This window comes from Allochromatium warmingii (assembly GCF_900107145.1).
GTDB classification, from domain to species: domain Bacteria; phylum Pseudomonadota; class Gammaproteobacteria; order Chromatiales; family Chromatiaceae; genus Thermochromatium; species Thermochromatium warmingii.
In genome coordinates, this window is the sequence record NZ_FNOW01000003.1 from 57,672 (window position 1) to 115,342 (window position 57,671).

General features: G+C 54.6%; 50 protein-coding genes and 2 tRNA genes (1 of these 52 only partly in view). 21 read left to right on the forward strand and 31 right to left on the reverse strand.

Annotation, left to right across the window (positions count from 1 at the left end; all coding sequences use genetic code 11):
- Both pstC and BLW10_RS01555 read right to left on the reverse strand, forming a co-directional pair.
- A protein-coding gene (pstC, locus tag BLW10_RS01550; RefSeq protein WP_091331898.1) for a phosphate ABC transporter permease subunit PstC crosses the window boundary here: on the reverse strand, positions 1 to 161 show its 5' end (the start). It extends 1,231 nt beyond the left edge of the window; only the first 161 of its 1,392 coding nucleotides appear in the window; the start codon lies at positions 159 to 161; its stop codon lies beyond the left edge, outside the window.
- 106 nt (positions 162 to 267) lie between these two features.
- Positions 268 to 1,311: a PstS family phosphate ABC transporter substrate-binding protein gene (locus BLW10_RS01555; protein ID WP_091331802.1), complete on the reverse strand. Its 1,044-nt coding sequence runs from the start codon at positions 1,309 to 1,311 to the stop codon at positions 268 to 270.
- A gap of 236 nt (positions 1,312 to 1,547) precedes the next feature.
- On the opposite strand from BLW10_RS01555, the gene BLW10_RS01560 reads away from it, so the two are divergent.
- Entirely contained in the window at positions 1,548 to 2,732 is a 1,185-nt protein-coding gene (locus BLW10_RS01560; RefSeq protein ID WP_091331803.1) for a glycosyltransferase, read from the forward strand.
- Here BLW10_RS01560 and BLW10_RS01565 read toward each other — a convergent pair.
- Together BLW10_RS01565 and BLW10_RS01570 are read right to left on the reverse strand one after the other, a co-directional pair.
- On the reverse strand, positions 2,708 to 2,944 hold the full coding sequence (locus tag BLW10_RS01565) for a hypothetical protein (RefSeq protein WP_091331805.1): 237 nt from the start codon (positions 2,942 to 2,944) through the stop codon (positions 2,708 to 2,710). The two genes, BLW10_RS01560 and BLW10_RS01565, sit on opposite strands and share 25 nt — an antisense overlap.
- A gap of 112 nt (positions 2,945 to 3,056) precedes the next feature.
- On the reverse strand, positions 3,057 to 3,815 hold the full coding sequence (locus tag BLW10_RS01570; RefSeq protein WP_091331807.1) for a queuosine precursor transporter: 759 nt from the start codon (positions 3,813 to 3,815) through the stop codon (positions 3,057 to 3,059).
- Between the two features lie 14 nt (positions 3,816 to 3,829).
- Here BLW10_RS01570 and BLW10_RS01575 point away from each other — a divergent pair, with 14 nt between their 5' ends.
- Complete coding sequence (locus BLW10_RS01575; RefSeq protein WP_091331808.1) at positions 3,830 to 4,177, forward strand: c-type cytochrome; 348 nt, start codon at positions 3,830 to 3,832, stop codon at positions 4,175 to 4,177.
- Here BLW10_RS01575 and BLW10_RS01580 read toward each other — a convergent pair.
- Genes BLW10_RS01580 through BLW10_RS01590 form a run of 3 tightly spaced genes read right to left on the reverse strand, consistent with a single transcriptional unit; the run spans position 4,161 to position 6,234 of the window.
- Complete coding sequence (locus BLW10_RS01580) at positions 4,161 to 4,964, reverse strand: PP2C family protein-serine/threonine phosphatase (RefSeq protein WP_091331810.1); 804 nt, start codon at positions 4,962 to 4,964, stop codon at positions 4,161 to 4,163. The two genes, BLW10_RS01575 and BLW10_RS01580, sit on opposite strands and share 17 nt — an antisense overlap.
- A gap of 38 nt (positions 4,965 to 5,002) precedes the next feature.
- Positions 5,003 to 5,737, reverse strand: coding sequence for a DsbC family protein (locus tag BLW10_RS01585; RefSeq protein ID WP_091331812.1), 735 nt, complete (start codon positions 5,735 to 5,737; stop codon positions 5,003 to 5,005).
- Positions 5,738 to 5,751: 14 nt separating this feature from the next.
- On the reverse strand, positions 5,752 to 6,234 hold the full coding sequence (locus BLW10_RS01590) for a YajQ family cyclic di-GMP-binding protein (protein WP_091331813.1): 483 nt from the start codon (positions 6,232 to 6,234) through the stop codon (positions 5,752 to 5,754).
- Positions 6,235 to 6,451: 217 nt separating this feature from the next.
- On the opposite strand from BLW10_RS01590, the gene BLW10_RS01595 reads away from it, so the two are divergent.
- Positions 6,452 to 6,895, forward strand: a complete 444-nt coding sequence (locus BLW10_RS01595) for a YcgN family cysteine cluster protein (RefSeq protein WP_091331815.1) — start codon at positions 6,452 to 6,454, stop codon at positions 6,893 to 6,895.
- Here BLW10_RS01595 and trhP read toward each other — a convergent pair.
- Both trhP and BLW10_RS01605 read right to left on the reverse strand, forming a co-directional pair.
- A complete protein-coding gene (gene trhP / locus BLW10_RS01600; RefSeq protein WP_091331816.1) occupies positions 6,837 to 8,174 on the reverse strand; it encodes a prephenate-dependent tRNA uridine(34) hydroxylase TrhP in 1,338 nt (445 codons plus the stop codon). The genes BLW10_RS01595 and trhP overlap by 59 nt on opposite strands.
- Positions 8,174 to 9,349: a ChaN family lipoprotein gene (locus tag BLW10_RS01605; RefSeq protein WP_177168958.1), complete on the reverse strand. Its 1,176-nt coding sequence runs from the start codon at positions 9,347 to 9,349 to the stop codon at positions 8,174 to 8,176. Before BLW10_RS01605 ends, trhP begins: the two co-directional genes overlap by 1 nt.
- A gap of 114 nt (positions 9,350 to 9,463) precedes the next feature.
- On the opposite strand from BLW10_RS01605, the gene BLW10_RS01610 reads away from it, so the two are divergent.
- Positions 9,464 to 11,560, forward strand: coding sequence for a M1 family metallopeptidase (locus BLW10_RS01610; protein WP_091331900.1), 2,097 nt, complete (start codon positions 9,464 to 9,466; stop codon positions 11,558 to 11,560).
- 149 nt (positions 11,561 to 11,709) lie between these two features.
- Here the strand turns inward: BLW10_RS01610 and ileS are convergent, their stop codons facing one another.
- Positions 11,710 to 14,538, reverse strand: coding sequence for an isoleucine--tRNA ligase (ileS, locus tag BLW10_RS01615; RefSeq protein WP_091331820.1), 2,829 nt, complete (start codon positions 14,536 to 14,538; stop codon positions 11,710 to 11,712).
- 162 nt (positions 14,539 to 14,700) lie between these two features.
- On the opposite strand from ileS, the gene sdhC reads away from it, so the two are divergent.
- Both sdhC and sdhD read left to right on the forward strand, forming a co-directional pair.
- Entirely contained in the window at positions 14,701 to 15,081 is a 381-nt protein-coding gene (sdhC, locus tag BLW10_RS01620) for a succinate dehydrogenase, cytochrome b556 subunit (RefSeq protein WP_091331821.1), read from the forward strand.
- The gene (gene sdhD, locus BLW10_RS01625) at positions 15,078 to 15,416 is read left to right on the forward strand and encodes a succinate dehydrogenase, hydrophobic membrane anchor protein (protein ID WP_091331823.1); all 339 of its coding nucleotides are present in this window, start codon (positions 15,078 to 15,080) and stop codon (positions 15,414 to 15,416) included. Before sdhC ends, sdhD begins: the two co-directional genes overlap by 4 nt.
- 48 nt (positions 15,417 to 15,464) lie before the next feature.
- Here sdhD and BLW10_RS01630 read toward each other — a convergent pair whose 3' ends face one another.
- From BLW10_RS01630 to BLW10_RS01645, 4 genes are all read right to left on the reverse strand, one after another.
- On the reverse strand, positions 15,465 to 17,675 hold the full coding sequence (locus tag BLW10_RS01630; RefSeq protein ID WP_091331824.1) for a RelA/SpoT family protein: 2,211 nt from the start codon (positions 17,673 to 17,675) through the stop codon (positions 15,465 to 15,467).
- Positions 17,662 to 17,976: a DNA-directed RNA polymerase subunit omega gene (gene rpoZ / locus BLW10_RS01635; RefSeq protein ID WP_091331826.1), complete on the reverse strand. Its 315-nt coding sequence runs from the start codon at positions 17,974 to 17,976 to the stop codon at positions 17,662 to 17,664. The genes BLW10_RS01630 and rpoZ overlap by 14 nt, the downstream gene beginning before the upstream one ends.
- An 84-nt stretch (positions 17,977 to 18,060) precedes the next feature.
- Entirely contained in the window at positions 18,061 to 18,732 is a 672-nt protein-coding gene (gmk, locus tag BLW10_RS01640; protein ID WP_091331828.1) for a guanylate kinase, read from the reverse strand.
- Positions 18,729 to 19,595 (reverse strand): YicC/YloC family endoribonuclease, encoded by an 867-nt coding sequence (locus BLW10_RS01645; RefSeq protein ID WP_091331901.1) that lies wholly within the window; start codon positions 19,593 to 19,595, stop codon positions 18,729 to 18,731. The genes gmk and BLW10_RS01645 overlap by 4 nt, the downstream gene beginning before the upstream one ends.
- Positions 19,596 to 19,789: 194 nt before the next feature.
- Here BLW10_RS01645 and BLW10_RS01650 point away from each other — a divergent pair, with 194 nt between their 5' ends.
- Together BLW10_RS01650 and ppc are read left to right on the forward strand one after the other, a co-directional pair.
- On the forward strand, positions 19,790 to 20,701 hold the full coding sequence (locus BLW10_RS01650; RefSeq protein WP_091331829.1) for a serine/threonine-protein kinase: 912 nt from the start codon (positions 19,790 to 19,792) through the stop codon (positions 20,699 to 20,701).
- Between the two features lie 108 nt (positions 20,702 to 20,809).
- Complete coding sequence (gene ppc, locus BLW10_RS01655) at positions 20,810 to 23,602, forward strand: phosphoenolpyruvate carboxylase (protein ID WP_091331830.1); 2,793 nt, start codon at positions 20,810 to 20,812, stop codon at positions 23,600 to 23,602.
- 76 nt (positions 23,603 to 23,678) lie between these two features.
- On the opposite strand, the gene BLW10_RS01660 is transcribed toward ppc, so the two are convergent.
- From BLW10_RS01660 to BLW10_RS01670, 3 genes are all read right to left on the reverse strand, one after another.
- Complete coding sequence (locus tag BLW10_RS01660; protein WP_091331832.1) at positions 23,679 to 24,608, reverse strand: NAD(P)H-binding protein; 930 nt, start codon at positions 24,606 to 24,608, stop codon at positions 23,679 to 23,681.
- A 172-nt stretch (positions 24,609 to 24,780) separates the two neighbouring features.
- On the reverse strand, positions 24,781 to 25,164 hold the full coding sequence (locus BLW10_RS01665) for an HPF/RaiA family ribosome-associated protein (RefSeq protein WP_091331834.1): 384 nt from the start codon (positions 25,162 to 25,164) through the stop codon (positions 24,781 to 24,783).
- A gap of 219 nt (positions 25,165 to 25,383) precedes the next feature.
- Positions 25,384 to 25,938 (reverse strand): hypothetical protein, encoded by a 555-nt coding sequence (locus tag BLW10_RS01670; protein ID WP_091331836.1) that lies wholly within the window; start codon positions 25,936 to 25,938, stop codon positions 25,384 to 25,386.
- A 147-nt stretch (positions 25,939 to 26,085) separates the two neighbouring features.
- Here BLW10_RS01670 and BLW10_RS01675 point away from each other — a divergent pair, with 147 nt between their 5' ends.
- A complete protein-coding gene (locus tag BLW10_RS01675; RefSeq protein ID WP_245709047.1) occupies positions 26,086 to 26,325 on the forward strand; it encodes an antitoxin in 240 nt (79 codons plus the stop codon).
- The gene (locus BLW10_RS01680; RefSeq protein WP_091331840.1) at positions 26,322 to 26,729 is read left to right on the forward strand and encodes a type II toxin-antitoxin system VapC family toxin; all 408 of its coding nucleotides are present in this window, start codon (positions 26,322 to 26,324) and stop codon (positions 26,727 to 26,729) included. The genes BLW10_RS01675 and BLW10_RS01680 overlap by 4 nt, the downstream gene beginning before the upstream one ends.
- A gap of 7 nt (positions 26,730 to 26,736) precedes the next feature.
- Here the strand turns inward: BLW10_RS01680 and dnaE are convergent, their stop codons facing one another.
- A complete protein-coding gene (dnaE, locus tag BLW10_RS14170) occupies positions 26,737 to 31,269 on the reverse strand; it encodes a DNA polymerase III subunit alpha (protein ID WP_091331842.1) in 4,533 nt (1,510 codons plus the stop codon).
- Between the two features lie 291 nt (positions 31,270 to 31,560).
- On the opposite strand from dnaE, the gene BLW10_RS01690 reads away from it, so the two are divergent.
- Positions 31,561 to 33,372 (forward strand): GGDEF domain-containing protein, encoded by a 1,812-nt coding sequence (locus BLW10_RS01690; RefSeq protein WP_245709048.1) that lies wholly within the window; start codon positions 31,561 to 31,563, stop codon positions 33,370 to 33,372.
- Positions 33,373 to 33,533: 161 nt separating this feature from the next.
- On the opposite strand, the gene BLW10_RS01695 is transcribed toward BLW10_RS01690, so the two are convergent.
- From BLW10_RS01695 to tcuA, 6 genes are all read right to left on the reverse strand, one after another.
- Positions 33,534 to 34,139: a hypothetical protein gene (locus tag BLW10_RS01695; protein ID WP_091331844.1), complete on the reverse strand. Its 606-nt coding sequence runs from the start codon at positions 34,137 to 34,139 to the stop codon at positions 33,534 to 33,536.
- A 57-nt stretch (positions 34,140 to 34,196) separates the two neighbouring features.
- Positions 34,197 to 34,988, reverse strand: coding sequence for a cobalt-precorrin-6A reductase (locus BLW10_RS01700; RefSeq protein WP_342707491.1), 792 nt, complete (start codon positions 34,986 to 34,988; stop codon positions 34,197 to 34,199).
- A 12-nt stretch (positions 34,989 to 35,000) separates the two neighbouring features.
- Positions 35,001 to 35,549, reverse strand: a complete 549-nt coding sequence (locus BLW10_RS01705; protein WP_091331847.1) for a cytochrome b — start codon at positions 35,547 to 35,549, stop codon at positions 35,001 to 35,003.
- 167 nt (positions 35,550 to 35,716) lie between these two features.
- Complete coding sequence (locus BLW10_RS01710; RefSeq protein ID WP_091331849.1) at positions 35,717 to 39,181, reverse strand: EAL domain-containing protein; 3,465 nt, start codon at positions 39,179 to 39,181, stop codon at positions 35,717 to 35,719.
- Positions 39,182 to 39,243: 62 nt separating this feature from the next.
- On the reverse strand, positions 39,244 to 40,371 hold the full coding sequence (gene tcuB, locus BLW10_RS01715) for a tricarballylate utilization 4Fe-4S protein TcuB (RefSeq protein ID WP_245709049.1): 1,128 nt from the start codon (positions 40,369 to 40,371) through the stop codon (positions 39,244 to 39,246).
- Positions 40,352 to 41,794, reverse strand: a complete 1,443-nt coding sequence (gene tcuA, locus BLW10_RS01720) for an FAD-dependent tricarballylate dehydrogenase TcuA (protein ID WP_245709050.1) — start codon at positions 41,792 to 41,794, stop codon at positions 40,352 to 40,354. Before tcuA ends, tcuB begins: the two co-directional genes overlap by 20 nt.
- Positions 41,795 to 41,860: 66 nt before the next feature.
- Here tcuA and cobM point away from each other — a divergent pair, with 66 nt between their 5' ends.
- The 3 genes from cobM (at position 41,861) to BLW10_RS01735 (ending at position 44,961) form a co-directional block, all read left to right on the forward strand.
- Positions 41,861 to 42,676 carry a precorrin-4 C(11)-methyltransferase gene (gene cobM / locus BLW10_RS01725; protein ID WP_091331852.1) on the forward strand — a complete coding sequence of 272 codons (816 nt, stop codon included), beginning with the start codon at positions 41,861 to 41,863 and terminating at the stop codon, positions 42,674 to 42,676.
- A 10-nt stretch (positions 42,677 to 42,686) separates the two neighbouring features.
- Positions 42,687 to 43,856, forward strand: a complete 1,170-nt coding sequence (locus BLW10_RS01730) for an adenosylcobinamide amidohydrolase (protein WP_091331853.1) — start codon at positions 42,687 to 42,689, stop codon at positions 43,854 to 43,856.
- A 76-nt stretch (positions 43,857 to 43,932) separates the two neighbouring features.
- Positions 43,933 to 44,961: a TerC/Alx family metal homeostasis membrane protein gene (locus tag BLW10_RS01735; RefSeq protein ID WP_091331855.1), complete on the forward strand. Its 1,029-nt coding sequence runs from the start codon at positions 43,933 to 43,935 to the stop codon at positions 44,959 to 44,961.
- A 99-nt stretch (positions 44,962 to 45,060) separates the two neighbouring features.
- On the opposite strand, the gene BLW10_RS01740 is transcribed toward BLW10_RS01735, so the two are convergent.
- The 5 genes from BLW10_RS01740 to BLW10_RS01760 all read right to left on the reverse strand — a co-directional run bounded on the left by BLW10_RS01740 (position 45,061) and on the right by BLW10_RS01760 (position 50,695).
- Complete coding sequence (locus tag BLW10_RS01740) at positions 45,061 to 45,912, reverse strand: HD-GYP domain-containing protein (protein ID WP_091331857.1); 852 nt, start codon at positions 45,910 to 45,912, stop codon at positions 45,061 to 45,063.
- Between the two features lie 67 nt (positions 45,913 to 45,979).
- A complete protein-coding gene (locus BLW10_RS01745; RefSeq protein ID WP_091331859.1) occupies positions 45,980 to 46,327 on the reverse strand; it encodes an STAS domain-containing protein in 348 nt (115 codons plus the stop codon).
- A gap of 94 nt (positions 46,328 to 46,421) precedes the next feature.
- A complete protein-coding gene (locus BLW10_RS01750; RefSeq protein ID WP_091331861.1) occupies positions 46,422 to 48,824 on the reverse strand; it encodes an ATP-binding SpoIIE family protein phosphatase in 2,403 nt (800 codons plus the stop codon).
- Positions 48,825 to 48,860: 36 nt separating this feature from the next.
- Positions 48,861 to 49,304: a type 2 periplasmic-binding domain-containing protein gene (locus tag BLW10_RS01755; protein WP_143116986.1), complete on the reverse strand. Its 444-nt coding sequence runs from the start codon at positions 49,302 to 49,304 to the stop codon at positions 48,861 to 48,863.
- Between the two features lie 23 nt (positions 49,305 to 49,327).
- Positions 49,328 to 50,695, reverse strand: coding sequence for a hypothetical protein (locus BLW10_RS01760; RefSeq protein WP_091331865.1), 1,368 nt, complete (start codon positions 50,693 to 50,695; stop codon positions 49,328 to 49,330).
- Between the two features lie 150 nt (positions 50,696 to 50,845).
- On the opposite strand from BLW10_RS01760, the gene BLW10_RS01765 reads away from it, so the two are divergent.
- The 4 genes from BLW10_RS01765 to BLW10_RS01780 all read left to right on the forward strand — a co-directional run bounded on the left by BLW10_RS01765 (position 50,846) and on the right by BLW10_RS01780 (position 52,527).
- Positions 50,846 to 50,919: transfer RNA gene (locus BLW10_RS01765), tRNA-Gly, on the forward strand.
- Between the two features lie 56 nt (positions 50,920 to 50,975).
- Entirely contained in the window at positions 50,976 to 52,082 is a 1,107-nt protein-coding gene (gene mutY / locus BLW10_RS01770; protein ID WP_177168959.1) for an A/G-specific adenine glycosylase, read from the forward strand.
- Between the two features lie 5 nt (positions 52,083 to 52,087).
- Positions 52,088 to 52,360 (forward strand): oxidative damage protection protein, encoded by a 273-nt coding sequence (locus tag BLW10_RS01775; protein ID WP_091331867.1) that lies wholly within the window; start codon positions 52,088 to 52,090, stop codon positions 52,358 to 52,360.
- Between the two features lie 91 nt (positions 52,361 to 52,451).
- Positions 52,452 to 52,527 (forward strand) — tRNA-Phe (locus BLW10_RS01780).
- Between the two features lie 111 nt (positions 52,528 to 52,638).
- On the opposite strand, the gene dusB is transcribed toward BLW10_RS01780, so the two are convergent.
- Positions 52,639 to 53,667: a tRNA dihydrouridine synthase DusB gene (dusB, locus tag BLW10_RS01785; RefSeq protein ID WP_091331869.1), complete on the reverse strand. Its 1,029-nt coding sequence runs from the start codon at positions 53,665 to 53,667 to the stop codon at positions 52,639 to 52,641.
- Positions 53,664 to 54,551, reverse strand: coding sequence for a 50S ribosomal protein L11 methyltransferase (gene prmA / locus BLW10_RS01790; protein ID WP_091331871.1), 888 nt, complete (start codon positions 54,549 to 54,551; stop codon positions 53,664 to 53,666). The genes dusB and prmA overlap by 4 nt, the downstream gene beginning before the upstream one ends.
- Before the next feature lie 149 nt (positions 54,552 to 54,700).
- Here prmA and BLW10_RS01795 point away from each other — a divergent pair, with 149 nt between their 5' ends.
- From BLW10_RS01795 to BLW10_RS01805, 3 genes are read left to right on the forward strand one after another with little or no spacing between them, the layout of a single operon-like run.
- Positions 54,701 to 55,798, forward strand: a complete 1,098-nt coding sequence (locus BLW10_RS01795) for a Re/Si-specific NAD(P)(+) transhydrogenase subunit alpha (protein WP_091331873.1) — start codon at positions 54,701 to 54,703, stop codon at positions 55,796 to 55,798.
- Positions 55,799 to 55,838: 40 nt separating this feature from the next.
- On the forward strand, positions 55,839 to 56,138 hold the full coding sequence (locus tag BLW10_RS01800; RefSeq protein WP_091331875.1) for a proton-translocating transhydrogenase family protein: 300 nt from the start codon (positions 55,839 to 55,841) through the stop codon (positions 56,136 to 56,138).
- Positions 56,139 to 56,150: 12 nt separating this feature from the next.
- Complete coding sequence (locus BLW10_RS01805) at positions 56,151 to 57,551, forward strand: NAD(P)(+) transhydrogenase (Re/Si-specific) subunit beta (RefSeq protein ID WP_091331877.1); 1,401 nt, start codon at positions 56,151 to 56,153, stop codon at positions 57,549 to 57,551.
- Positions 57,552 to 57,671: the final 120 nt, after the last annotated feature.

The window sequence follows — 57,671 nt, forward strand, 5'->3', positions numbered from 1 at the left end:
CCGGCCCAGAGTGCAGCATAGAGTCCGTAATAGGTCGGCAGCGAATGTAACTGCTTGATTTGAGACGGGCCACCGGCGCTCTGAATGGCGCGTCGCCGCCCGATATGATAGGCCCCGGCCATGACCGTGAGCACGACGAGCATGAGGATCCAGGAGTACATCGAAATCTCGTCTGGGGGGGGTGAAAATACACGCCGATGCCCGAGCGAATCGAGCATCGGCGACTAACAGGAGGTGTTTGGTGTGTACCGAAACACAGTTCCCGCCTTAGTGAGCGGGCTTCTCCATCGGGGTGAGCGACTGCGCCGATTGCGCAACCGCAGCGCGATCATCGTCCGGCAGAGCAATCAGACCCTTGTCAGCTAGATAGCCGTCTGGCCCCCAAGCTTTGTCGCTGGTGAATTCTTTGACAAATTCTTCGATGCCCGGAATCGTGCCAACATGGGCGTTCTTGACATAGAAATAGATCGAACGCGATACCGGATAGGAGCCATCGGAGATGCTGTCATAGGTCGGCGCAACGCCGTCGATCTTCGCGCCCTGCACCTTGTCGGTATTTTGATCGAGGAAGCTATAGCCGAAGATGCCGAGGGCATTCGGATTCGCCGTCAGCTTCTGCACGATGAGGTTATCGTTCTCACCGGCTTCCACATAGGCACCATCTTCGCGCACCCCGTGACACACGGCCTTGTGCTTTTTCTCTTCGGTCTTTTTCAGTGCTTTGATTTCGGGGATGCTATTGCAGCCGCCTTCCATTGCTAATTCAACAAAGGCATCACGGGTACCGGAGGTGGGCGGCGGGCCTAATACTTCGATCTTGGCATCTGGTAATTCAGCATTAACCTCTTTCCAAGTTTTGTACGGATTCGGCTCAAAACCGCCTTTGCCGTCTGGAATATCTTTCGCCAGCGCCAAATAGAGGTCTTTAAGCGTTAAATCGAGCTGTGCTGTGGACTTGGAATTAGCAATAGCAATGCCGTCAAAGCCGATCTTGACTTCGGTGATGTCTTTCACACCCGCTTCTTGACAGGCATCAAATTCGCTCGCTTTCATCGCCCGCGATGCGTTAGTGATGTCAGGATGATCGACCCCGACGCCACCGCAAAACAGCTTCATGCCGCCGCCGGTGCCAGTGGATTCAACTTTTGGTGTTTTAAAATTCCCGCTCCGTCCAAAGGTCTCGGCGACAGCGGTCGAGAACGGGAACACAGTCGAGGAGCCGACGATATGGATGGAATCACGGGCCATTGCTTGAGTCGAAAGCGTAGTGACAGCCAGGGTAACAGCCGCCGCGATCAGGGTTTTATTCATCACGTTAAGCATCTCTATGGAGTGGACGAAATCGCACAGAGCGGTATTGTCGTTACACTGGGTTCCGATTGTATGAAGGCAAGATGACGATTGCGTGACAGCACGCGCAGCATGTAAACGCCCGACTGAGCGCCAGCGAGCGGGTGCTAGGCGGGCGCAAATCGAGCGGATGCAAAGCGACCGTATCCGGTATGATCGGCAAATTTTCGGTTTCGGGACACTGATCTATGCGATCCATGCGCGTTTTAATGATTTCGGATGTGTATTTTCCTCGCGTCACCGGCGTTTCGACTTCGATTCAGACCTTTGCCCGCGAACTCGGCGCACTCGGTCACAGCGTGACCGTGATGGTGCCCGATTATGGCGCACGCGATTATGATGCCGGGACGAATGAAGCGTTTGAGATCATTCGCATTCCCTCGCGTTATTTGCCGATTGATCCAGAAGATCGTATTTTGCAGCCATTTAAAATTCGGCGGCTCACCGAAACCCTGCGGGCGCGTCAATTCGATTTGGTGCATATTCAAACGCCTTTCATTGCGCATTATTCCGGGCTGGCGCTGGCAAAACGCCTTGGCGTTCCAGTGATTGAAAGCTATCACACTTTTTTTGAGCACTATCTCTATCATTATGTGCCCTGGGTGCCAGCAAGCTGGATGCGTCACGCAGCGCGGCATTTCTCAACGGCGCAATGTAACGGCGTTGCCGGACTGGTTGTGCCCTCACAAGCGATGCTCGCTGTATTGCGTGAGTATGGCATCAACACCCCCGCCGAAGTCATTCCAACTGGGATTGATTTAAAACAGTTTAGTCAAGGTGATGGGTACCGCTTTCGCACGCGCTATGGTATTGCTCCAGAGCGTCCAGTCTTAGTTTTAGTGAGTCGTTTGGCGTTTGAGAAAAATATTGCATTTATTCTCAAAGCACTGGTGCGCATTAAAGCCGAAGTGCCGAATGTTTTACTCGTGGTTGCCGGTGAAGGGCCAGCACAACAGGAATTGACGCGCTTGGCAGAACAGTTAGGGCTAACCAATCACACCTTGTTTCTGGGTTATTTAAATCGCGATGGGAGTTTAGAAGATTGCTATTGCGCTGGTCAGGCATTTGTATTCGCGTCGCGCACGGAAACGCAGGGCTTAGTATTGCTTGAAGCGATGGCACTCGGCGTGCCCGTAGTGTCAACGGCGGTGATGGGCACTAAAGAAGTGCTCGGCGATGGTCAGGGCGCACTGATTGCCGAAGAAGATGAAGCCGATTTTGCCTGCAAAGCCGTGCGTTTGCTCACCGATGCGACCTTGCGTCAGCGTTTGGCCGCCGACGCTGTGGCCCATGCGCGGGAGTGGTCAGCGCCGGTGCTGGCCGAACGCTTGGCGCAGTATTATGCGCAGATTGTCGCTCAGGCTAATACATCAAGGATGTAATTTGACAGATCGTGATCGGCCTGAATGACCTTGGCCGAGGCTTGGACATGACGCAAATTTTGCGTCTGTTCAAGCAGCGGCTGACTAATATCGCGTTCGCTGGTGCCTTCAAATTGACGGGCGCTGGCTATTTCAGCCGCATTGACGTTCATCGCATCTAAATGACGGTTCATGCTAACCCATGCTGTATGCGCGAAAATACCGGTAACCATGTGCAATTCTCCATTTAAGCCTGCGTTTTAAAGTGAGTGTAGTCCAATTCCTGCACCATGGCGGGCAAAACGACCCATTTGCAACGCATGTACCATCAATCTGCGACCGCGATCACAGTGCAGCAGCACGAGCGCGGAGCTGTGCGGCCGATTCAGCACCCAAATAGCGATCAATCAGCGCCCGTCCCACATATAGCAGTGGTGTTAAGGCAATAGCCACGATCAATTTATAGCCATAATTGACCGTACCGACTGCCAAAAATAATTCTAGCGACCACTGCTGCGGCCCAAGCACAAACGCGATATACAGCACCACAAAGCTGTCGATACATTGCGATACCAGCGTTGAGCCAGTCGCCCGCGCCCAAATCAAACGCTCACCAGTCCAGCGGCGGATACGCTGAAACAGGCTCACATCAATCATCTGGCCAATTAAAAATGCCAGCACCGAGCCGATAATAATCCACATCCCCTGACCAAAGATGGCGCTAAAAGCCGCCTGCATATCAGGAACGCCCTGTTCGGCTTGAATGCCAACCCACCAATCGGCTGGCGCGAGATGAATTGACAGATAGGCAAACGCGAATGCGTACAGAATCAGACCAACGGTTAGATAAGAAAGCAATTGAATGCTACGCCGACCATAATATTCATTCAGAATATCGGTCATTACAAACACCACCGGCCACAACAACACGCCAGCGGTAAAACTCAACGAACCGGATTGACCGAATACCTGCCAATTTAATGGCATCATGCCGAGCGTTGTTTCAAGGGCAAAAATCTTGACCCCGAATAATTCGGCGATGAGGGCATTGGCAACAAAAAAGCCGCCAAGCACAATAAACAGGATAGTCGAGCGTTCAAACATGCCGAGGGTATTTTATGAGACTGCACAGACGCGATTGGCTGATGATTAGCCTGACTGGGTTGTTGAGTGCCTGTGAACCCGAACCCCAAGCGGTCAGCGATTATCCGGCGCTTACCTCAGGCCAAAAACTCTATGACTGGCATTGCGCGACCTGTCATCGTGATCGCGGACGCGGGAATTTTCTCAAAGGCGTGCCTTCCGCAGCAAACTATGCCCAGCTTGAGCTATCGGCCTTTACGACGATCATTCAGGGCCATCAGCGCCCGCCCAATACGCAGATGCCATTTTTTACGCACATGCCGCGTTTTCAGGTCGAAGCCATCGCCTATTATTTGCGCACCCAACTTAATCACAGGCCGTAGCCGTTGCGACTCGCGCACCAATACGCAAGAGCGCGAGCGTGATATTGTCATTTCCGCCGCGTTCATTGGCTAATTGCACCAACGCATCGGCAGCGGATTCGAGCGCATCAGCATGATCGATGGAACTAAGCAACTGCATTAACAGTTCATCCGGAACCAATCCGGTTAAACCATCGGTGCAGAATAAAAATAAATCACCGCTTTCTAGGGCAATGACATTTGACGCCACTTCGACATTTGGCACTGAGCCGAGGGCGCGGGTTAAAATATTGTCGCCAATACCATAGCGCCGCGCATCTTCACGCGAATTAAAAAAGCCTTGATCGATAACTTCCTGAATAAAGGAATGATCGCGGGAAAGCTGGCTAAATTCCGTGCCGCGCAGCCGATATAACCGCGAATCGCCGACATGCGCGAACGCCAGCCAGTCCCAACCCACCGCGCCGACGACCACTGTCGTGCCCATGCCCGCGCATTCAGTGTGATCTTTCGCATGAAGCAGCAGAGTGATATTCGCTTCTTCAACCGATGCGTGTAAATATTGACGCGCTTTTTCGGCTGTAGGACTGGCGCTCGGACGACGCTGGAACCGCTCGCCGATAGTCGTGGCGGCCAGTTGACTGGCGATATTGCCCGCCGTCGCGCCGCCCACCCCATCGGCAACAATCACCAATCCGAGTTCGGGATGCACGGCTACCGCATCCTCGTTGCGTTGACGCACGCGACCTTGATCGGTGCGCCACGCCAATTCCAGAGCAAAGGCACTGATGGGCGTGGATGCTGCCATCACGACCTCCTTGAAAGATTCCGGAAAGATTCGGGCAGTCAACTGCCGCTGTCGCCATTGAGGCGGGCCGCCAAGCGTTTGGGTTCGACATAGCCGGGGATCATTTCGCCCTGATCGGTGATAATCGCCGGCGTGCCGCGCAGTCCCAGCTCTTCAGCAAGCGCCATGTGTTCGTCAATCGGATTATCACAGGTCTTAGATGCGATCTGTTTACCCGCTTTAGCTTGCGTCATGGCCGAACGCCGCGCAGCGGCATCGCCAGCACACCACACGGATACCGCTTCATTAAACGCCGGGCTACCCTGACCAGCACGCGGGTAAAACAGATAACGCACGCGAATGCCTTCCTGTTCATATTCAGCGAGTTGGCTATGTAATTTGCGACAATAGCCACATTCAATATCAGTAAATACGGTAATCGTATGCTTGGCCTGTTGCTTACCAAATATCACCATAGCCTCTTCACCGACCGCATCAATGAGTTGCTTCCGTGCTTCAGCCATACGCGGTTCGGTTAAATCTTCGCGGGTTTTTAAATCGACAATATGCCCGCTGATAAAATGACGGCCATCAGCCGTGACATACATTAACTCTGACCCGGCCATGACTTCATAGAGTCCTTTAATTGGCGCAGGCTGAATCTGGGTGATCTTTAATTCGGGCGCGATGTCTTTTAGCGCAGCGCGAATCGTATCTTCTGGCCCAGCAACTGTCAGACCACTGACTAATAATAGCGCGGTCGCGGTCAGCAGGCGGTGATTAACTCGCTTCATAGTAGATTCAAACCCTAATCGCGGAAATTGTTAAACTGTAATGGCAATCCCCAGTCACTACCGCGCAATAAAGCAATGATTTCTTGTAAATCATCACGCTTTTTGCCAGTAACGCGCAGTTGATCGCCCTGAATTTGCGCCTGCACTTTAATTTTGCTCGCCTTGATCGCCTTGACCAATGTTTTGGCGGTGTCGCTATCGACGCCCTGTTTGAGCTTGACCTCCTGACGGGCGCTACTCAAATTGGTCACCGGGTCAGCCGGATCAAGGCTGGCGAGGTCAATTCCGCGTTTGACCAGCTTCTGGCGTAGGATATCCATCATCTGCTGGAGGTGAAATTCTTGCTCGCCGGTGAGCAGAATCAGGTCGTCGCGCAGTTCAAAACTCGCGTTGACGCCCTTGAAATCAAAGCGGGTGCCGATCTCGCGGTTAGACTGATCGACCGCGTTGCGCACCTCTTGCAGATCGATCTCGGAGACGACATCGAAAGAAGGCATGACGTGTAAAACTCTCGGCAAATAGTTGAAGCATTCGGGTGTAACAACAGCGCCGATCTTAACCCATTCGACGGCATTCTGGGCGGTGCAATCGGTGTGCGCGTGACGTGTAGCGGTGTGATCAGCACGTTCTGTCGCCGAAGCGAAGCGGCACTCAGCGAATTGCGAGCGAATTTTCAAAACCTATTTCGTTATTCAAGATGCGGAATGATTCACGATGACTGATGTAGCCTTACCGTTCTGGGAAATAATCCCTTTAACTGAATTAAGCGCCGAACAGTGGGAAACCTTATGTGATGGTTGCGGAAAATGCTGTCTGGAAAAATTCGAGGATGAAGAAACCGGAAAAATTGTTTATTCGCGGGTTGCCTGTGCTTTGCTCGATTTAAAAACCTGCCGCTGTCGGCATTATGCTGAACGCTCACAATTGATGCCTGATTGCGTCACCATTGTGCCGCAGGTCTTAGCTTGGCCGAAATGGTTGCCGGAAACCTGTGCCTATCGGCGATTAGCGGAAGGCCGACCGCTGCCGCGTTGGCATCCGCTGATTACCGGCGATCCTAATTCTGTCGTGCAAGCTGGGCAAAGTGTACGCGGGCGCGTTATTGGGCCGGAGACGGGTGAAGATCCGTTGATGAATTTGATTGATTGGATTCAGTAGGCAGGGGCGTATATTCGCGTGTCAAGAGCGCATAATCACCCACCGCATTCGGCATAGGAATCCGCACCTGCCAGCCCGAACCGGGTGCAACGGCTAATGGCTCGCCGTTTAAATGATGCAACTGTTCTAATTGAAAACGCTGATTACCCTGCGGTGTCAGCAATTCCAGCGTATCACCGACGGCGAAGCGGTTTTTGACTGTGACTTCAATCCATCCGGTTTCGGCATCACGCACATCACCGACAAAGATTTGACGCTGATGACGCGATACCCCATCACGATAATTCTGCGTTTCCTGTGGTGCGTGACGCCGATAAAACCCTTCGGTATAGCCGCGATTCGCTAATCCTTCTAAATCGCGTTTTAATTCAGATCGGAATGGTCGGCCGGCTAAGGCGTCGTCAATCGCGGCGCGATAGGCTTGGGTAGCGCGTGCAACATAATAATGCGATTTGGTGCGTCCTTCGATTTTCAGGCAATCTATGCCCATTGCTACTAAGCGTGCAACATGCTCAATCGCGCATAAATCGCGTGAATTCAGAATATAGGTGCCATGCTCATCTTCAAACATCGGCATATATTCGCCAGGACGCTGGGATTCTTCTAACCAATAAACTGCTTCGGCGTCTGGATGACGCGGCGTGATCGCTGGACTATCGGTGATCTCTGCGAGTCGATATTCCCAACGACAGGCATTGGTACACGCCCCTTGATTGGCGTCACGATGATTAAAATATCCAGATAACAAGCAGCGGCCTGAATATGCAATACAGAGCGCCCCATGAACAAAAACTTCTAATTCCATTTCGGGGCAGGCATCACGAATCTCCGCAATGGCGGCCAGTGATAATTCACGCGAAAGAATCACACGTTGTAGTCCCTGTTGCTGCCAAAAGCGCACCGCAGCAGCATTGACGGTATTTGCTTGAACGGATAGATGAATCGGTAAATCCGGCCAACGTTCACGCGCCAGCAGAATTAACCCAGGATCGGCCATAATTAAGCCATCTGGCGCTAATTCGACAATTGGCTGCATATCGTCGATAAAGGTTTTGAGCTTGGCTCCGTGCGGCATGAGATTCGCCGCTAAATATAGGCGCTTGCCCAAACGATGGGTTTCAGCAATACCGGTCGCTAAATTGGCTAAATCAAAGTCATTATTACGCACGCGCAAACTATAGCGCGGCAGACCGGCATACACCGCATCGGCACCATAGGCAAGCGCATAGCGTAAATTGCGCAGGGTACCGGCCGGAGCGAGGAGTTCGGGCGTGCGCATCAGTGCAATTCCACTTCAACTGTCAAGGTTTCATCACCGCCGAGCATCCGTGACCGCACCGCCTCGACGCGCACGCGCTGGCCCGGCGTGGCGTCGAGCAACACTAAACGCATATCGGCATAGCGGGTGATCGGCTGCTCGGCGACGCGCACGATCCGATCCCCGATGGTTAGTCCAGCGGCCTGAGCGCCGCTGGGTTCGGCAAAACCTTCAATCAGTACGCCGCCTTCGGGCGCGGGTTGGCCGAGCAATACGCCGAGTTTGCCGGATTCGGGCAGCGCAACCGGCTCCGAATAGAGGAAAAAATCAGCCATTTCGTGTTCGGGTGTCCGACCCTGACCGTTGAGGATGGTCGCCATCGCCAGCGGTAGCCGCCGCGCCAGCCGCTTGGGGATGCCTTGACCGTACTCGATATGTCCGCTACCGGCGAGGATGACCAGCGTCGTCTGCGGGTGTTCGCGCAAATAGCGGGCGGCGCGGTCAGCCATGCCCTCATCCCAGAGCAGTTGCACTTCCAAAAAGTGTTCAAACTGGTGCTGTTGCTCAGGCGGATGCTGTTTGAAAATCGCCTCCAGTCGCGCCCGATAAGCCGCGTCGGTGCGTTCGATGGCGGGCAGACGCGCACGGTTGGCGTCGCTCAAGCTGGCGATACCGCCATCACCAACTTGACGTGTGAGTTCGGATTCGAGATTAAGCGCAATCAGCGGAATCCGCTGCGCTCGCGCCAGCGTCAAAATCGGGCGATAGAGCCGATAATCGAAGCGCCAGCGGTCAAAATACTCGGTGCGGCGCAATAATTCGGCTTCATCAATCGCGCCGGAAACATAGGCATCGAGCGCGTCCTGATGCGGTTGCTGGAACATTTCCAGACCAATCGCCAGCGAACGTCCACGCGCCAGCAGCCCCTCAATGATCGCAGTCTGATTAAGATGATCGGCATAGCGGTCATGTTGCTCGCCGATACACAGCACGCGCCGATCCGCTACTTGATCGATGAGCGCGTTCAGATCGGTCAGCGGGCGGCTGGCGAGCACCCGCGTCGGGTTGTTCGCCAACGCACTGGCCCCATTTTGACCAGTCAGCGCCGCCGCCGGATGCGGATGGTTTTTGTCAGCGTCCACGTCCGCCTCAGCCAGCACCAGCGTACTGGCACCCAGAAGCAGGGCTGCAAGCATCAATCGGTTATTTGAGCACTGCCACATACGCCTAATCTGCCATGTCAATTTAGGGTTTCAATGAGCACGATTCGTCACCGCATCCAGCCAAGCACGCAGTCGCGACACGATACCATGCCCGCTCGTCGTCACGCGGCGGTCTGGCTGATCGGTCTGTTCACCGCGCTGTTATTGATGAACAGTCCGCCGCTGCTGGCCGCGCCGCCACTGATTGCCCATCAACTCAACGTAGAAATTGATCCCGCTGCGGGGCGCATCGCGGTGACCGATCAGATGCGGTTGCCGGAGACGCAAAACCAGTGGACAGTGCTGCTACATCGCGGACTGAATCCGCAGATCATCGACGGCACGGCGACGCTGACGCCAAGCACGAGCTTCGGGCATCTGGTCGCGTATCGCTTAACACTGCACACGCCCGAGGCGGTCACATTGCGATATAGCGGACAGATCCAGCACGCGCTCGAACACATCGACGCGCATCTCGGGCGAACGCATCAGCACTCACTGGGCACCATCGCGCCCGAAGGCGTGTTTCTCGACGGCAGCAGCGGCTGGTATCCGCGTATTCCTGAGACCTATCAACAGTTTACGCTCAATATACAACTGCCGGTCGGATGGTCAGCCGTCGCTCAGGGCGCGGGCACGACCGATCCGACAACCGGTCAATCACAGTGGTCAGAATCGCAACCGCAAGATGATCTGTATTTGATGGCGGGGCGTTTTCAAGTTTATCGCCAACGCGCTGCCGGTTTAGCGGCGGAAGCGCAAGTCTATTTGCGCGAGCCGGATGCCGCATTAGCAGAACGCTATTTAACGGCAACGCTAGAATTACTCGCATTTTATAGCGATTTAATTGGCCCCTATCCGTTTGCGAAATTTGCGCTAGTTGAGAATTTTTGGGAATCTGGTTATGGAATGCCGTCATTCACTGTGCTTGGCCCACAGGTCATGCGCTTGCCGTTTATAGTCCAGACTGCTTATCCGCATGAGATTTTACATAATTGGTGGGGCAATAGCGTTTATATTGACTATGAATCTGGGAATTGGAGCGAAGGACTCACTAACTATCTCGCCGATTATTGGTTTATGGAACGTAGCGGCCGGGGCAGCGAAGGACGCCGCGATCTACTCAAAAGTTTTGCTGATTATGTGCGTCAAGCGCGTGATTTTCCACTGACGCAATTTAAGCAGCGGCATGGTACAGCGAGTCAAGCGATTGGCTATAACAAGGGCGCGATGGTATTTCACATGCTGCGGCGTGAACTCGGCGATGAACACTTTATTCAAAGTCTGCGGCAATTTTATGCCGATCATCGCTTTCGCGCCGCTCATTATGCCGATCTGCGCCGCGCATTCGAGACTGTGAGTGGACGCGATTTACAGTCATTCTTTGCAACTTGGATCGAACGCAGCGGAGCGCCACAGCTTGCATTAGCGGATATTCAAACCCAGCGCACCGCGAGCGGTTATCGAATAAGCGGTCGGATTCAGCAAACGCAAATTACGCCACCCTATCCACTCACATTACCGCTTGTGATTGATCTGGAATCCGCTGCACCGCACCGCGAACTAATTACAATGACTGAGCGTGAGCATAGTTTTGATTTAGCACTGAGCACACAACCCAAGCGGCTCCAGCTCGATCCTGAATTTGAAGTCTTTCGTGCGTTAGCGCCAGGGGAATTACCCGTTACCCTGAGTAATCTATTTGGTGCCGAACAGGGCTGGATTTTAATTCCCGCTGCTGCGCCGGAACCCCTGCGCTCGGGTTATCAACACTTAGCTGAACGTTGGCAAACGGGTCATCGCGGATGGCAAATCCGCGAAGATCGAGCGTTCGATCAATTACCAAGTGATCGTCCGGTATGGTTATTGGGCTGGGAAAATCAGCATTTTGCGACCTTTGCGGATCATGCAGCAGATTTTACAGTGACCCCGACAGCGCAGTCTCATACACTCAAATTCAATAGGCTAAATACACCGCCATTTAATTCAGCGACGGATAGCTTGGTCTTAACACGCTGGTTTGATCATACGGCTGTTGCTTGGATGGGTACGCATGTAGCAGATGCGCTCCCCGCATTAGCACGCAAGCTCCCGCATTATGGCCAATATAGCTATTTGAATTTCAGTGGCGCTGAAGCGACTAATCAGCTTAAGGGGCAATGGCCGTCTGGGGAATCGGCGCTGTCGGTGCGATTGGAGCCGTAGTTTTCGCCATACATGACTTTAAAATCAATTATGGCGGCTCTCAAAAGAGTAAAAGGGCCGCCATCTTGATTCAAAATTAGGTTACTTTAAAACGCTTTGTGCGTTTAGCGTGCTGTGCGGTTCAATTCACAATTCACCTAAAACGCATTTCAGGCAAATCGCCGCACCTCACCCGCACCGGCGACATTCTCAGCACAGCGCCCGCACAATTCAGGATGCGCAGTATTGATGCCAACATCAGCACGATGATGCCAACAGCGCACGCATTTTGTCTGTTCTGAGGCGATGACCTGCACGGCTAACCCGTCTAATTCCGTTGTCACCGCTGTTGCTGGCTGTTCAGCGAATGAATGCAAGCGCGTTTCGGAAACAATCAACGCAAACCGCAATTCATCGCCTAAACACTTTAATACCTCCAGCAGCGCATCAGAACAATACAGATCTAATTCCGCATCGAGCGATGAACCAATCGCACCAGCTTTGCGGGCTGCTTCTAACGCTGGGCCAATCGCCAAGCGCACTGCAATGATCTGTTCCCAAAAGGCACGATCCATTGTGTCAGTCTCATCAAGCGCATTTAATCCGCGATACCAGGTTTCAGTAAAAATGGTCGCTGACCGCTCGCCTGGAATGGCCGTCCAAATTTCATCAGCCGTAAAACTCAAAATCGGTGCCAGCCAACGGCTCATAGCCTCGATGATGTGATACATCGCAGTTTGACAGGAACGACGCGGCAGGCTATTCGCTTGCGTCGTGTATTGACGATCCTTGATAATATCAAGATAAAAGCCACCAAGATCAACCACACAGAATTGTTGCACCTTTTGATAAATCAAATGGAATTGATAATCACGATAGGCGGCAATAATATCCTGTTGCAGCCGATAGGCGCGATCAACTGCCCAGCGATCAAGTGCAAGCATCTGTTCAGGTGCAACAGTATTCACCGCTGGATCAAAACCATGCAAATTCGCTAACAAAAAGCGGGCGGTGTTGCGAATACGGCGATAGGCGTCTGCGGTGCGTTTGAGAATTTCATCACTGACGCTCATTTCACCACGATAATCGGTTGCAGCGACCCACAGCCGAATAATATCCGCGCCCAGCGTTTTCATGACCGCTTGCGGGCTGACAACATTGCCTTTGGATTTCGACATTTTTTCGCCTTTTGCATCCACGGTAAATCCGTGAGTAAGCACTTGGCGATACGGTGCGCGGCCGTACATAGCAACCGAGGTCATCAGCGAAGATTGAAACCAACCGCGATGTTGGTCAGAACCTTCTAAATATAAATCCGCTGGTGCGCTTAAATCGCTGCGCGGTTCGAGCACACACGCATGTGTCACACCCGAATCAAACCAAACATCGAGCGTATCCTGTACCTTGTCATAGAGCGCACCTTCATCAGCTAATAAATCCACTGGCTCTAAGGCAAACCAGGCTTCAATGCCATGTTTTTCAACCCGTTTGGCAACTAATTCAATCAATTCAGCGGTACGCGGATGTAATGCGCCGGTTTCTTTCTGAACAAAGAGCGGAATCGGAACACCCCAAGTACGTTGACGCGAAATACACCAATCCGGTCGCCCGCGTACCATGCCTTCAATGCGACTCTGGCCCCAATCCGGCATCCAGCGCACATCGGTAATTTCCTGCAAGGCTGTATCACGCAAACCCTGTTGATCCATGCTGATAAACCATTGCGGGGTTGCGCGGAAAATAATCGGCGTTTTATGTCGCCAGCAATGCGGGTAGCTGTGATTAAAGCGAGTTTCGAGCAAGAGTGCGCCATGCTGTTTTAAGACTTCAACCACATGCTCATTGGCTTTAAAAACATGCTCACCCGCAAAAAGCGGTGTATGAGGTAAAAAGCGCCCATCGCCACCGACTGGATTATCAACTAATAGGTTATAGCGTTGACCGACTAGATAATCTTCCAGACCATGACCGGGCGCAGTGTGAACGGCTCCGGTACCTGCATCTAAAGTGACATGCTCGCCGACAATAATCGGTACTTCACGCGCATAAAACGGATGTCGCAATAAGACGCCTTCAAAATCAATCCCGCGCCCATAGCCGACGACGCGATAATCCTGAATACTCCAACGATCCATTGTGTCTTTCAGCAAGCCTTCTGCAACCATCAGCCGTTCGCGGCCGCATTCGGTGACGGCTTCAACAATCACGTATTCTAATTCCGGATTGAGTGCGACGGCTTGATTGGCGGGCAATGTCCAGGGCGTAGTTGTCCAAATGACAACCGAGACTGGCCCTTCACCGCATCCATTTGGGCTGCCGTGACAGCGTAATTCCAAATTTGCCGGATCAATGACCGGAAACCGAACATCAATCGCAATGGATTGTTTATCAGCATATTCGACTTCCGCTTCAGCTAATGCTGAACCGCAATCAATACACCAATGCACTGGCTTTTCGCCTTTTTGTAAATGCCCATTGGCAATTATCCGCCCAAGTGAACGGATGATGTTTGCTTCAAAGCCAAAATCCATCGTTAAATAGGGCTGCTCCCAATCACCGAGCACGCCAAGTCGCTTAAAATCCGTGCGCTGTTTTTCAACCTGTTTGTGGGCATATTCCCGACAAGCAACGCGAAATTCAGCGGCACTGATTTTATGTCCGGGTTTGCCGTGTTGTTTTTCGACCTGTAATTCAATCGGCAAGCCGTGACAATCCCAGCCGGGCACATAGGGGGCATCAAAACCGTCAAGTGTGCGGGCTTTAAGAATGATGTCTTTTAAGACTTTATTGACCGCGTGACCGATATGAATTTCGCCATTCGCGTAGGGCGGGCCGTCATGCAGAATAAAGGTCGGCGCACCGGCGCGAGCGGCGCGAATTTGGCTATAGACATCCAGCGCCTGCCAGCGTTGGAGCAGCTCCGGCTCACGCTGAGCGAGGTTGGCTTTCATGGCGAAATCGGTTTGTGGAAGGTTGAGCGTAGGCTTGTAGTCGGTCACGGGAATGCGATCCTGAATAGAACAATGCGGTGTCACGCTGGACGGTTAAGCGTGCAAGCTACAAGTGGGCGTGTAGAGAATCAAGCGATACGTAACAGTTGCCGGATAGGGCGCTCTGTCGCTATTCTGTTGCATTACACACATACGCGAGGTGCGTTTCCGATGTCCCGTGTGCGACCGGTGTTTCTTGATCTGCGGCGGATTGCGCTGCCGCTGCCGGGGCTGGTCTCGATTCTGCACCGCGTCAGTGGCCTGTTGCTGGTGCTGGCGCTGCCCAGTGTGGCCTGGTTAGTTGAGCGGGCGCTATCGGGGCCGGAGGGCTTCGCGGTCGTGGTTGTCATGCTCGATGCCTGGCCTAGCCGCCTGCTACAAGGCGTGTTGCTGTGGAGCCTGCTGCATCATCTGCTGGCCGGTCTACGGCATCTGGCGCTTGATCTCGGTTGGGGCTTGGAACGTGTGATGGCGCGGCGCACGGCGTGGCTGACGTTGGTGACGGCGCTGGTGCTGCTGGTTGGTTTTCTACTGGTAGGGGGGTGGCGATGAGCCGTCATGCTTCGGGGTTGATGGCGTGGCTGATGCAGCGGGCGACGGCGGTATATTTGGCGCTCGCGGCGCTGTATCTACTGTGGTTCGTGAGTGTCGATCCGCCTGCCGATCATGCGGCGCTGGTGGCGTGGATCAGTCAGCCGCTGGTCAGGCTGGGGGTGTTGCTTGCGGTGTCGCTGTTGGTCGCGCATAGCTGGGTGGGTGTGCGCAATGTGTTAATGGATTATATTCACCCGCTGTGGTTGCGTTTGGCGCTGTTGCTGCTCGGCGGCGGGCTGGTGCTGGCCTCGGGGCTGTGGTTGATGTGGGTGGTGATGGTTGCTGGTGTGTAGATGCTGTCTGCATTGTTAAATAAAATCTTGTCAACCCTAAATCATCCTTTAAGAACGCGACACCCGCGTCAGCCGATCAACAAATGACACCAGCCGCACCCGTCGCATAATTCGCGCTAAATGCGCACGACTTTTGACTAATAACCGAAATTCTAAATCGGTCATCACGCCATCTTTTTCGACTGTTTGCACATGCTCAATATTTGAGCCAAGTTCGGAAATCACCCGCGCAATTTCGGCTAACACGCCGCGCCGATTTGTCACCTCAACGCGAATTTCCGTGGCAAATTCTCCCTCAGGTTCAAGTGACCATTCGACATCAAGTTGTTTTTCGTGCTTGCCTTCTAAACTGGCGAGATTACGACATTCAGCGCGATGCACGACAATACCGCGCCCGGGACTAAAAACCGCTGTAATGGTATCGCCAGGAATTGGCTGACAACAGCCAGCAAAATGCACCACTAAGCCTTCTGTGCCGCGAATAGCCAAGCGATGTGGATGTACATCAGGATGGGCGTTGCCGGTCGTTGCCGCTTCTTCCGGTTCAACACTGATTAACCGCCGCGCAATTAACGGGGCCGGTCGATTGCCGAGACCAATTTCGCCAAATAAATCCTCAAGATGTTCTAAACGCGCTTCTTCTAAATAGGCCGCTAAACGCACCGGTTCCAGTGTTTCAATATCTGCGCCAAGTGCGGTTAATTCCGCGTTTAATAATCGCCGCCCCAATACTTGCGCTTCACGTTGCTGAATACTTTTTAGATGACCGCGAATATTGACCCGCGCCCGCGCCGTGACAACAAAATTCAGCCAACCTGGATTCGGGCGTGCGCCGGGGGCAGTGATAATTTCAACCGTTTGACCATTGCGCAATGGCGTGCTCAATGGTGCCATGCGCCGATCAATTCGGGCGGCGACACAGGTATTGCCGACATCGGAATGAATGGCGTAGGCAAAATCAACCACGGTTGCGCCCCGCTTGAGCGATAAAATCCGCCCTTTGGGGGTAAAGACATAGACCTCATCGGGAAAGAGATCAACCTTGACGTGTTCGAGAAATTCGACCGAATTACCGGCTTCGCGCTGCATTTCCAGCAAATTTTGCAGCCAATCGGCAGCGAGGCTGGCCGGATTAGCACTGGTTTGTACGCCGCTTTTATACATCCAGTGCGCGGCAATTCCAGATTCAGCTAACCGCTGCATGTCTTCGGTACGAATCTGGATTTCGATTTGCATTCCCTGCGGGCCAATCAGTGCCGTGTGCAAGGATTGATAGCCATTAACTTTGGGAATGGCGATGTAATCTTTAAAACGCCCAGGAACGGGTTTATAGAGATTATGTACCAAACCAAGCACGCGATAACAGGTATCAACGCGATCAACTGTGACGCGAAAGGCAAAGACATCAGCTAATTCAAAAAAGCCACGTGATTTATCGCGCATTTTGCGATAAATGCCATAGAGATGTTTTTGTCGCCCTTCGACCGCACCAGCAATGCCTTCTTGTTGTAAGGCTTGACGCAAGGCAGTTTCCACCAGCGCGACCATTTCAATCCGCGTGCCGCTACTGCGTCCTTGCAGGGTGCGTTGAATCACGCGCCGTCGCCACGGCCAATAATGGGCAAAACCTAAATCTTCTAATTCAATGCGAATCCAATTGATCCCGAGGCGATTTGCTATCGGGGCGAAGATGTCGAGTGTTTCACGCGAAATGCGCCGACAGGCTTCCGGACTCATTGCATCAAGCGTGCGCATGTTATGCAGGCGGTCGGCAAGCTTGATGAGAATGACCCGAATATCACGGGTCATTGCCAATAGCATTTTTTGCAGACTCGCCGCCTGCGCTTCGGCACGCGAATTAAAATCCAGCTTGGTGAGTTTGGTGACGCCATCGACTAATTCGGCCACCGGCTCCCCAAATAAGGCCGCGACCTGTTCTTTACCAATCGGCGTGTCCTCAATGACATCATGCAGCAAGGCGGCAATTAAGCACTGATAATCCATGTGCATCTCTGCCAAAATCCGTGCCACCGCTAACGGGTGATAAATATAGGCTTCACCCGATTTGCGCGTTTGGCCTTCATGCGCTTCGGCCCCGAATAAATAGGCGGCATAACAGGCTTGAATCTGCTCCGGCGGCAAATAGGTCGCCAGATCAGCGCAAAAATCGCTGACCAGATAGCGCGTGATGGCGACGGGTCGGCTCACGGCGGGTGCTGGAGCCGACGGCGGGGCGCGGGGGTCGTCAGTCTTTGTCATCCTTGTCCGCGTCGGCATCAAGCCCAATCAGTGGCATGGTTGCGGCCAATTCGACGGCCAGCGCCTGTTCGAGCGCGGCGGTGGTATCGGCGCTTTCGCGCAGGGCATCCTGCATCATCGCTTGGGTGATTTGACCGGCGGCGATTTCGCGCAGCGCCAGCACGGTTGGTTTATCCAGCCCTGGGGCGACCAGCGACTCGACGCCATTGGCGAGTTGACGCGCACGTTTGGTGGCCAAAAGCACCAGATCAAAACGGTTATCGACGTGTTCGAGGCAATCCTCGACGGTAATACGGGCCATGCCGCGCTCCTGTGATGCAGTCTGTTAGCGGTTGTTAATCAGAGAGATTGGAAAGATTCGAGAGAGTCGTGCGCGTCGTCACCTTCACGCTTCAAGCGGATCGAGCAATGCAGCCAGACGCGGGCGCTGGTAGGCAAGCCGCTGACGTTCGGCGGTGATAATCGCCGTGAGCGCCGCGAGCGCCCGCTCAAAGCGGTCGTTGACGACTAAATAACTGTATTCGGCATAATGGGTTAGCTCATCGCGGGCCTGCGCCATGCGGCGAGCGATGATTGCTGCATCATCAGTGCCGCGTCCGCGCAAGCGGCGTTCGAGTTCGGCGATGCTTGGCGGCAACACAAAAAGGCCGATGGCTTCGGGGAACTGGGTGCGCACCTGACGTGCGCCCTGCCAGTCGATTTCAAGGATCACATCCTGACCGGAAGCCAACGAGCGGTTGACATCGGCGGCGCGGGTGCCGTAGTGGTTGCCGAACACCTCGGCATGTTCCAAAAACGCACCAGCAGCAATCTCGCGCTCAAACTGGGCGCGGTCAAGAAAGTGATAATGCACCCCATCCTGTTCGCCGACCCGCGCCGTGCGCGTGGTGCAGGAAACCGACAGCACCAGCCCCGCGACCTGTTCGAGCAGTGCCTTGACCAGACTGGTTTTGCCGGCTCCAGATGGCGCTGACACGATAAACAAGATGCCGCGTGCGGGCACAGTCGCTGCCAGTGTCTGATTGCGGTGCGCCTGACTGATTTGAGCCTGATTCATTCTAGGTTTTGCACCTGCTCGCGCATCTGTTCGATCAAGACCTTCATCTCGACGGCCTCGCGGGTGATCGACACATCCGCCGATTTCGAGCCGAGGGTATTGGCCTCGCGGTTGAGTTCCTGCATCAAAAAGTCGAGCCGCCGCCCGACTGGTTCACGACGCTGCAACACATCACGCACTTCATCAAGATGTGCCGCGAGCCGGTCGAGTTCTTCATCAACATCGAGGCGAGCGGCGACCAGCGCAATTTCTTGCTCCAGCCGCAGCGGATCGAGTTCGGCGCGTAATTCGCTCAACCGCTCGGCCAGCCGCTGGCGCACGCTCGCGAGCATTTCGGGCAGTCGCTCACGCACGCGGGCAGTACACGCCTGGAGCCGATCACAGCGGTCACGGAGTACCTGCGCCAGCCGCTCACCTTCGCGGGCGCGGGTCTCAAGCAGCGAATCGAGCGCCTGATCGAGCAGCGTCAGCGCCATCTGCTCTAACTGGCTCAGATCGGTTTGCGGCTCATGCAGCACTCCGGGCCAGCGCAACAGCTCAAATGCCGTCGGCTCGGCTGGCCGCCCCAGCAGTTCCGCGAGTTCTTGCCCAGCGGCTAATAATTGCGCAACAAAGGGGCGATTGAGCTGGAGCGCATTCGGCGTACCCTGCGCCGGAATATAGCGCAACTGACCATCCAGCTTACCGCGTTGCAGCCGCGCTGCCAGTCGCGCCCGCACCTGAGTGTCGAGTCCGCGCAACTCTTCGGGCAGTCGCAGATGCGGCTCGAAAAACCGATGGTTGACCGTGCGTAATTCCCAAGTCAATTCACCACTCTCACCCGTCTGCGTGACGCGGGCGAACGCTGTCATACTTTTAATCATTGTGTGTTTATGCAACTCGTCGAGGCGGGAATCTGGGTCAAGCGGCACAACCGGATCGGGCGCAGACACAACAGACGCAAAAGACACAAAACCAACCGCGATTGACCCAGACTGGGTTTATCATAAATCTAGCACGCAGTATACCGCGTCTTTTTATCCGCTTAATCTTTGCATGGAGTCGCACCGCCGCGATCATGGCCGCCGCACGAGAGACGCTTACACCAGGCACCCAAGTGGGCGCGTATCGCATCATCAAACCGATTGCGAAGGGCGGCTTTAGCCTGATTTATCTCGCCACCGATGAGGACACGGGCGAAGAAGTCGTCATCAAAGAGTATATGCCCAAGAAGCTGGCGCGGCGCGACGTGCAGCAACGTGTCGTGCCGATGAGCATGAGCTATGCCGAAAGTCTCCATCATGGGCGCAAGCTATTTTTTCAGGAAGTCAAGGCGCTGGCCTCGCTGCATCACCCGAATATTGTGCGGGTGCTGGCGTTTTTGCTCGCCAATGACACCGGCTATATGGTCATGCCCAACGAGCGCGGGCGCAATCTTGGTGCCTATTTGCAGGAGCGCAAAGGCGGCTTGAGCACCTCGTTTTTGCTCGATGTGTTTGTGCCGGTACTCGATGCGCTGGCGCTGATGCACCGCCGCTCGATGGTGCATCTCGATGTCAAACCCGGCAACATTCATCTGCGGCATGGCAACATGCCGTTGCTGCTCGATCTCGGTGCCGTGCATCCGCTCAATCGCAGCCGCTCGCGGGGCGGTCAGGTCATCACCGCCGGTTATTCGCCGCTCGAACAATATTTTCGTGATGGCGAAGTCGGCCCCTGGACAGATGTGTACGCAGTCGGGGCCAGTCTGCGCACCTGCATGGACGGGCACACACCGCAACCGGCGCCGGAGCGTCAAAAAGATGACCAATTGATCCCAGCAGTTGACGCACTCAAAGACCGTTATCCCGAGTTTTTGCTCAACGCCGTCGATTGGTCGATGGCGATGGATCCAGCGCGTCGCCCGCAGGATGCCGAAGAACTCTTGGTCACGCTGCTGCCGCATCTCGATGACACCTATCGCACGCGGCGACGCGACGCGAGCGAATAATTCATCTAGTCAATACGCTTGCTTCGCGTCAGCGCGTGCATTCCAAACCTCTTTTTTCAGTTGGCTTAATCATAGCCAACCTCAACGCTTTTGGATTGTTGATTTGTTATGAACGAACATCCCCATCATTCCATGCTGGAGCGTGATATCCAGCTTTATACCGCACTCTTAGGCGAGGTCTTGCGCGAACACAGTCGCAAGCGCGTTTTAGTCATTGTCGAGCGGTTACGCGATGGATTTATGCAATTGCGCGAACGTGAAGATCCCGACTTGCGCGAAAAATTGATGAAACGCATCGCAAGCTTGGATTCACAGACGCTGATTGAAGTGATTCGCGCTTTTACCCTATATTTTGGGCTGGTGAATGTCGCTGAAGAATTAAACGCGCATCTGGCACGTATGGATCAAATCGCCGCTGGCCAGCGATTATGGATCGGTTCATTTGATGACACCGTGCGCCAATTTAAAGCCGATGGCATCAGTCCTGAGCATTTTCAAAGTTTGCTTGAGCAATTAGTGTATTTGCCGGTTTTTACCGCCCATCCGACTGAAGCCCGTCGCCGCACCGTTGCTGAAACCTTTCGCCGCTTATTTCTCGCTGGACAAGATTTACACCGCCTCAAGCTCAACGAAGAAGAGCTAGAAGATAAACTTCAAGACATCCTGACCCAGATTCAGATTTTATGGAAAACGGACGAGGTGCGCGTTCATAAACCGCAGGTCACGGATGAAATTCGTCGAGGACTGTATTTTTTCCGTGAATCTTTATTTGAAGCCGTGCCCAAAGTTTATCGCTTTTTAGAAAAAGCGGTGCGGCGCAATTATGGTACAAGCTGTGGCATTCAGGTGCCGAGTTTTATTCGCTTTGGTTCGTGGATCGGCGGTGATCGTGACGGCAATCCATTCGTCAAACCCGAAATCACCGAATTAGCTGTGCGGATGCACGCGGAATTAATTCTCGAAACCTATCTAGTGCGTTTAAATGATCTTAGTCGTGTGCTGAGTCATTCAAATACCCTCTGTCAACCCGCGCCAGCATTTCTCGATAGTCTCGATGCGGATGAAGAATATTGGCTCGGCGTGATGGGACAGCGCCAGCGGCGGTTTCTTTCTGAACCCTATCGCCGTAAATTGGCGCTGATGGAACATCGACTGCAAGCTAATCTCGACCGCTTACGCTGTCGTTTAGACGGGCGTGATGCCGGTCATTTACCCGATGGCTATGCGAGTGCAGCGGCATTTTTAGCTGATTTGCTGCTGATTCGTGATTCACTCATTCATCATGGTGATGCCAGTGCCGCTGCCGGTGCCTTGCAAGATCTCATTCGCTTAACTGAAACCTTTGGCTTTCATTTAGTTCAGCTTGATATTCGCCAAGAATCCACCCGCCATACCCAAGCCGTTACAGAACTTTTTGCCCGTCAACCCGGCGCACCCTTTTATCAAGCGTTCAGCGAAGAACAGCGGTTAATGGCGCTTGCCGAAGCCATTGCTCATCCGCATCCATTCGTGATTGATAAAGCGACATTAACGCCTGAAACCCGCGAAACGCTGGAAACCTTTGAAGTCATAGCACGGATGCGTGCTGAAATTGACGCACGGGTATTCGGTCAATACGTGATTTCCATGACTCATGCGGCGAGTCATGTCATGGAAGTGATGTTATTAGCGCGTTTAGCCGGATTAGTGGGAGTTGATAATCACGGTTGGTTTTGCACCCTGCAAGTCTCACCGCTATTTGAAACGATTGAGGATCTCAGCCATATCGATCAAGTGATGAGTCGGCTGTTTGATGATCCGACCTATTTGGCGCTATTACGGGCATCCGGTAATCAACAGGAAGTGATGCTCGGCTATTCGGATTCCTGTAAAGATGGTGGGATTCTCGCCGCAAGCTGGAAACTGTTTGAAGCACAGAAAAAGATCATCGCTTTAGCCGATGATCGCGGTGTGGCCTGTCGTTTATTTCACGGGCGCGGCGGTACAGTTGGGCGCGGTGGTGGCCCGACGCATGAAGCGATTTTAGCTCAGCCGGTTGATACCGTACATGGTCAAATCAAATTCACCGAACAAGGCGAGGTCTTATCCTATCGCTATGCTAATCCCGAAACGGCACGCTATGAATTAACACTCGGAATTAGCGGTTTAATTAAAGCCAGTCGCTGTTTAATTGAACCGCCCGAACCGGAACGCCGCGATTATCTCGCTATTATGGATGAATTAGCGCGTTATGGTGAACACGCCTATCGTACATTGGTACGCGATACCGATGGTTTTCTCGATTATTTCTATGAATGCACGCCACTCGATGGCATTGCGCTTCTGAATATTGGCTCACGTCCCGCACATCGCACCAAAGCAGATCGGTCGCTGGCGTCAATTCGTGCGATTCCCTGGGTATTTGGTTGGGGGCAGGCGCGAGTCACCCTGCCAGCTTGGTTTAGTATTGGGCAGGCGCTTGAACGCTATCGCGGTAATGATGTTGCACGCTTGGCGAAGCTGCAAAAAATGTATCAAGATTGGCCGTATTTTCGGGCGCTCTTGTCGAATACACAGATGTCGCTATTTAAAGCTGAGATGCACATTGCCCGCGAATATCTGCGATTAGCGGAAGATCGAGAACAGGCGACCGTGATTTTAGGTCTGATTGAAGCGGAATATCAGCGCACGCTGGTGCAGGTACTCAATGTCGCTGGATTACATGCGCTGATGGATGAAACACCTGAATTGCGGCATTCACTTGCGCGGCGCAATCATTATCTCGATCCACTGAATTATATCCAGATTGTGCTATTAGAGCGGTATCGCTCGGAAGCAGATGCAGCGCGGCGCGAAGAATGGCTTGATCCGCTGTTACGCTCAATCAATGCGTTAGCGGCGGGGATGCGGAATACGGGATAAACCAAATAAAGCAGATAAACAGCATAACGCCGTGAAGTGTCGGCTTCACGGCGAGTCGGATCAGATCAGTTCAGCTTTAATTGCCGCGTGTCAAATATTCGAGTTGGTCAAGGCTAAAATGCGTTGGCGTTAAACCGAGACGCGCAAAGCTATCATTTTCGGCGCAGACATTGCCTTCCATCAGCATCTGAATTTGATCGCGTGAAATCGGAAACCAGGGGAAGCGATCCAATAACCCAGCAGCAAGTTTAATCGCCAATGCTGGCGCTGGAACCATGAGTTTGGTACGTCCTGATGCCGCAGCAATGGTGCTTAAAATCGCTTTCCAGCTTAAACGCTCTGGGCCGCAGAGCGTATAGGTCTGCGATTCAGTACGCGATTCAGTAACCGCGAGCACAAAGGCATCGGCGACATCTTTAATACTCACGGGTGCCAGTTCAAATAATCCAGCTTTGAATGGCAGTAGCCCAGCATGAAATAATGGCGCTGGCAGTGGGCTATCAATAATATCCTGCTTCAGTTGTGAGCAAAATTCCATCCGCCCCTCGGCATCACCAAAAATCACTGACGGGCGGAAAATTGTCCAGCGCAATCCCGATTCTTTCAGTGCCTGTTCAGCGCGATATTTGGTGCGCTGATAGGCAGTGCCATCGGGACGAATGCCGTTAGCGCTCATTAAAATAAAGCGCCCGACACAATTGTCTTGTGCCGCTTGAATCGTATCAACGACACCCTGATATTGCAGCGCCTCAAAGGTAATACCTTGCGCTGGAAATTCACGCAGAATGCCAATCAGATAAATCACCGCATCACAACCACGCACGCATTCGAGCAGCGATGGTAGATTACTGACATCGCCGTGAACAATTTCACAGGCTTCAGCGTGCGCGATTTTTTTGTCACTGCCCGAACGCACGAGCAAACGCGGAACATGACCAGCCGCCAGCAAATGACGGGTGATGTGTAAACCAACAAATCCGGTGCCGCCAATTATTGCAACTTTCATAAGCGTTTCCCCTGTGTGAATACCATTTGGAATTTAGTTCAAACCATCTGGAATTAAAAACAACTGAATTGAACATCTATGCGACCGTTCGTGGCCGATTGTCCAGTCAATGAATTGGGGGCGCGGATGGGATCGCTCAAGGCTGAACACGGGAAGAGATTGCGCTGGCAGCTTAACGGGTCGCTATCTGCGCCACACCGCGCACGGTAGCGGGTTTTGGAGCGGTGGTGGCAGTCGGAACAGCAGCAAGATTGAGCACATTTTGACGGCGCAAGCGGCGCACATTACGGCGAGCGGCAGTAAACACTTCGGTGATTGCCTCGGCAGCGACCTTACGCGCCTCGCGCACTACGATCTGGCGTCCGGCACCGAGTTTAGTACTCAGCTCACAGCGGACACGATGACCATGCACCGGGTCAAATTCTTCCTGGACAGTAACCTGAGCCTCAATCGGCTCATCGGGGAAGCGATCCACGAGTTTACGGGCTTCCGCTTCGATTTGACGACGAATCGTAGCGTCCAGCGCCAGCAGATCGCCGCCTATCTTTAGAACCATATATGACGTTCTCCATGGACTCGACCGCCGCTGCGGAGCGCACAGGTCGCTGTAACGGGAATCGAGCGGATTGACTGTGAGGGCTAAAGCCTCATGAATTGAACACGTCGCTGAAGTGTCGCTGAAGGCAAACAGGCGCACGGCATGAGAGATACGCGACGGCATGTAAATCATGGCGTTAGCGTCGAAAAAATGCAAGAAAAAAAAGCAAGACTTGCTTCATTCAAAGAGGTTGCGATAGGCACGGGCGAAATGTTTGTACGCCTCCCAACCGTCTTTATCCATGACTTGATCGATCACCCAGCGATTCGCGTCGGATTCGCCCATAATGGTTTGAATTTCATGGCCAAGATGACGTAACAACGCATAACTCGGCCCATCATCAGTAAATTGAAATTCAGCATAATCAGCGGAGCGCGCATCAAGACGGGCGATAAAAGGGCCGCCGTAATCGCCCGGGCCAAGCAAATCTTGGCTATTATCCTGCACATGGCCAAAAAGATTTTTAGCAAATTCAACAATAAGCGTGCGCCGGTCAGCTTCATTCAGTTCAGCGTGTGCCAAGCGGTCAGCAATTTGCACCAGAAAAATAAGATATTCCTGGATTACCGCTAAACGCTGGGCATCCTGGTCATAGACGAAGCGTTCGCAGTGCAAATTGATCGCTTTGTCAAGGGCAATGCGCCAAGCAATATAAGCTAGGGCGCTGGCAATTTCCGGGAGTGAGCGGCTGCGCTCATCGTCTTTCCAATAGCTTTTGATGCGTAGTGCCATACACGCGCTCCAGTTAAAATCAGTATAAAAACTGCTCTACAATATGGGGTATTTGTGCTTGATTTAAAGTGCGCTGCGTTTTAACGTATAGCCATCTTGGTTTTGAGTGTTTAGTTTAGTAGTGCTTCAATTATGCCAACAACAATCATGCCTGTTTTCAAACACGGCCATAATCAGGTCGTGCAAATTCCAGCGGAATTTCGCCTTGATGTCGAACAAGTAGAGATTCGGCGCACTGAGAATGGCGATCTTGTGCTCCATCCGCTGCGCTCAAATCGTGGTCAAGCGTTATTGCAGACGCTGAGTGATTTTGATGCAGATTTTATCACGGCACTTGAATTGGATCGCGCTGAATTATTAGGTATTCAGGAGCGTGATAACTTATGAAATACATGCTTGATACGAATATCTTAATTTATTTGCTTAAGCACCGACCACCTAGCGTAGCGCAACGGATCAATGCGCTACCGATAGAGGATCAACTCTGCATGTCTTTTATTACCTATGCCGAGCTACTAAAGGGTGCGGAACGTAGTACGCGCAAAAACGCAGTGCAACAGCAACTCAATCAACTGACGCAACAGGTGCCGGTGCTGTATCCGATTGATGCGCGTATTTGTCAGCATTACGCCGAGCAATTCACCCGCCTGAAATTAGCTGGAACACCAATTGGTGCGAATGATCTTTGGATTGCTTGCCATGCACTTGCTGAGAATGCCACACTCGTCACTCACAATATCCGCGAATTTGAGCGGGTTCAAGAATTATCCGTGATAACTTGGGTTGAATAAACGCTACTCACGACACCACCCGCAAACGCGGCGCGGATACTTCGGGAATCGTTGCCGCAGCTATTGGCCGTTCATACGCCACACGCACGCATTCTGCGCCCAATACTTGACGCAACTGTTTGAATAACGCATCCGTCGGTCGCACGCGCCACGCTGTTCCAAAACGCAATTCGCCGACAGCGTGTGGGCAACGATAGTGCAACAGAATCGGCAAACTCGTCTCACGCGCCGTATCGCGATACGCCAGCAACGCCGCCCGCAGTTCGGCAACACGCTCCAATCCGTGTGCATATTCCGCTGGATCAGTCAAATCGAGCGTCAGCAACACATGATCGGCCGCCCCCGCCCGCGTGTCCTCAAAGGTGCGCACACTTTCTGCGCGAAGTGACCAGGCATCGCGGAACTCATCGAAGTTAAGTACGCCGGTCACGCTGAGAATATGATCCGCCGCGAGCAGGGAGCGCACCTGATCGTACAGCTCAGAAAAAACCGTGACCTCGATGCGTCCGCTGCGGTCGTCGAGCACGATTGATCCCATGCGGCCACGTTGCGTTTTGCCGTGGCGTACACTGACCACCAATCCGACAACGGTACGTTTTTCACGGTCACGGCGGTCGCGGCGTCCGAGTTCACGATCAGTCTCTAGCAAGCGTGCGATTCGTGTTCCGCCCATCGCTTTGAGTTCATCGGCGTAGCGGTCGATGGGATGACCAGTGAGATAGAGTCCGAGCGTTTCTTTTTCACCTTCGAGGCGCTGGTCGTCGTCCCAATCGACCTGTGTTTCGCAAGCGATTTGTGGATCTGGTGCAGGCGGGCCACTGGGTTCCGTTGCGCCGAATAAATCGACCAAACCGGCAGCGCGGGTGCTGCGTGATTGCTCGGCGGCTTTGAGTGCCAGCGGCAACTGCGCCATGAGGGTGGCGCGATTGGGGCCGAGTTCGTCGAGTGCTCCGGCGCGAATCAGCGATTCCAACACGCGGCGCGTAACACGTTGTAGGTCGATACGTGTGCAAAAATCCCACAGATCGCGGAAGGGTTTGCCAGCGCGTCGCGCTTCGAGCATGGCTTCGATGGCCGATTCGCCGACACCTTTGACAGCTCCGAGACCATAAAGAATAGTTTGATCGTCGGCGATGGTGAAATGATAGTCGGAGCGATTGATTGCCGGTGGCTCAACCTTGAGTTTCAATGTCCGGCATTCGTCAATTAATGTGACGACTTTATCGGTATTATCCATATCCGCCGAAAGTACAGCGGCCATAAATGCGGCTGGATAATGAGCTTTGAGCCAGAGCGTTTGATAGCTGACGAGGGCGTAAGCGGCTGAATGGGAATTCGAGCAACACAGCCCTGACGCAAGCAAAAAATTATGCTCAGGATGATCAACTTCAAGATCATACCCTTGATCAAGTTTAACAAATGTCGCCCGTACTGGTCGCCGCAAAACAACATGATGATTTATTAAACACTGCGTTTCGAGCGCATCACAAGCGTTAAAAATTACGTTCGATTGATTAGGTGAGCATCCCCAGATCGATTCACCAGTTTCCAAAATCTTCCATAGTGGCCATTGTCCATGATGCGTGAGCCATTTATGATCAAGGGTGCAGTATTCAATTACTCCGTCATCAAATTCAACTTCCCATAGTGGTACTTGACCATGATCGTGCAATGCGATAACAGTTGAAACGCGCAATCGACCATCAAGTTCCATCGAAACGACATGATCGCCCGAACAACAATCAACGATTTTTTTTGTACCATTTAGCGTAGCTATCTGAGTTTCAGAAGCTAATGTTTTATTAAAGCCATAACCCGAAAAATATTCGATTAGACTAAAAACATGCGACGAAAGTTGGCCATCAATTCCCCGCGCTAATGCACCTTGTTCAAAAGTTTCACGCTGTTTAGCCATTTCCTCCGGTTTCTTTTTGCCCATACAATTATGGGCGATAAAATCATTGGCAATAAAATTGTGATGTTCTGGAATCGTAAGATCAAAGACTTCCATTCGACCTAGCGGACGAATTGAATCAATGACATCCCAAAAAATATCTGATTTATGTGCCAAAGATTTCAAAGATGCTGCGCGTTCTATCGGCAGTTGTACCGCTAATGCAATCGTCTCGCCTTCAAAAAAACTCCCCAGTGGCTTCCACCCCATCAGCGTATAAAATAAATGCGTCGCTGTAGCTTGAATCCGGCGTCCAGTGCGGGTTATGACCTCGAATACCTCTTGAACGCCATTATGAAAAACAGCAGCAATCGGCTGGCGGACAATTTTTTGTGTTTGTAAATTGAGCGCAAATATGTCACGCCCAATCCAAACATCTGGCGTGGCCGCGATTTCAGCTAATGTAACGTGCTGTCCAGTCGCTGCATCAATTACTTCAGTCGAGCCAGCTAGACATCGGCGCAAAATATCCGCCCCACCCAGCGAATATCCCGCCAATACCTGCGCAATCTGCATCACCTGTTCTTGATACAAGATAATGCCGTAAGTGGGTTTAAGAATTGGCGCTAAATCTGGATGCGGATACGCCACCTCAGCGCGTCCATGTTTACGCTCAATAAAATCGTCAACCATGCCTGATTGCAGCGGGCCAGGCCGAAATAACGCCACTAATGCGGTTATTTCTTCAAAACAATCCGGCTGGAGCTTTTTAATCAACTCTTTCATACCGCGTGATTCAAGCTGAAAAACTGCCGTGGTTTCACAATGCTTTAGCAAATCAAACGCGACTTGATCGTGCGGATCAATTCGCTCAATATCGAGCAGCGGTTCGCCGTTTGCTGCACGTTGGGCATTGATCGTTTTCAGCGCCCAATCAATAATTGTCAACGTGCGCAATCCGAGAAAGTCGAATTTAACCAATCCGACTTGTTCCACATCATCTTTATCATATTGAGTGACGAGATTGACGCCACCCTGTTCGCAATAGAGCGGAGCAAAATCAGTTAAAACTGTCGGCGCAATCACCACACCGCCGGCATGTTTTCCAGCATTGCGCGTTAAGCCTTCCAATTTACGCGCCATATCCAGCAGCGTTCGCACCTCTTCATCTTGCTCATAGGCGCGTTTTAATTCTTCGCTTTCTTTGAGTGCTTTATCCAGCGTCATCCCTAATTCAAAGGGCACCATTTTGGCAATTTTATCAACAAAACCATAGGGATGCCCCAGCACACGCCCGACATCGCGCACCACAGCTTTTGCCGCCATCGTGCCGAAAGTAATAATCTGTGAGACGGCATCACGTCCGTATTTACCGGCAACATAATCAATGACGCGATCCCGTCCTTCCATACAGAAGTCGATATCAAAGTCAGGCATCGACACGCGCTCAGGATTAAGAAATCGCTCAAATAGCAATTCATGTTCAATCGGGTCAAGATCGGTGATTTTGAGTGCATAGGCGACCAGCGATCCGGCACCGGAACCACGCCCAGGCCCGACCGGAATATCATTATCCTTTGCCCATTGAATAAAATCAGCCACAATTAAAAAGTAGCCAGGAAAGCCCATTTGAATAATTACATCTAGCTCTATTGTGAGCCGCTCTTCATAGATGCGACGGCGTTCGGCATAATCCGGCGCAGTGCGATCTAAAATCCGCTCTAAACGCCACGCTAAACCGCGACGCGATTGTTCAGCAAAAAAGCTATCCGTCGTCATGCCTTCGGGCACGGGGAAACTCGGCAAATAATTTTTACCGAGTTTGAGTTCGAGATTACAGCGTTTGGCAATCTCAACAGTATTAGCCAGCGCCTCAGGTAAATCAGCAAAGAGTTCCGCCATTTCCGCTGGCGTGCGTAGATATTGCTCTTCACTATAATCACGCGGACGCCGCGCATCATCTAATGTGCGTCCTTGATGAATACAAACCCGTGCTTCATGGGCTTCAAAATCGCTTGCCGCTAAAAAACGCACATCATTTGTCGCCACAACCGGCACACCGCGCCGAATCGCTAAATCAACGCTGGCTTCAATCAATTCCCCTTCTTGCGGGCGTCCACTGCGAATTAATTCCAAATAATAGCGATCCGCGAATATAGATAGCCACGCATCAAGCCGTTGATTGGCTAATTCCGTGCGACCTTTGAGCAAGGCTTCAGCGACATCACCACGCGGCCCAGCGGAGAGCGCAATCAATCCGTGATGGGCGTCACGCAGCCAGTCGTGCTCGATCTGTGATACGCCCTGCGCCGCGTCCCGATGCTGTCCTTCGATAAAACCGCGTGAAATCAGGCGTGTCAGATTGCGATAGCCCGGCTCGTTCTGCGCCAGCAACACAATACGATGTGGTTGATTGATGTCCTCGGGATTGCGCACCCACAGATCGGCACCGGCAATCGGCTTGACACCGGCGCTCACGGCAGCCTTATAAAAACGCACTAACGCGAACAGATTGCTTTGATCGGTGACGGCCACCGCCGGCATTCCAGCGACGGTAACCGCCTTGACCAGCGGCTTGATGCGCACCAGTCCGTCGCTCAACGAATACTCAGAATGGAGATGGAGATGTACGAAAGTTGCGTCCACAGGAGTCCTACGCGGCGGCTGAGAAGGGGAAAAACCCAGAGCGGGGGTGCTAGTCTAACGGCCCGCGCCGATTTCGACATCGGGTTCGGACGGAAGGCGCAGGATGGTGGAAACCGTTTCGTGTGAACGGCTCAGCGTGGCATAATGCTCGGCAACTCCACCCGAACACCGCATCTTGACCCAGCACGACCCAACGTGCAAAACAGCCGGTCATCACTAAATTTAATCGGTGCTTCATATCGGTTGTATAGCATCCGACATCGGCGTCAGGAATTACGGCGATCAGCACCCATGCACCACAAAAAATCGATGCGCATTCGCGCTAATCAAGCGGCTGAGTGGCTGACTGAGTTCAGTCCCGCGCTCCAGTATGCGCTACAACCGGTTGTGAATATCCACACTGGAGCTGTATTCGGCTATGAGGCGCTATTGCGCGGTTTAAAGCAGCTAAAACTGCTCAATAGTCACGCGCTATTTGAGCGTGCTCATGCCGAACAGCATTCTCAAACGCTCGATGCCTATTTAACCGCACTGGCAATTAGTCAGTTTGCTGCGCTGCCAAATGCCCAGCGGTATCGCCTGTTTTTTAATCTTGACCCGCATTGGATTGACCCACAACACGGAGCACAGGTATTTCAATGTTTGCAAGCGCAAGGTTTGCCACCGGATACCCTGTGTCTGGAATTATCGAAAGCGGTCGATCAAGCTGTATATCCCGATCTCGGCGCGATGATTGCTGGTTATCGCACCGCCGGACTGCATGTGGCGCTCGATGATTTTGGCGATGGGCATTCGGGATTACGGCGGCTATATCTCTATCAACCAGATCACATTAAATTTGATCGGTTTTTAATTCAAGGTATTGATACCGATCATCGCAAGCGAGTAATTGTTGCTAACGCAGTGCAATTAGCGCATCAACTTAATATTCAAGTCATTGCCAAAGGCATTGAAACCGAAGATGAGCTATTAACTTGTCGCGAAATTGGCTGTGATTTAGCGCAGGGCTATTTGATTGCTCATCCGCAAACCGATCATGCTGCGTTGCTCCCCACTTACACGCAAGTTGCTGACATTCATCAGCGCCATCAACGCGAGCAGTCGGGTGATCTCAGTTTAATTGAATCGTTTCTGGAACCCATTCCGCCGATTCATGCCAGCGAGGGCATTGCGCGATTATTTGAGGCGATGCGCCGTGATAAACAACATCATATTGTTCCAGTACTCGATGACGCAGATCGCCCGTTGGGATTAGTATATGAATCCGATATCAAGGATTTTATTTATTCAGCCTATGGACGCGAGTTGATCGTTAATCGGGCCTTTGCGCGACAGATTCGAGATTTTGTCCAAGCCTGTCCATTAGTTGACATCCATGATCCGATTGATCGGTTATTAGAAGCCTATTCCGCTGCCAGCGATACCGCTGGGGTATTGATTACCCGTGATGGCCGTTATCAGGGATTTATTTCGGCAACGGCATTGCTAAAATTGGTTGAGCAAAAAAATCTCGCCGTTGCCCGCGACCAAAATCCATTAACTAAATTGCCGGGGAATAATCCGATTCATCGTTATGTTTCACGGGCAATCAGTGAGCGCAATCAGGGCTGGCATTTAGCCTATATCGATTTTGATAATTTTAAAGCGTTTAATGATTATTATGGTTTTCGGCGTGGTGATCGAGCGATTCAATTATTTGCCGATCTGTTGCGCACCGGATTAGAACAGCATGGCTGGTTTGTTGGGCATGTGGGCGGAGATGATTTTTTTGCTGCAATTCAGGATGCAGCACTGGATGCTGTGCTGGAACGACTGCGTTGGTTGCTGGAGAAATTCCGCATTGATGTGCAGAGTTTGTATGATGCTGAAGATCGCCAGCGCGGTTATTTGCAAGCAGCAGATCGCTATGGTCAATTACGCGAAATGCCGCTCATGCGCTGTAGTTTGGCGCTGCTAGAAATTCGCCCTGGAGATGATTACAGCGATGGCGATGAACTCGGGCGCACAATTGCGGAATTGAAACATGCTGCGAAGCAAAGTGCCTCGGGTTTGGTATTGCGACGCGAGCCGCATGGTGTTGCCGACGAAATAGCGAGTGGCTAAAAGCCTCCAGCAATCAAGCCGTATTTGCTGGAAGCTGATTACGCATGATTAAGCTCTAGCTTTGTCACGTCTTTTTGCCGCTGAAAGCGCGGAATACGCAGAAAAATCTTTTTTTGTGACGAAGCTTCGGCTTCGTCTTTAGATTTTCGATCAAAACACAGCTAGGGATGCGATAGAATGCCAACTAAAATTTTAAATAGCTCTGGAATATCTAATGGTACACGAAAGGCGTCAATATCACGGCTGATGGATTTTGTAGTACGATCCAATTTGCCAAAACGCCACAGATCACCGACGGTAATTGCGCCGAACAGTTCAGAATGATCGCTTGGCAAATAGTGATCTATTGCGATGAGTTCAGCGGCGAGTTGAGTAAAACCTTTTTCCAGATCGGATTTTTTGGCTTCAACAATAAGAATGCTGTTCAGTGAGTGAATCCAATAATCGAGCGTTCCTTTGAGTTGGTCGTTGATATAAATTGGATATTCAATATCAATTTTGATGTCGATTTCGTCAAGCAATTCCAAGAGAATCGGCGCAATCATCATTTCGCGTTTAGCGATTTCAGAATTGAGTGAGATATGCGGTAATTTGCGATAAAACATCGCTTGCAGTGTATCGAGTGAATGCTTAACTGTACCATGCGGTAAATCGAGTTTAGTTAACTGATAGCTGTAGCCTAATTCGGCTAAAATCATTTCAGGTGGATAATTCAGTTCAAAATAATCGGAAAATGTATAACTGCGCTCTGGTTTGAGAATGCTCATATTGGTGCGCTCTGCCGAAATTTTGTCATCAGAAAAAACCTTCGTATTCTGAGCGCCTTAGCGGTTCAAACCCACCAAAGCAAGACGCTCAAGCCAGGCTAACGCCGCCTCACCATCGGCCACCGTCGGCACGCCCGCCGGTCGCGCTGGTCGCTGAAGCATGATGACCCGCACCCCGCGTTCACGCGCTGCGAGCAGCTTGGCGGCTGTCGCCGTGCCACCGCTGTTTTTGCACACAATGGTATCAATCGCCCAGGTGTCGAGCAGCGCCCGCTCATCAGCGAGTGCAAAGGGGCCGCGTGCATAGAGCCATTCGGCAGCATAAAAGGGCGGAAGCGGCGCGGGTGGTGTGACTAAGCGGATCAGAAACCATGCGGTTTCAATGTCAACAAAATGACTTAATTCCTGTCGCCCGACCGCCAACAGCACGCGCTGCGCTTGGCTCTGGCGCACAGCGGCGGCGGCTTCTGTCCAGCTTGTCACCGATTGCCAGCGATCTCCGGCCTCAGCCGTCCACGCCGGGCGCTCTAAGCGCAGCAGCGGTATGCCGGTGATGCGACAGGCTTCGGCAGCATTCCAGCCCATCTGCGCCGCAAAGGGATGCGTGACATCCAGCACGGCGCGAATCGCGTGTTCATCGAGATAGCGCACCAGTCCGGCAACACCACCAAAGCCGCCGATCCGGGTCTCGCCTGCCGCGTGCCGAGGATCGGCGGTACGTCCGGCAAGCGAGGTGATGACATGCCAGTCTGGAAGCGCGGCCAAGCGGTCGGCCAAGTCATAGGCTTCGGTAGTTCCGCCGAGAATCAATAGCTTGGCCGCCATCACGCGCCGCTCTCCATCTGACACGGTGTGACGGGTTTATGGCAAGCTGATGCGCGTCATCACGCCATCTTTGAGCTTCCAATGCTTCAGCCCGGCGGCCATGTGCAGCAGCACAACTAAGCCGAGTGCAATCCCGCCGAGTCCGTGATACGAGAACAGGGTTGCGCCGAGTTCAGGATTGGCGGTGAGCGGACTGGGCACGCTCAACATGAAAAATTCCAGCGGATAGCCCGACACAGCGGTCGCAATCATGCCGCCAATCGGCACGCCGAGCGACAGCAGATATAGCAGCAACAGGGTCACGCCACCGACGGCCCGTTCGATGCCGCTCAATGGCGGATCATAGGGCGGTGTGGTGCCGCGCACGCGCAGCACAATGCGCAGCATCGTCAGCACCAGCACCAACACGCCGATGCTTTTGTGATAGGTGAAGAGTTCGCCGGCCGTCTCAGCGCCGACCAGATTTGACAGGCCTTCATAGCCGAGGGTGCCGAAGGTCAGGCCACCGATCAGCAGACCAAATACCAGCACGGCCAGCAGCCAATGCAGCGCACGTTGCGCAAACGAATAACGATGAATAGTCAAGAGCAGCTCCTAGCAAGTCATTAAGCTGGGGGGGGTTAAACACAGAAAGATCGGTCATGCTGGCGGCTGACAGCGGATCAAGCTGTCAACCGCACCGCGCTATCTTAAACCGCCGCTCCGATGAACACGAATGACCATCCGCAGTCGTCGTGCTAAACGGCATTCGCTTATGTCAGACGCGCATCACTGGACACTGATGATAACAACCGCTCAATCTCAGCGACCGATTGCGGACGCCCATAGAGATAGCCTTGCACCTGCCGACAGCCGTGACGCCGCAAAAACTCGGCCTGTTCTTCGGTTTCCACACCCTCGGCAATGGTCATCAGTCCGAGTGCGGTACCAAGCGCAATGGTCGCCTTGACGATCTCGGCATCACCGGCATCATGGGTGACATCTTGGATAAATTCGCGGTCGATTTTAATTTTATCGGTGCGGAATTTGCGCAAATATTGCATCGACGAGAAGCCGGTACCGAAATCATCAATGGCAAAATGAATGCCCAATTCGGATAACCGCACAATATCGGCTTGGGTTTGTGCATCGGCGGCAATTAACACGGTTTCGGTAAATTCCAGTTCCAAGTTGTGCGGATTAGCCCCGGTGCGTTCGATTACAGCGAGAATATTGTCACCAAAATCAGGATCGCCGACCTGTTGCGCACAGAGATTAACGGCAATGCGCCCGAATACCAGCCCGCGTGCGCTCCAATCGCACATCTGACGGCACACCGCATCGAGTACCCAATCGGAGAGCGGTCGCACTAAACCACGTTTTTCCGCGACCGTCAGAAATGCACCGGGCAAACGGATGCCGTCCTGTGGATGCTGCCAGCGCACCAGCGCCTCCATGCCGACCAATTGCCCGGTGTGCAAATCAAATTGCGGTTGATAGACGACAAACAATTCATTCGCTTGAATGGCGTGAGTGAGTTCGCGGGTGATTTCCATTTCACGGCGTAATTGCTGCGTCATCGAGTCCTCAAAAAACGCATGAACCCCGCGTCCGGCTTCTTTCGCTTTATAGAGCGCGACATCGGCCCGCGTAATCAATTCATCGACATCGTGGCAGTGTTGATCGGCAATTAAAATCCCAATACTGGTATTGATGGTGATGCGGTTATCACCGAGTTGAAAATCCTGTTCCAACGATTCGATAATTTTGCTGGCCAATGCTGCTGCGTCACCGATTTCCTCAATCTGCACTTGTAGCAACGCAAATTCATCGCCACCAAAACGCGCCAGAATATCGGTGCCACGGATGATCGCCGTCAGCCGTTCGGTCACGGCACGTAGCAGTTGATCGCCGACCGGATGCCCGAGGGTGTCGTTGACATCTTTGAAATGATCCAAGTCGAGCATGTGCAGCGCGAAGCGTTGATTATTGCGGCGCAATCCGGCGAGGGCTTGGGCGAGTTCTTCTTTAAAGAGCAGGCGATTGGGCAAGCCGGTCAAGCTGTCGTGAAAGGCGAGATGCTGAATTTCAGCTTCAGCGCGTTTGCGGGCGCTGATGTCATGGAAGGTGACGACCGCCCCTTCAATCTGCTGATCGCGGCGCATCGGCGTGGCCCAGTATTCGGCAGGAAAACTGCTGCCATCGCGCCGCCACAGCACTTCATTGGCGGCGTGACAATCCTGCCCGTTGCTTAGGGTGGCAAAGATGGAGCAGCATTCGGGCACAACCGGCGTGCCGTCGGCGTGTGAATGATGAATCAGCGGATGAATCGACTGGCCGATTAGCTCTTCGGGGGCATAGCCGAGCAGATCAGCCGCTGCGGGATTGATGAAGGTCACGCGCCCCTCTAAATCCAGTCCAAAAATGCCCTCGGTAGTCGATTCGAGCAACAGCCGGGCTTTTTCTTCAGCCTGACGGGTGGCGCTCGCGGCGCGTTCATGTTCGATGACGATGGCGGCCAATTCAGCAGCCGATTCGATCATCTCCAGATCGACCGCTGAGGGTTCCATCACACAGTTCGCGTAGATGGCAAAGGTGCCGAGTACCTGATCGCCATGCCCGATAATCGGCTGTGACCAGCAGGCGCGGAGCGGCGTGCGCTCCATCAGCTCGCGGTAGGCGGCCCAATCGGGATGGGTGAGCACATCGGCGACGACCACGCGCTGTCCGGTTGCTGCCGCTGCGCCACAGGAGCCGATGCCGACACCGATTTTGGCTCCTTCGACCGCTTCGGCATAAAACTCCGGTAAGCTCAAAGCGGCGGCAGTGCTCAGGGTCTGGGTTGCGGGATCGAGCAGATGGATCGAGCAGATCGCGCGCGGGGCAATGTCTTCGATATAAGTGATAATCGCCGTCAACATTTCGCGCAGCGGTTGACCGCGAGCGAGCATTTCGAGCACACGATTGCGCCCTTTTAATAACAGCCGAGCGCGGCGATAGTCGGTGACATCTTTAGAGATGCTGACAAAGCCGATCACCTGTCCGGCGGCATCGCGCTTGTAATTCCAATCGACCTCGACATGAATCATCTGACCATCGGCAGTCAGATTGCGATTGTAATAGGTCATCGGCGGTGGCTGTTCGGTGGCGAAGCGGTGCAGATCGGCTAACAGCCGAGCGCCTTCATCTTCAGGTAACAGCGTGGCAACAGATTGACCGATCAACTCACTCGGTTCACGTCCAAAAAGCTGCACAGCCGCTGGATTGGCGTACTCGATGCGCCCGCTGGCATCGAGTTCCTGAATGTAATACTGACTGACTTCCACCAGCGTGCGAAAGCGTTGTTCACTCTCGCGCAACGCCTGTTCAGCCTGTCGGCGATGCGCGATCATGCGGCGGGCCGCTTGCGCAATGGCCCGCAGTTCATGGAAATGCAGTTGTTCGGGCAGATGCTCGGTGTCGCTGCTTGGTGCGGAGGTGTCGAGCGCCTGTTCGAGATAGTGAACACAGGTCTCGCTATCGCGGCGGACAGCAGCAGCGATGCGCCGCGCTCGCCAACCAGCAAGACCTAAAATCACGACAAACAGCCCGCTGATCGTCAACACTTCCGACTGAATCCGCTGATGCACCTGATGATGCAGCGCCGTGATTTCGGCTTCGATATCGTCGATAAAGGTGCCAGTGCCGACATACCAGCCCCATTCTGGGATTGGCGCAACATAGCTGAGTTTTGGGGCCGAACGCTGATCGGGAAGTTTGGGCATCTTGTATTCAAGAAAGCCGCCGCCGGCCTGTGCATAGGCAATCAGCGTGCGCACGATGGGCTGACCATCGGCATCGATCAGTTCCAACACGTTTTGCCCTTTCGCTGGCCCGGCCAACGACAGCCCATCGTAACGCCCAATGAAGATGTAGGAACCATCCTCGAAGCGCAGCGCATCGAGCCAAGCCAAAATGCGAGCTTGGGTGCGAGCGATCACGGTGGCGGCATCGACCTCAGCGCCAGCGGTCTGCTGCTCCCAAGCGAATTGATGACGGGCATAGGCAATTGCCACCCGCACGCGGGCTTCCAACCGCTGCTGATGCTGCTGCAAATCTTGGGTGCGCAGGCGCTTGGTTTCGTGGAGCAATTCGCGGTATTCAAACGCCACTACGACGCTCAAACACATGATGACAGTTGCCAGTAACACGAGCCGCATCCCGCGAGAAACCGAGGTAATAAGCGAAGACGATGACATGGACAAGTTCTACTGTGTAGGGGCGGTCAGCTTTCAGCCGCCAGCTTGTGCTGAATTAGTGGTTATCTTTTATAGCTGGTCGCTGGAAGCTGGAAGCTCATCGCTGAAAACACGCGATAACCGGCATGAACAAATTTACTGTAGGGCAAGAGTAAAAAGAAGGCGAGCACCGATCCTAAATGCACACATAACAGCAGCGGCATCGCGGCGGTCATGCGCCAGCCGAGCAGAACCAGTCCGCTGCTGGCGACCAGAAACAGCAAGCCGAGCAACGCCCTGTCGAGGCGCTGGGCTTCGCGGGCCAGTGGTTCGGGCGCGGCACGCCATTCAATCCAGCCCAATCCCAGCGTACTGAGGCACACGGCAATCCCGCCGCCCGTGCCCAACAGCACCGGCAGACTCAACAGCGGGTAGGGTGCGGCTAGATTCAGGCCATGATGATAGAAACTCGCCGTAACCGTCGCGGCGAAGCTCAGGGCCAGACCGCCCAGCAGCAGTTGATGCAGCCAGCGTCGCGCATGTGAAAAGCGATCATCCAGATCATTGCAGCCAACTCCGCCGCCGCGCAGATTGCGCAACCGCAGCACATCGCGCAGTACGCGCCACCCAGTTCGCCAACCGCTCCGCTGCGTCGTGTTCAGATAATTCAGATCATGCGGTCGTATCAGTCGCCAATAGCGTCGCCAGCCGATCCCCAGCGCCAGCACCGACCATGTTAAGGGCGCAAGTCCAATCCAGATCATCACCTCCCAGGGCAGCACGCGATAAAACAGTGCGGCGCTGGGATCGGCTGGATTGGGTAGATTCAATCGGGTCAGACCCCATAGCCCCAAAATCGCGGCCAGCGTGACCGCGATCACCGTCAGCAGCGGATGATTCAGCAGCGGCGCACAGGCTTGCGGCCAGACGTGTTCCAGATAACTCTGATGCCGCATCCGCGCCAATGTACGTGGCACATTGACGGCAAAGTCATGCGGCGGGGCATATTGGCAGGCATAAAAACAGTTGCGGCAGGCGTGACAGAGATTAGCCAGATACGCCAAATCTGCATCCGTGAGCGCCGGTCGCTGCCGTGCGGCGGTGAACAGATCGCAAAAGCCATTGCAATAGCCACAGGCATCGCAGATGGCCAGCACGCGCCGCGTTTCGGCGTGGATCTCGGTGTCGATCTCAGCCGCTGTGGACGCCACGCGCCGCCTCCGCACCTGCCAAGCGCCCGAATACCAGCCCAATCGTCAGCGCCAGCCCCGATACATAACCGCGTGCCATCAGATTCGGGGCCATCAGCATTCCCGCTGCAAACAGATTCTCGATCACGCCGCCCGCAGCCAGCCGCACGCGGGTGCGGGTATCGACCGCGACCCCGTAATAGGTGAAGGTGATGCCCGGACGCATCGGATAAGCCGAAAAGGGCGGCTCAGTGAGCGGCTGGGCGTGGCGGGTTTTTGGTGGATCAAGTCCGACGGTATAGCCGCTTGCGTGTTCAGCAGCAGCGGGCCGGATAGCGGCGTTATAGTCGGCGACCGTTGCGCATAAAGCCGCGCTGTCGATGCCCAGCAGTGCGGCGAGTGCGGCCAGTGTCGGCGCTTGGATCGGCGGATAGAGCGCGGGCGGCGCGGCGCGTTGCCCGCGTGCATCCAAAATCAGATAACCGAGTTGCTCAGGCCAGTGCGCCAACCGCTGTCCCCACAGCGCATAGCGCGTTGAAGCGGTATCACCGCCCTCATCATGGCGACGGCGACCGCTGGTATCGACGACAATTCCTTCCGGCATAGAGCGCACGCGGGTGACAATGCCGCCATCATCTGCCGGTGATCGCGCATCAACGGCGACCAGATAGGCCGCTCGCGGATCGCCGACTGCTAATGCACCCTGCTGCAACAGCGATGCGAGCAACGTACCCGTCGCAAAGGGCGTACCGCGATTGATGAACCCGTCGGCGACCGCGCCCCACTGCTGGCGCAACCAAGCGCGGTTTGCCTGTCCACCGCCACAGCAGGCAATCACCGTGCGCGGGGTGAGGGGATATGACGTGTGCGCGTGCTGGGCGGTCAGATGCACGATGCGACCATCTTCTAGCTGTGGGGCGCTGATTTCACAGTCATACCAGATCCGCACGCCCAGCCGCTCGGCCAGCGCATAGAGCCGATTAAGCAGCGTTTTGCCGCCGCCGAGTAAAAAGGCCGTGCGCCGCGATTCGGGCAGCACGCCGCTAGAGCGTGGCTGTAACGGCACCCCAGCTTCTAGTAGCCAGTCGGTGAGCGTCGCGGAATGTTCGACCAACAGCCGCCCTAAATTCGGATCGGCGGTGCCCTCAGTGGCGCGATCCAGTTCTGCCCAAAATTCATCCGCGTGATACACGCCGGAAGTAAAGGGCGTCGGCGCGGGATGACTCAAACGCAGATTGCGCGAATGGCGTGTATTGCCGCCACGGTGCGCGAGCGGTGCCTGTTCAGCTAACAGCACCGAACAGCCAGCGCGTCGCGCCGTGATCGCCGCACACAATGCCGCCGCGCCGCCGCCAATCACCAAGACATCGGGCGCGGAATCCGGTTGTTCGGCAGGAAGATGCGGCGACCGCCAAGTGCGCCACGCCGTCAAGAGGTTTGACAAGGTGCGGTGTGGATCAAAAGAATAGCTGTTTATATCGCCCTCACCATACGCAAGGATCATCACCCCATGCAAGAGACTTCATCGCCGCGCCGCTTGCCGGGGACGGTCTGGTTTGTCGGAGCCGGGCCGGGCGCACCGGATCTCATCACCGTGCGCGGTAGTCGGCTGCTGGCTCAAGCCGGGGCGATTCTCTATACCGGCTCACTGGTCGCCGAAACCGTGTTGCAGTGGGCCGCGCCGACCTGCGAGATCGCCGATTCTAAGTCGCTCGATCATGCCCAAGTCACGGCTTGGCTACTTGACCGCGCCCAGCGGCATGACACCGTCGTCAGACTGCAAACCGGCGATCCGACCCTATACGGCGTGTTGGCGGAGCTGGCGCGACCGCTCGACGCGGCTGGGATTCCGGTCGGGATCGTGCCCGGCGTGTCTTCGGCAATGGCCGCCGCTGCCGCTGCCGGTGAATGCCTGACCTTGCCCGAAATCACCCAGACGGTGATTTTTACCCGTCTCTCCGAACGCACCCAGATGCCCGAGCGCGAATCCTTCGTTTCACTGGCCGCGCATGGCTGCACGCTCTGCATTTTTCTCTCGATTGAGCGCATCGAAGCTGTGGTCGAACAGTTAGGCCAAGCGGGTTGGGCGACAGATGCACCGGTGGTCGTTGTCCATAAAGCGACTTGGCCCGATGAAGAGCGCGTGTTACGCGGCACGCTCGCCGACATCGCTGCCCAGTGTCGCGCCGCACAGATTGACCGCCAGGCGCTGATTCTGGTCAGTCCGGCGCTCGGCGCACGCGCTCAACCGGCGCTCACGCCCTCTAAGCTGTATGATGCCGCCTTCCCGCGCCGCTTCCGTCCGGCGCGTCCCGACACCGCCTGACCGCTCTGCCATGTGGCTCGACGACACCGACCGCTATCGCCTAATTCGCACTGGGCGTTATCTGATTGCGCAGCTCAAGCGCCCGCATCGCGTCCTGAGCACCTGCCGACTCAACGGCGGTCTGCGCGACGATCTGACCCATATCGCCAATCATCAAAGTTGCGAAGGGGTGGCGCATGTGGTGCGCACGAACACCAGTCACGGGCCGGAGGACTATCATCATGCTGCCTGTGCCGCTGCTGACTTGCCGCCGCCGACCACCGCGCTCATGGCAACCGCAGCGAACATGCAGTGTGCGGTATTGAGCCGCGCTGAACATGCTGAACTCGCCGTCTCAGTCGTCGCCACCGCTGGCGTACTCGGCAACGCCACCCGCGCTGGCGATCCCGCTGGTTGGCACGAACAGCGCGACGGCAGTTATCCCGTCATGCCGGATTCAGTCGCACCCCGGCCCGCGCCGCCCGAAGCCGGAGCCGGCACCATTGTCACGCTGGTGTTCATCAACCAGCCCTGCACCGCAGCCTGTCTGGTACGCGCCGCGACCCTTGTCACCGAAGCTAAGAGCGCCGCCGTACTCGATTTGCGGATGCCCAGTCGCCAATCAGCGCGGCTGGCCACCGGCACCGGCACCGATCAACTGAGCATCGCCGCGCCGCTGCTGTACACCCCAGACGACTGGGAACGGCAGTGGGCCGGCAGTCATAACACGCTCGGCGAACTGCTCGGACGCGCCACCCATGAAGCGGTCACGCGCTGTCTGCTGCTGCAAAATGGCGTGTGCGCCGAATTGCGCCGCAGTCTGTGTGCAGCACTCGGGCGGCATGGCTGTGACGAACAAACCCTGTGCGCTCAAGCACGCGCTGAATTGACGGCGGCGGATGCCGCCTGTTTTGAGCACAATCTGCTGGCGCTGATCCATGACCCATTGAGCGCAGCGGCGGCCTATGGCTTGGCCGAAATTCTCGATTTAATTGCCGTCGGCGTGCTGCATCCCGAAATTGCGCGGGAGTCGCTATTAAATCAAGCCGCACTCTTAGCGGCCGCCGTCGCCGTAAAACCGACTGAATTTGCAGCGTTGCGGGCGCAATTACAACCGCATCTGACCGCTGCGCCTGGGCAATTGGCCGCATTAGCAGTTGTGCTGGGATTTGCGCAAAAATGGCGAGCGGGACAGGAGTGAGGGATAATAAGCATGATGAAATAACGCGCCATCACATCGTTTGCATATACCAACTCACCTTAATTCTGGAGTCAATATGGGACAGTTCGGCTTTCCGATAGAAGCTATCGTGATTTTTATCGCGGTGGTTGCTATCTCGATTTATTTAGATCTCTTCGCGCATCGCAAAACTGAAGAGATTAGCGTTGCTGACGCCGCCAAATGGTCAGTCTTTTGGATTATGCTGGCACTCAGCTTCTACGGTTATCTGTGGGGGCGCTTTAGCAAAGAATGGGCCGATCTCTATCTCGCTGGCTATGTGCTCGAAAAGAGTTTATCGGTTGATAATTTAATGGTCTTTATGGCCATTTTTGCTTCATTCGGCATTCGTTCGGGATTACAGCACCGGATTCTCTATTGGGGTATTATCGGTGCCTTGCTGTTCCGCGCACTCTTCGTGCTGATTGGCACCAGCTTATTTATGGCCAGTCCCTGGGTCGGTTTTGTCTTTGCGATTTTAGTCGGCTGGAGCGGCGTGCAAATGCTCAAAAGTCGCAGTGATGGCGAAGAAATCGAAGATTATTCCGATCACTGGAGCGTGCGCCTGACCGGAAAAATGATGCCGGTTTACACCCGCTTACATCTCGACCGCTTTTTCGTCAAGCATGAAGAACTCTTTGTTGGCCGTGAAGCAGCCGAGCAGCAGAAATCGGTCACGCGCATGGGTGCGCTCTATGCAACGCCGGCTTTTCTCTGTCTGGCAACAATTGAAACCTCGGATCTGGCATTTTCATTTGATTCGGTGCCAGCCGTGATTGCCGTGACCCAAGAACCGCTGTTAGTGTATGCGGCGATGATCTTTGCGATTCTCGGTCTACGCAGTCTCTATTTTGTACTCGCGGCCCTGACGCGCTATTTAGTGCATCTGGAAAAAGCGGTCATTGTGCTGCTGTTTTATATTGCGGGCAAAATGGCGCTGCAATCTTGGAATCACGCCATTGGTGATACCGGCCTGCATATCTCGCCCGGAACCAGTTTAATGATCGTGCTTGGCGTCTTGGCGCTGGGCGTGATAGCGTCGCTGCTATTTCCGGGTAATCGAGCTGACGATACCGCGAAACATTAACCGCTGAACGCGGCTCATACAGCATCACGGTTTATGTATTGAATGAAGGTGCAATTGAATTTAATTCAGCATGAACCGTGATGATTGTTCACAGCTTTTTTACGGCGTTTCTTCAAAATAGCTTGCGACTAATTCGCGCATCGCTTGAATTAACGCCGGTTCGTCGAGTTGATGCAAACTTTCATACAGAGTTAAAGCCAGCGGGGTAAAGGCTGCGACAACCTCAGGCGCAAAATGCGTTCCAGAGGATTCAGTAATAATCGTCAATGCTTCTTCAACGCGCATCGAACCTTTATAGGGTCGCAATGATGTCAGCGCATCAAAGACATCAACAATGGCAAATACCCGCGCAGTGAGTGGAATCGCTTCCCCAGCGAGTCCCGTAGAATAGCCGCTCCCATCATATTTTTCGTGATGATAGCCGACTACATCCATCGCATCTTTTAACCACGATGAACGCCCGACAATATCCAAGCCATGCGCAACATGGGTGCGCATGATGGCAAATTCTTGTTCATCAAGGCGATTGGGTTTAAGCAAAATGCTATCTGGAATGGCAATTTTGCCAATGTCGTGCAAAAACGCGCCTTTGATTAACGAACGTATGTCAGCTCGATCTAAACCCATTGCTTCAGCAAGGCGCACGGAATACATGGTAACGCGATAATTATGAGCACTGGTGTCACTATCACGCTTGGCAACCATTGCCCCTAATAACTCTAGCATTTCTAGGTTAGCGGCTAATAACTGTTTAATCAGCAGTTCCTGATGCCATTCACGCGCTTCGATTTGCACCAGCATCAAGCTAAATGCTTCAGCGAGTGCCGCAATATTCGGCGATACATCGCTGTTTGCTGTCATTTCTAATAGTGTACTGACCGCGCTATAATCACCATTGGCAATCAATTCCACAACAGTGCGCAAGCGGTCAAGCGACTGATCTTCGTACATTGTTTCAGGCTCCAGCAGTGAATCAAAGCAGTCCGTGACAGCTATTTGGCCGCGCTTGATCGGTCATTCAAGCGCGATTCAATTGTGCTAAGGCGAGTTCGCGATCATCAATGACATCGAGAATTTTCAGAAAGCCGCTAATGGCAAAGACATTTTTAATAGCCGCTGGCATGGCGCATAAAATCAGTGTGCCCTTTGATTGCTTGGCGCGTTTTGCGGCAACTAAAAACACGCGCAATCCAGCACTGGAAATATATTCGAGTGCGCTGAAATCAATCAGAATCGCACTGGCGGCCGTTTCAAAGATTTCCAACAGCGATTGTTCTAATTCACCGCAGGTTGTCGTATCTAATCGACCAGATAATGCGATCTGCCATCCCTGTTCTGTTTGAAGCATTTCGGACTGAAAACTCATATTGCGCGTTCCTCATAACACGATTACAGATAGACACTGAAGGATTGAGTAGATGACAACCGCGCACCACAGCGTCCGGGTTCAAGCTGGCATGTTAATGATGCAGCGTTTTGAGCAAGACAATTAAATTACCGCTGCCATCATAATAGGCGCGAGCTTCATCCATGATGCTTTTAACCAGATGCACCCCTAATCCGCCAATCGGTCGCTCGTCTAATCCTAGCTCGATATTCGGTACCGGGGCTTCAGTGAATGGATCAAAGGGCGGCGCATCATCTTTAATGATAATTTGTAGCCATTCATCCGATAAACTCAAGCGTACATGAATGAGGCGATCCGATTCGCCATTTAAACCATGCTGCACGGTATTCACGATCAATTCTTCCAGACACAGATTGGCTGCCAGCGCCAGATCCGGGCGCTCAGCAAGCGCCGTCTCGACCCGCTCGGCAAGCGGCGGAATATCACCTAAACGTGCATGGAGGTGATGCTCAAGCAGGACGGTCATATTGTCCAGCAGCGGGAGTGGCGTATCCACACATAGCTCTCCAGATTTGCGACACAGCACCAAACAGGTGAGATCGTCTGATGCCTCCGCGCCAGCAACAAAGCTGGCAACATCGGCGACTAAAGCGTTGACTAAGGCTTCGGCACCGTCAGCCGGAACCGCCGCTTTAAGCCAAGCGTGTAAGCGGTCATCGCCATATTCTTGGCCACGCGGCGAGAGTGCCTCAGTCACGCCGTCTGTGTAGAGCAGCAGCGTTGCGCCTAGTGCCAGCGTGGCGGTGTAATCGGTGTAGGTTAGTCCGTCCATGACGCCGAGCGCGACATCTTGCGCACAGTCGAGCGCGGTTATGCTCCCAGAGGCCTGACGCAAGAGCGGCGGATGATGACCGGCATTGGCATACAGAAGTTGACCGTTACGTGGATCATAGATCCCATAACACGCGGTCACAAAGAGTTGCATCGGATTGCGTTCGCACAATAAATCATTAGCGTGCGCGAGAATTTCCGAGGGCGGGCCGCCGTTAATCGCCAGATCGAGTAACACGGTACGCGAGACCGCCATAAAAAACGCCGCGCCGACACCTTTGCCGGACACATCCGCGATCAAAATGCCGTAGCGCCCATCGGCGAGCGCAAAACAATCGTAAAAATCGCCGCCGAGCTCGCGGGCTGGATACATGGCAGCGTGTATCGCCCAAGTCACTTCGTTGGGGAAATCCTGCGGCAGAATCGCTGCCTGCATACTCCGCGCCAGCATCAGTTCTTCTTGCACACGCTGACCGGCAGCACGCAGTTGCGCATTGCTCTTGGCAAGTTCAGCGGTGCGGATGTGTACCAACGTTTCTAGCTCGCGCTGCCGCGAGGCGTTTTGTTCACGAATGACTTCTAACAGGCGCTGAAATTCTGTCGCTACGGTATTGAAGTTCCGCGCCACTAAGACCAGCTCATCGCGCGTATCAATGGTAATGCGGGTATCAAGCCGCCCGCTACAAAAGGCCGCCGTGCCCTGAGATAGGTTTTTGAGCGAGCGCAATGTAGACAGATAGATCCCAGCGAACAGATAGGCAATGGCGATGACAGTGCCAATCAAAATCGCCGCGATGCTCCATTGTGTGTGTTGCAGTCGCTCGATGTGCGCGACCAAATAGGCATCCGCAGCAGTCACCGCTTGATCGAGCAGCAGCCGCGCCTGCGCGAGATTAGCCCGTGACAGCGTACTCAGATCGGCAAGCGCCGTGCGATCATCCAGTGCCCGATCAGCGGTATCTTGCTGACGCTGAATGCCGGTCAGCAGTACCGTCAATGCGTGTTGTAGGTTGGCTGCCGTCGGCCTGCGTTCGATCAACTGTGCAACGCCGGTTTTTAAGCTCGGCACCGCTTCAGCGAGCACAACCTGTGCGCCGAGCGCATAGGACGCCAGTTCCACCAGATCCAGCGTGAGCACATCACGTTGCTTGCCAAGCGTTTCAAGCACCAGCGGCAGCCGGACGGTGAGCAGATCGCAGGCGGCATCGAGCGCCGAATCAACATTGAGCCGATGCAAACGCGCACTGGCTTGCATCAGGCTCAACAGGGCATTGATGGTCGCGGTACGGGTGGCAAAGCGGTGCTGGGGATCGCGGCTGTATTCATCGGTTGTGCGCACCGCATCCCAACTGGTTTGCAACCGCGTGACCGCATCGGCGAGTTCTGGATGCCGCTGTGCGGCGGCTAGGAGCTGTTGCTCGGCAGCTGGGGGCGGCTGGGTAGCATCTTGGATGGCGACATGGCGCTGTTCGATCAGCACCATCAAGGTATCCGCTTGAATAACGAACGCACGTAACCCGGCGCGTTCGAGTTCAGCGCGGCGGATGGTCGCGTCAGCGTGTTGCAAAACTGGCTGACTGAGCGCGATGAGCGCCAGCAACACCACCACGCCGATGAGCAGATATTTCCGCGAAAACGTCAATCGACCCGACAGCCAAACGGTTGGGGCGAATAACGTCTGCATGGTGTTGATATACTGCCGTGTATGCAACCGGCAGTATTAGCGCGGTTCGAGCACGATTTTCACTGAGCCATCAACCTGTTCAGTGGCCGTGTAGCCAATCGCCCCCGGCATCTTTTTCACCAATTGCGCGGCTTCGGCATCATCGGCAGCACGCCGCGGCGGCACGCCCATGCCAGTAAAGGTTTGACGCGCCCAATACGCCCGTAGCTGTGCCGGTTCACGTCCAGTCACTTGACGATAAAATTCATCACGTACCGGAGAATCTTCTTTTAAATCAATCGGCTCAATGGTCGTGCCGTCTGACCAGGTGCGTAGTTGCTTGAGAAAAATCTGCGTCGCCTGTGCCGCATCCACGCGCTCGACCGGAACCGCCGGATGAGCGATCACGCGCAGCGGATCCTCAGCAACAGCAGCGTGAAAGACGCCGAAACTGAGCACACTCACCAGACTGAGCAAACCGAAGTCATTCCAAGTTTTCATAAATTGCTGCTCCATTTCTGCTCTTAAAACACGACATCAAGGCCGACGGTTAACACGTTGACTTCATTCCGAAATGGAACCGTCTCAACGGCTAGAATACCCCGTGTGCTGGCATCCGGCGTCCGAAAATGATCGTATTGCACCTTGAGAGCCATGTTGTGACGGAAATCCCAGCGCACGCCGACACTCAGCGATTCGGTTGACGCATCTGAGGCGTGCGCGAGGCGGTCAAGTTCAGCCTGTGCCTGCGCTAATCCGGCATCAAGCAGCGGATGTAAGCCAGTCGCCGTCAAGGCTTGGGTATTGAGATTAGCGGTTTTGCGCTCGAACTGCGCATAAGACACATAGGGCGTCCACTGTCCGAAACTCCGTCCAGCAGTAAGTTGAAAACCGTCGTGGCGGGCGAGCATCGCTGATTTTGGATCAACCATCACCCATTCGCCCATCAAGCGCCAGGCACCCAAATAGGCGTCAAAACCGAGACTGGTATAAATCGCTGCGCCATCATAAGGATTGATTAAATCCTCAATCTGCGCCGCTTGCTGCTGTAAACCCAACGCATTCGGTAGCGGCAACAGCGGATTGTGTGCAAGCAACCGCACGCCACCGGCAAGCTGCGTCAAGCCCGCATTGAGCACATTGAGTTCGGGCGAGTTCAGATGCATGTCGCCGACCTCCGTGTATGACAGGCGAAATGTTACACGCGGTAGAATTGCGCTCACGGCCAGCCCGACGACATCCGTAAATTCACCATTAGTGATCGTTTTGGGCGTGGTGCCTGGAGCGTACACCGCGTAATCGACCCGTCCGCCGTAGCCCTGCACCAGCATCACCGTGTTACCAAACGGATGCCGCCATTGCACATCGCCACCATCGAGCCATGAAAAACTATTGAGCAGACCGTAAATTGGCAGCGCCGGACGCGCCAGCAGATAGGCATAACCGATTTCGGTGACATCCGAATCAAAATAGACCGGCGTGCGAATGCGCCCAAGCCGCACTGAGAGCGCATCGCCGAGTTGCTGGCGCAGATAACCGAGTCGTAACTCTGGCTCCATCTCGTTGCCGACCCGCGCTACGCCTTGCAGGGTCACTGAGGTCGTCGGCGTCAGCCACCAGTCGATCTGACCGCCGAGCACAGAATCGAGCTTAGTGCTAAATCCTTTATTAGCTGGGCGTTTTTGCGCAAATGAGGTGACAACGCCCGCTGCGTCGTTGTCGTTATAGGTGCCAGCAAAGGTGGCAAAACCGGAAAAATAGAGCGCGGGGAAGGTCGGTTGCTGGGGTGCGGTCTCAGCGCCCCAGCTTGAGAACGCTGGCAGCAGTCCCGCAAGCAACAGCCAGGATGGCTTGAACGATAACGATTTGGCGAAGTGATAGCATGTTGGCATGGTGATGATCGCGTCCCATCAGCGTCGGTGATCCTTCAATCCCACGCATGATACGGCGCGAAGCGATGCCAGTTCTAGGTTTTACATTTCGTGAACATGGCGCTGCGACTTGCCAAGCTGCCACAATCGCCTTAAACTCTTGCTTCTGTTGCGGGTGTAGTTCAATGGTAGAACAGGAGCTTCCCAAGCTTCTAACGTGGGTTCGATTCCCATCACCCGCTCCACTCCGCATCATCCTGCCTCGCGCACCCGCCGCTGTTTGATTGCTCCCTTAAAAGCTATGCTCTCCGTGTCACCGGCGGTCTTTGCAGCCAGCGTGCTTGATTGGTTCGATCAACACGGTCGCCATGATCTCCCCTGGCAGCGCGATCCCACGCACTATCGGGTTTGGGTTTCTGAGATCATGCTGCAACAGACGCAAGTCAGCGTCGTGATTCCCTATTTTGAACGCTTTATGGCGTCTTTTCCGACGCTGGCGGATCTTGCCGCAGCGGAGCTAGATGCCGTTCTCGCTCTGTGGTCAGGGTTGGGGTATTACGCTCGCGCCCGCAATCTCCACCGAGCGGCGGTGCAGATTATGACCGCGCATCACGGTCACTTTCCCGACGATTTCGCTGCCGTTGCGCACTTACCGGGCATCGGGCGCTCGACTGCGGGCGCGATTCTCTCGCTGGCCTGCGGGCAGCGGCATCCGATTCTCGACGGCAATGTCAAGCGCGTGCTGGCGCGGGTGTTTGGTGTCGCTGGCTGGCCCGGACAGCGCAGCGTGCTGCTCGAACTCTGGCATCTGGCCGAATGCTGTACGCCTATGACCCGTGCTGGCGCATACAATCAAGGCATGATGGATCTGGGCGCGACACTCTGCACCCGCACTCGACCAGCGTGTACGCGCTGCCCACTGGCCGCGCACTGCATCGCCCAACAACAAGTACGTCAGCGCGACTTGCCCGCGCCGCGTCCACGACAAACACTGCCGATCCGCGCCACAACACTGCTCGCCGTGCGCGATTCCAGTGGTGCGCTACTGCTAGAACGGCGGCCACCATCGGGCATCTGGGGCGGTTTGTGGAGTCTGCCCGAAACCGACATCCCCGCGACTGATACCGCCGCACTCGCCGACTGGTGCGTCGCACAGTTCGGCATCCGACCGCACCGGGTTGAAAGACTCCGTGAGCGCCGCCACACCTTCACCCATTACCACCTCAGCATGGCGTTAGTCACCATCGAGCTGGGCGCTGATCCGTCGCGGGTTCAGGACAGCGCCGCGTGGAGCTGGTACCCACCAGAAGCAGCCCGCCAGCTTGGACTACCGGCCCCGATTGCTCGCATCCTTGCTGACCTGAATCTGGAATCACAGCCGCTGTTGGCGTTGTTTGCGGGAGATTAAACATCATGGCGCGTACTGTTCACTGCATTAAACTCGGCTGCGACGCCGACGGACTCGACCGCGCTCCCTATCCGGGCGAACTGGGTCAGCGCATTTTCGCGCAGGTCTCGAAGGCCGCGTGGCAGGATTGGCTGCGCCATCAAACACGGCTCATCAACGAGCAGCGGCTGAGTCCGATTGATCCGAAAGCGCGGCGCTTTCTTGAAGAACAGATGGAACGGTATTTTTTTGGTGATGGTGGCGAGCAGCCAGCAGGCTACACACCGCCGTCGGCTTAAAAAATGTCGCACGAATAGCTTGACAGGTCGCGCTCAGATTGGTTTAATGTGCGACTCGACTGGTTGCTGTTTTAACCTGTCAAATGCTTAAGCCCAAGTAGCTCAGTTGGTAGAGCAGCGGACTGAAAATCCGCGTGTCGGTGGTTCAATTCCGCCCTTGGGCACCACATAAAATCAAAAAAGGCTTGTTACCTTAAAATCAGTGACAAGCCTTTTTTATTGGGATTTTCTGGGTTCTGTACGGTGTAAAGCTGTGCGATCTAGCTGACCATCTCTGGTCACGAAAAATCACGCTCCTCAAAAACCCCCACCGCCAACTGTAATTGCTCCGACGCTGTTTCAACTTGATTGATCCGCGCTCGAAAACGCGCCGCATCGGGTAGATCGCGGCAATACCAAGCGATATGTTTCCGTGCCATGCGCACTCCGGCGTATTCACCATAAAAGGCGTAGAGGGCTTCGAGATGTTCGCGCACAATCTCAGCCATCCACGCCCGTGACCGCTCGTGCTCAGGCGGCGCGGCCTGAGTTGGATCGAGCGCCGCGAGGATGTCGCGGAATAGCCACGGACGACCCTGCGCGGCGCGTCCGATCATAATTGCCGCTGCGCCCGTTGTGTGGAGCACCCGTTGCGCATCAGCAGCCGAGGCGATATCCCCATTGGCAATCAGTGGCAGTGCGACCGCTTCGCGCACAGCACGGATTGTGTCGTATTCAGCCGGCGTGCCATAGGTGCAGGCGCGGGTGCGTCCATGCACAGTCAGCGCGGCAATGCCGGATTCGCGGGCAAGCTGGGCGATGCGCACGGCGTTGCGTGCTTCCGGTGACCAGCCGGTGCGAATTTTGAGCGTCACCGGAACGGCGACAGCCGCGACCACTGCTTCGAGAATCCGCGCCACGCGCTGTTCATCGCGCAACAATGCCGATCCCGCCGCGACCTTACACACCTTCTTCGCCGGACATCCCATATTGATGTCAATGATGTGTGCGCCGCGCTCGACATTGAGCCGGGCAGCGGCGGCCATTTCCGCCGGGTCAGCGCCGACGATTTGCGCGGAAATCGGCCCAAGTTCATCTTGATAATCCAAGCGGCGCAGCGATTTACGACTACCCCAGAGCGCGGTATTGGCGGCGACCATCTCGGCCACCGCCAGCCCCGCGCCGAGACGACGGCACAGCGTCCGAAACGGTCGATCCGTGATACCGGCCATCGGCGCGAGCAGCAGGTTATTGGCGAGCCGATACGGGCCGATCTGTAACGGACGGATCAGGCTGGGCGCGGCGGGATGCTCCGACGGCGGGTTCATGCGGCGCGGCGTTGACCGCTGATTAACGCCCAGTCATCGCGCACACGCGGCGCATTGAGCGTGATGTGTTCGGCATAGGCGGCACTGACGGCGGCGATCTGGTCGCTGAGTACGCCCGACAGCACGACCTGTCCGCCCGGAACTAATTGCGCACACAGACGCGGTGCCAGCGTAATCAGCGGCGCGGCGAGAATATTTGCCAGTACCACATCAACGGAGACAGCCGCCGCGCACGGTTCCGGCGCACCGAGCGTGAGCCGCTCGCGCACACCATTTGCAGTGGCATTATCGTGGGTGGCGGTGAGCGCCTGCGGATCGTGGTCAATGGCAATCGCGTGCGCCGCGCCGAGTTTGAGCGCAGCGATGGCGAGAATCCCCGAGCCGCAGCCGAAATCGAGCACGGTTTTGCCACTGAGATCCGCGCCGTCGAGCCATTCCAAACACAGGGCGGTTGTCGCGTGATGGCCGGTGCCAAAAGCCAGCCCGGGATCGAGCGCGACGATGACAGCGGCGGGATCGGCGGGTGGCTGACCGTGCGGACACACCCAGAGCCGCTGTCCAAAACGGGTCGGTTTAAAGGTATCGAGCCAGACGCGCTCCCAGATTTGATCGTCCAGCCGTTGCACCTGTGGCCGCTGACCGAGACGGGCGGTGAGATCCTGCGCCAGCCGCTCGACCAGCGCCGCGCTTTCAGGGTCGCTCTCAAACAGCGCCGTCAGCGTGACCTGTGACCAGAGCGGCGTTTCGCCCGGGCCGGGTTCAAGCTGAGGTTCATCTCCGGCATCGCCGAGTGTGACCGACAGAGCGCCAGCCAATTCCAAATACTGTTCAAGGGCATCCGCCTGTGAACGCGGAACGTCGAAAGCCAGTTGTAGCCAGGGCATAGGGTCTCGGACTCGCTTGCAAGCAGCGGTGCGCGGTGGAAACGGGACGCTAGTTTAACAAGTTGCGGTTCATCAATGCGCTCGGGATAATGCGCACATTTTGCCGCCCCCAGGGTGGCGAACCACAACAGGGGCGAATCGTTAGAATTATGAAGATCGGAATCCCGTTGGAGACACGCCCTGGTGAGACGCGAGTAGCGTCCACGCCGGAGGTTGTCAAAAAGCTCGTCAGTCAGGGTTTTACGGTCATCGTCGAGTCGGGCGCAGGCTTGCGGGCCGGGTATCCCGATGCCGACTATGCCGCTGCCGGTGCCAGCTTGAGCGACCGCGCCAGCGCCTATGCGGTTGATCTGCTTCTGAAAATCCGCCGTCCTGATGAATCCGAAGTCGCGGCGATGCAGGCCGGTGGACTCTACATCGGTCTACTCGAATCCTGCGGCGAAGATGTCATTGTCGCGGCGATGCTGGCTAAAAAGATGCGCGTGCTGGGGCTGGAGCGGATGCCGCGCAGTTCGCGGGCGCAGTCGATGGATGTGCTCTCTTCGCAAAGCAATCTCGCCGGTTATCGCGCCGTGCTCGAAGCGGCAGCGCGTTACGGGCGCTTTTTTCCGATGATGATGACCTCAGCGGGTTCAGCGAAACCGGCGCGGGTGGTGGTGCTGGGCGCGGGGGTGGCCGGATTGCAAGCGATTGCGACGGCGCGGCGGCTGGGCGCAGATGTCTATGCGTATGATGTGCGCCCCGAAACCCGCGAGCAGATTTTGTCACTCGGCGCGAAACCGATTGATCTCGATCTCGGCGAGAGCGGCGCGGGCGCGGGCGGCTATGCGCGGGAACTGTCCGACGACGCCAAAGCGCGGCAGCAAGCGGCGCTCGCCGATGAGCTGGCTAAAGCGCATGTCATCATCACCACCGCATTGATTCCCTGTCGGCCTGCGCCGGTGCTGGTGACGGAAGAGGTGGTCAAGCGCTTGCGCCCCGGCTCGGTGATTGTCGATCTAGCGGCGGCCAGCGGCGGCAACTGTCCGCTCACGGTCGCCGATGACATCGTTGAGCGGCACGGCGTCACCCTAGTGGGTTTGACGAATTTTCCGGCACTGATTCCCGCCGATGCCAGCGCCTTTTATGCGCGTAACCTGTTGAATCTCATCGAGATCATGATCGAGCGCAGCGACGCCGGCCCGCAACTCAAAGACCTGAGCGCCGACGACATCACTGCCGCCATGCTGGTTCCGGCAGCGGCCTAATTCACGCGCCGACACTGCCGCTCACACAGGAGTCATACACATGCCCGAGGCACTCGATCCATCATTGATCGCCCTCTACGTTTTTGTTCTGGCCTGCTTCATCGGCTACTGGGTGATCTGGGGCGTCACGCCCTCGCTGCATACCCCATTGGTCGCCCTGACCAACGCCATTTCCGGCATCGTCCTGATCGGTGCGCTACTGGTCGCCGGCGATCCACAGGCCGGTCTGCTAGTACAGTTCATCGGTTTTATTGCCGTGCTGCTGGCCTCAATCAACGTCTTCGGCGGCTTTTTGGTCACGCACCGGATGCTGTCGATGTTCAAAAAGAAAAAGAAATAAGGGCGAACAGCAATGGAATTTACGGTCAACCATCAGGCGCTGGCGTATTTGGTCGCTGCGATCCTGTTTATTCTCGGTCTCAAGGGGCTGACCCATCCGGCGAGTGCGCGGCGCGGCAATGTTTACGCCATGCTCGGCATGATGATTGCGATTGTCGCCACACTGCTGGCGCGAGAGGTGCAATCTTACGGCTTCATCATCGCGGGCATTGGCGGCGGTGCGATCATTGGGGCCATTGTCGCCCTGCGCATCCAAATGACCGCCATGCCGCAACTGGTCGCCGCCCTGCATAGCTTTGTCGGTCTCGCTGCCGTGTTGGTCGGGATCGGCACCTTTCTGCATCATCAGACGCTCGGCCTGCTCAACGCGGTGCTGATGGGCGAAATCTCCGCCGGTGTGGTAATCGGCGCGATTACCTTTACTGGCTCGATCATCGCTTTTGGCAAATTGCAAGGGCTGCTATCCGGTGCGCCGGTTAAATTCGCCGGACAACATCTGCTCAATGCGGTGATTGCCATAGTGACGATTGCGCTAGCGGTGCATTTCGCGATGACGGGCAGTTTGCTGTCGCTGGCATTGATGACACTGCTCGCGCTCATCATTGGCGTGACGCTGATTATCCCAATTGGTGGCGCGGATATGCCGGTCATTATCTCGATGCTCAACAGCTATTCCGGCTGGGCAGCGGCAGCGACTGGTTTTACCCTGCATAATAATCTGCTGATTATTGTCGGCGCGATTGTCGGCTGCTCGGGTGCCATTCTCTCGTTTATTATGTGCAAGGCGATGAATCGCTCGATCATCAATGTCGTATTCGGTGGCTTTGGCTCCGATGGCGGCACGGGTGACAGCGCCGGAGCACAGGCTGCTGAAAAGGGCATTAAATCAGCGGCAGTCGAGGATGCGGTCTATTGGATGGAAGACGCCGGACGAGTCATTATTGTGCCCGGATACGGAATGGCGGTTTCGCAAGCACAACATGCGCTCAAAGAACTCTCCGAATTACTCGGAGCGCGTGGCGTTGAAGTGAAATTTGCGATTCATCCGGTTGCCGGACGGATGCCCGGACACATGAATGTCCTGCTCGCTGAGGCCGATATTCCTTACGACCAAGTGCTCGAAATGGACGAGATCAACCCGGAATTTCCGAGCACCGATGTTGTATTAGTTGTCGGCGCAAATGATGTCGTCAATCCAGCGGCGAAAGAAGATAAAACCAGCCCGATTTACGGGATGCCAATTCTCGAAGCGGGACGGGCGCGGCAGGTGTATTTCCTCAAGCGTTCGATGCGTCCGGGCTATTCTGGTGTTGATAATCTGCTGTTCTATCAGGACAACACCTATCTAGTATTCGGCGACGCGAAAGACACCATCGAAGGCATGAATACGGCGCTCAAGGGTGGCGGGCATTAATGATGCTTGATTTGCGTTGCGTGATAGGCTAACGCCTATTGATTGGGTGACGAAGATGGAGCTTCGTCACGAGAACACAACCAGCATTAAAAAACTTTGTGTTCTTAGCGCCTTAGCGGT

Excerpts from the sequence above, each read along its gene's own strand:
- BLW10_RS01805 (WP_091331877.1), top strand. The coding sequence starts at position 56,151 with ATGGAATTTACGGTCAACCATCAGGCGCTGGCGTATTTGGTCGCTGCG.
- BLW10_RS01650 (WP_091331829.1), top strand. The coding sequence starts at position 19,790 with ATGGCCGCCGCACGAGAGACGCTTACACCAGGCACCCAAGTGGGCGCG.
- BLW10_RS01585 (WP_091331812.1), bottom strand. The coding sequence starts at position 5,737 with ATGAAGCGAGTTAATCACCGCCTGCTGACCGCGACCGCGCTATTATTA.
- BLW10_RS01590 (WP_091331813.1), bottom strand. The coding sequence starts at position 6,234 with ATGCCTTCTTTCGATGTCGTCTCCGAGATCGATCTGCAAGAGGTGCGC.
- BLW10_RS01750 (WP_091331861.1), bottom strand. The coding sequence starts at position 48,824 with ATGCAGACGTTATTCGCCCCAACCGTTTGGCTGTCGGGTCGATTGACG.
- BLW10_RS01645 (WP_091331901.1), bottom strand. The coding sequence starts at position 19,595 with ATGATTAAAAGTATGACAGCGTTCGCCCGCGTCACGCAGACGGGTGAG.
- rpoZ (WP_091331826.1), bottom strand. The coding sequence starts at position 17,976 with ATGGCCCGTATTACCGTCGAGGATTGCCTCGAACACGTCGATAACCGT.
- trhP (WP_091331816.1), bottom strand. The coding sequence starts at position 8,174 with ATGCGCACGCCCGAACTCCTCGCTCCGGCCGGTACCCTGCGCAATTTA.
- BLW10_RS01710 (WP_091331849.1), bottom strand. The coding sequence starts at position 39,181 with ATGTCATCGTCTTCGCTTATTACCTCGGTTTCTCGCGGGATGCGGCTC.
- BLW10_RS01560 (WP_091331803.1), top strand. The coding sequence starts at position 1,548 with ATGCGCGTTTTAATGATTTCGGATGTGTATTTTCCTCGCGTCACCGGC.
- sdhC (WP_091331821.1), top strand. The coding sequence starts at position 14,701 with ATGTCCCGTGTGCGACCGGTGTTTCTTGATCTGCGGCGGATTGCGCTG.
- BLW10_RS01555 (WP_091331802.1), bottom strand. The coding sequence starts at position 1,311 with ATGAATAAAACCCTGATCGCGGCGGCTGTTACCCTGGCTGTCACTACG.
- gmk (WP_091331828.1), bottom strand. The coding sequence starts at position 18,732 with ATGAATCAGGCTCAAATCAGTCAGGCGCACCGCAATCAGACACTGGCA.
- BLW10_RS01675 (WP_245709047.1), top strand. The coding sequence starts at position 26,086 with ATGCCTGTTTTCAAACACGGCCATAATCAGGTCGTGCAAATTCCAGCG.
- BLW10_RS01775 (WP_091331867.1), top strand. The coding sequence starts at position 52,088 with ATGGCGCGTACTGTTCACTGCATTAAACTCGGCTGCGACGCCGACGGA.
- cobM (WP_091331852.1), top strand. The coding sequence starts at position 41,861 with ATGCAAGAGACTTCATCGCCGCGCCGCTTGCCGGGGACGGTCTGGTTT.
- BLW10_RS01575 (WP_091331808.1), top strand. The coding sequence starts at position 3,830 with ATGAGACTGCACAGACGCGATTGGCTGATGATTAGCCTGACTGGGTTG.
- BLW10_RS01690 (WP_245709048.1), top strand. The coding sequence starts at position 31,561 with ATGCACCACAAAAAATCGATGCGCATTCGCGCTAATCAAGCGGCTGAG.
- ppc (WP_091331830.1), top strand. The coding sequence starts at position 20,810 with ATGAACGAACATCCCCATCATTCCATGCTGGAGCGTGATATCCAGCTT.
- BLW10_RS01745 (WP_091331859.1), bottom strand. The coding sequence starts at position 46,327 with ATGAGTTTTCAGTCCGAAATGCTTCAAACAGAACAGGGATGGCAGATC.
- BLW10_RS01670 (WP_091331836.1), bottom strand. The coding sequence starts at position 25,938 with ATGGCACTACGCATCAAAAGCTATTGGAAAGACGATGAGCGCAGCCGC.
- BLW10_RS01660 (WP_091331832.1), bottom strand. The coding sequence starts at position 24,608 with ATGAAAGTTGCAATAATTGGCGGCACCGGATTTGTTGGTTTACACATC.
- BLW10_RS01740 (WP_091331857.1), bottom strand. The coding sequence starts at position 45,912 with ATGTACGAAGATCAGTCGCTTGACCGCTTGCGCACTGTTGTGGAATTG.
- BLW10_RS01755 (WP_143116986.1), bottom strand. The coding sequence starts at position 49,304 with ATGAAAACTTGGAATGACTTCGGTTTGCTCAGTCTGGTGAGTGTGCTC.
- sdhD (WP_091331823.1), top strand. The coding sequence starts at position 15,078 with ATGAGCCGTCATGCTTCGGGGTTGATGGCGTGGCTGATGCAGCGGGCG.
- BLW10_RS01730 (WP_091331853.1), top strand. The coding sequence starts at position 42,687 with ATGTGGCTCGACGACACCGACCGCTATCGCCTAATTCGCACTGGGCGT.
- mutY (WP_177168959.1), top strand. The coding sequence starts at position 50,976 with ATGCTCTCCGTGTCACCGGCGGTCTTTGCAGCCAGCGTGCTTGATTGG.
- prmA (WP_091331871.1), bottom strand. The coding sequence starts at position 54,551 with ATGCCCTGGCTACAACTGGCTTTCGACGTTCCGCGTTCACAGGCGGAT.
- BLW10_RS01695 (WP_091331844.1), bottom strand. The coding sequence starts at position 34,139 with ATGAGCATTCTCAAACCAGAGCGCAGTTATACATTTTCCGATTATTTT.
- BLW10_RS01795 (WP_091331873.1), top strand. The coding sequence starts at position 54,701 with ATGAAGATCGGAATCCCGTTGGAGACACGCCCTGGTGAGACGCGAGTA.
- BLW10_RS01760 (WP_091331865.1), bottom strand. The coding sequence starts at position 50,695 with ATGCCAACATGCTATCACTTCGCCAAATCGTTATCGTTCAAGCCATCC.
- BLW10_RS01735 (WP_091331855.1), top strand. The coding sequence starts at position 43,933 with ATGGGACAGTTCGGCTTTCCGATAGAAGCTATCGTGATTTTTATCGCG.
- BLW10_RS01680 (WP_091331840.1), top strand. The coding sequence starts at position 26,322 with ATGAAATACATGCTTGATACGAATATCTTAATTTATTTGCTTAAGCAC.
- BLW10_RS01630 (WP_091331824.1), bottom strand. The coding sequence starts at position 17,675 with ATGACAAAGACTGACGACCCCCGCGCCCCGCCGTCGGCTCCAGCACCC.
- dusB (WP_091331869.1), bottom strand. The coding sequence starts at position 53,667 with ATGAACCCGCCGTCGGAGCATCCCGCCGCGCCCAGCCTGATCCGTCCG.
- BLW10_RS01800 (WP_091331875.1), top strand. The coding sequence starts at position 55,839 with ATGCCCGAGGCACTCGATCCATCATTGATCGCCCTCTACGTTTTTGTT.
- BLW10_RS01610 (WP_091331900.1), top strand. The coding sequence starts at position 9,464 with ATGCCCGCTCGTCGTCACGCGGCGGTCTGGCTGATCGGTCTGTTCACC.
- BLW10_RS01605 (WP_177168958.1), bottom strand. The coding sequence starts at position 9,349 with ATGCTTGCAGCCCTGCTTCTGGGTGCCAGTACGCTGGTGCTGGCTGAG.
- BLW10_RS01570 (WP_091331807.1), bottom strand. The coding sequence starts at position 3,815 with ATGTTTGAACGCTCGACTATCCTGTTTATTGTGCTTGGCGGCTTTTTT.
- BLW10_RS01565 (WP_091331805.1), bottom strand. The coding sequence starts at position 2,944 with ATGGTTACCGGTATTTTCGCGCATACAGCATGGGTTAGCATGAACCGT.
- BLW10_RS01580 (WP_091331810.1), bottom strand. The coding sequence starts at position 4,964 with ATGGCAGCATCCACGCCCATCAGTGCCTTTGCTCTGGAATTGGCGTGG.
- BLW10_RS01595 (WP_091331815.1), top strand. The coding sequence starts at position 6,452 with ATGACTGATGTAGCCTTACCGTTCTGGGAAATAATCCCTTTAACTGAA.
- BLW10_RS01665 (WP_091331834.1), bottom strand. The coding sequence starts at position 25,164 with ATGGTTCTAAAGATAGGCGGCGATCTGCTGGCGCTGGACGCTACGATT.